Annotated in this window: 56 protein-coding genes and 1 pseudogene (2 of these 57 running past the window's edge); 18 read left to right on the forward strand and 39 right to left on the reverse strand. The window is 36.4% G+C overall.

Annotation, left to right across the window (positions count from 1 at the left end; all coding sequences use genetic code 11):
• From F936_RS12675 to F936_RS12730, 12 genes are all read right to left on the reverse strand, one after another.
• On the reverse strand, positions 1-856 hold the 5' portion of the coding sequence (locus F936_RS12675; protein WP_005047827.1) for a chloride channel protein. Its footprint begins 365 nt before the window's first position; 856 of the gene's 1,221 nt are visible here — the first part of the coding sequence; it begins with the start codon at positions 854-856; its stop codon lies off the left edge, out of view.
• A 302-nt stretch (positions 857-1,158) separates the two neighbouring features.
• Positions 1,159-2,877 carry an acetyl/propionyl/methylcrotonyl-CoA carboxylase subunit alpha gene (locus F936_RS12680; protein WP_005047829.1) on the reverse strand — a complete coding sequence of 573 codons (1,719 nt, stop codon included), beginning with the start codon at positions 2,875-2,877 and terminating at the stop codon, positions 1,159-1,161.
• Positions 2,877-4,460, reverse strand: coding sequence for a 5-oxoprolinase subunit B/C family protein (locus tag F936_RS12685; protein WP_005047832.1), 1,584 nt, complete (start codon positions 4,458-4,460; stop codon positions 2,877-2,879). Before F936_RS12685 ends, F936_RS12680 begins: the two co-directional genes overlap by 1 nt.
• 32 nt (positions 4,461-4,492) lie before the next feature.
• The gene (locus F936_RS12690; protein ID WP_080547575.1) at positions 4,493-5,308 is read right to left on the reverse strand and encodes a putative hydro-lyase; all 816 of its coding nucleotides are present in this window, start codon (positions 5,306-5,308) and stop codon (positions 4,493-4,495) included.
• 2 nt (positions 5,309-5,310) lie between these two features.
• Entirely contained in the window at positions 5,311-6,075 is a 765-nt protein-coding gene (locus tag F936_RS12695; protein ID WP_000496072.1) for a LamB/YcsF family protein, read from the reverse strand.
• A 34-nt stretch (positions 6,076-6,109) separates the two neighbouring features.
• On the reverse strand, positions 6,110-7,363 hold the full coding sequence (locus F936_RS12700) for an NRAMP family divalent metal transporter (protein WP_003650999.1): 1,254 nt from the start codon (positions 7,361-7,363) through the stop codon (positions 6,110-6,112).
• Between the two features lie 339 nt (positions 7,364-7,702).
• A complete protein-coding gene (gene mumR / locus F936_RS12705; protein WP_005047835.1) occupies positions 7,703-8,614 on the reverse strand; it encodes a LysR family transcriptional regulator MumR in 912 nt (303 codons plus the stop codon).
• Positions 8,615-8,705: 91 nt separating this feature from the next.
• Positions 8,706-8,885: a zf-HC2 domain-containing protein gene (locus F936_RS12710; protein WP_005047837.1), complete on the reverse strand. Its 180-nt coding sequence runs from the start codon at positions 8,883-8,885 to the stop codon at positions 8,706-8,708.
• Complete coding sequence (locus tag F936_RS12715; RefSeq protein ID WP_005047840.1) at positions 8,879-9,496, reverse strand: RNA polymerase factor sigma-70; 618 nt, start codon at positions 9,494-9,496, stop codon at positions 8,879-8,881. The genes F936_RS12710 and F936_RS12715 overlap by 7 nt, the downstream gene beginning before the upstream one ends.
• A 2-nt stretch (positions 9,497-9,498) precedes the next feature.
• Positions 9,499-10,254, reverse strand: a complete 756-nt coding sequence (locus tag F936_RS12720; protein WP_005047842.1) for an HvfC family RiPP maturation protein — start codon at positions 10,252-10,254, stop codon at positions 9,499-9,501.
• Entirely contained in the window at positions 10,205-11,068 is an 864-nt protein-coding gene (locus tag F936_RS12725; RefSeq protein ID WP_005047844.1) for an HvfB family MNIO-type RiPP peptide maturase, read from the reverse strand. The genes F936_RS12720 and F936_RS12725 overlap by 50 nt, the downstream gene beginning before the upstream one ends.
• 69 nt (positions 11,069-11,137) lie before the next feature.
• On the reverse strand, positions 11,138-11,446 hold the full coding sequence (locus F936_RS12730) for an HvfA family oxazolone/thioamide-modified RiPP metallophore (RefSeq protein WP_005047846.1): 309 nt from the start codon (positions 11,444-11,446) through the stop codon (positions 11,138-11,140).
• 164 nt (positions 11,447-11,610) lie between these two features.
• On the opposite strand from F936_RS12730, the gene F936_RS12735 reads away from it, so the two are divergent.
• A complete protein-coding gene (locus F936_RS12735; protein WP_005047849.1) occupies positions 11,611-12,216 on the forward strand; it encodes an HvfX family Cu-binding RiPP maturation protein in 606 nt (201 codons plus the stop codon).
• A 124-nt stretch (positions 12,217-12,340) separates the two neighbouring features.
• Here F936_RS12735 and F936_RS12740 read toward each other — a convergent pair whose 3' ends face one another.
• From F936_RS12740 to F936_RS12790, 12 genes and pseudogenes are all read right to left on the reverse strand, one after another.
• A complete protein-coding gene (locus F936_RS12740) occupies positions 12,341-13,285 on the reverse strand; it encodes a DUF4424 family protein (RefSeq protein ID WP_005047852.1) in 945 nt (314 codons plus the stop codon).
• Between the two features lie 124 nt (positions 13,286-13,409).
• On the reverse strand, positions 13,410-13,754 hold the full coding sequence (locus F936_RS12745; RefSeq protein ID WP_005047854.1) for a hypothetical protein: 345 nt from the start codon (positions 13,752-13,754) through the stop codon (positions 13,410-13,412).
• A 312-nt stretch (positions 13,755-14,066) separates the two neighbouring features.
• Positions 14,067-14,525 (reverse strand): annotated as a pseudogene (locus F936_RS12750) (hypothetical protein).
• A 250-nt stretch (positions 14,526-14,775) separates the two neighbouring features.
• Entirely contained in the window at positions 14,776-14,970 is a 195-nt protein-coding gene (locus tag F936_RS18920; protein ID WP_080595322.1) for a hypothetical protein, read from the reverse strand.
• Positions 14,971-15,141: 171 nt separating this feature from the next.
• The gene (locus tag F936_RS12755; RefSeq protein ID WP_005047858.1) at positions 15,142-15,459 is read right to left on the reverse strand and encodes a hypothetical protein; all 318 of its coding nucleotides are present in this window, start codon (positions 15,457-15,459) and stop codon (positions 15,142-15,144) included.
• A 141-nt stretch (positions 15,460-15,600) separates the two neighbouring features.
• Positions 15,601-16,305, reverse strand: a complete 705-nt coding sequence (locus tag F936_RS12760; RefSeq protein ID WP_016801934.1) for a hypothetical protein — start codon at positions 16,303-16,305, stop codon at positions 15,601-15,603.
• A 370-nt stretch (positions 16,306-16,675) separates the two neighbouring features.
• Positions 16,676-17,365 carry an HAD family hydrolase gene (locus tag F936_RS12765; RefSeq protein WP_003650979.1) on the reverse strand — a complete coding sequence of 230 codons (690 nt, stop codon included), beginning with the start codon at positions 17,363-17,365 and terminating at the stop codon, positions 16,676-16,678.
• Positions 17,362-18,978 (reverse strand): AMP-binding protein, encoded by a 1,617-nt coding sequence (locus tag F936_RS12770; RefSeq protein ID WP_005047861.1) that lies wholly within the window; start codon positions 18,976-18,978, stop codon positions 17,362-17,364. Before F936_RS12770 ends, F936_RS12765 begins: the two co-directional genes overlap by 4 nt.
• Before the next feature lie 4 nt (positions 18,979-18,982).
• A complete protein-coding gene (locus F936_RS12775) occupies positions 18,983-19,924 on the reverse strand; it encodes a phosphotransferase (RefSeq protein ID WP_005047862.1) in 942 nt (313 codons plus the stop codon).
• A gap of 1 nt (position 19,925) precedes the next feature.
• Positions 19,926-20,849, reverse strand: a complete 924-nt coding sequence (locus tag F936_RS12780; RefSeq protein WP_016802302.1) for a diiron oxygenase — start codon at positions 20,847-20,849, stop codon at positions 19,926-19,928.
• A complete protein-coding gene (locus tag F936_RS12785; RefSeq protein ID WP_005047866.1) occupies positions 20,839-22,146 on the reverse strand; it encodes an aminotransferase class III-fold pyridoxal phosphate-dependent enzyme in 1,308 nt (435 codons plus the stop codon). Before F936_RS12785 ends, F936_RS12780 begins: the two co-directional genes overlap by 11 nt.
• Positions 22,147-22,152: 6 nt before the next feature.
• Positions 22,153-23,172 (reverse strand): hypothetical protein, encoded by a 1,020-nt coding sequence (locus tag F936_RS12790; protein WP_005047867.1) that lies wholly within the window; start codon positions 23,170-23,172, stop codon positions 22,153-22,155.
• 403 nt (positions 23,173-23,575) lie between these two features.
• Between F936_RS12790 and F936_RS12795 the strand changes: the two genes are divergently transcribed.
• The 3 genes from F936_RS12795 (at position 23,576) to F936_RS12805 (ending at position 26,149) form a co-directional block, all read left to right on the forward strand.
• Positions 23,576-24,286 carry an AraC family transcriptional regulator gene (locus F936_RS12795; protein ID WP_003650972.1) on the forward strand — a complete coding sequence of 237 codons (711 nt, stop codon included), beginning with the start codon at positions 23,576-23,578 and terminating at the stop codon, positions 24,284-24,286.
• A 92-nt stretch (positions 24,287-24,378) separates the two neighbouring features.
• Positions 24,379-25,296, forward strand: coding sequence for a 2OG-Fe dioxygenase family protein (locus F936_RS12800; RefSeq protein WP_005047871.1), 918 nt, complete (start codon positions 24,379-24,381; stop codon positions 25,294-25,296).
• On the forward strand, positions 25,283-26,149 hold the full coding sequence (locus F936_RS12805) for a DMT family transporter (RefSeq protein ID WP_005047873.1): 867 nt from the start codon (positions 25,283-25,285) through the stop codon (positions 26,147-26,149). The genes F936_RS12800 and F936_RS12805 overlap by 14 nt, the downstream gene beginning before the upstream one ends.
• 64 nt (positions 26,150-26,213) lie before the next feature.
• Here F936_RS12805 and F936_RS12810 read toward each other — a convergent pair whose 3' ends face one another.
• From F936_RS12810 to F936_RS12825, 3 genes are all read right to left on the reverse strand, one after another.
• Entirely contained in the window at positions 26,214-26,792 is a 579-nt protein-coding gene (locus F936_RS12810) for a TetR/AcrR family transcriptional regulator (protein ID WP_005047875.1), read from the reverse strand.
• A gap of 745 nt (positions 26,793-27,537) precedes the next feature.
• Complete coding sequence (locus tag F936_RS12820) at positions 27,538-27,771, reverse strand: hypothetical protein (protein ID WP_003650968.1); 234 nt, start codon at positions 27,769-27,771, stop codon at positions 27,538-27,540.
• Between the two features lie 235 nt (positions 27,772-28,006).
• Positions 28,007-29,098 (reverse strand): DUF6670 family protein, encoded by a 1,092-nt coding sequence (locus F936_RS12825; protein ID WP_005047880.1) that lies wholly within the window; start codon positions 29,096-29,098, stop codon positions 28,007-28,009.
• Positions 29,099-29,489: 391 nt separating this feature from the next.
• Between F936_RS12825 and F936_RS12830 the strand changes: the two genes are divergently transcribed.
• Positions 29,490-30,248 carry an HD domain-containing protein gene (locus F936_RS12830; protein WP_003650966.1) on the forward strand — a complete coding sequence of 253 codons (759 nt, stop codon included), beginning with the start codon at positions 29,490-29,492 and terminating at the stop codon, positions 30,246-30,248.
• Here the strand turns inward: F936_RS12830 and F936_RS12835 are convergent.
• Complete coding sequence (locus tag F936_RS12835; protein ID WP_003650965.1) at positions 30,238-31,269, reverse strand: AraC family transcriptional regulator; 1,032 nt, start codon at positions 31,267-31,269, stop codon at positions 30,238-30,240. The genes F936_RS12830 and F936_RS12835 overlap by 11 nt on opposite strands.
• A gap of 199 nt (positions 31,270-31,468) precedes the next feature.
• Complete coding sequence (locus F936_RS12840) at positions 31,469-32,479, reverse strand: DUF6670 family protein (protein WP_005047882.1); 1,011 nt, start codon at positions 32,477-32,479, stop codon at positions 31,469-31,471.
• Positions 32,480-32,827: 348 nt separating this feature from the next.
• Here F936_RS12840 and F936_RS12845 point away from each other — a divergent pair, with 348 nt between their 5' ends.
• Entirely contained in the window at positions 32,828-33,448 is a 621-nt protein-coding gene (locus F936_RS12845) for an NUDIX hydrolase (RefSeq protein ID WP_005047885.1), read from the forward strand.
• Positions 33,449-33,516: 68 nt separating this feature from the next.
• On the opposite strand, the gene F936_RS12850 is transcribed toward F936_RS12845, so the two are convergent.
• On the reverse strand, positions 33,517-34,680 hold the full coding sequence (locus tag F936_RS12850; RefSeq protein WP_003650960.1) for an MFS transporter: 1,164 nt from the start codon (positions 34,678-34,680) through the stop codon (positions 33,517-33,519).
• Entirely contained in the window at positions 34,677-35,867 is a 1,191-nt protein-coding gene (locus tag F936_RS12855) for a serine hydrolase domain-containing protein (protein ID WP_003650958.1), read from the reverse strand. The genes F936_RS12850 and F936_RS12855 overlap by 4 nt, the downstream gene beginning before the upstream one ends.
• A gap of 116 nt (positions 35,868-35,983) precedes the next feature.
• Between F936_RS12855 and F936_RS12860 the strand changes: the two genes are divergently transcribed.
• Positions 35,984-36,871: a LysR family transcriptional regulator gene (locus F936_RS12860; protein WP_003650957.1), complete on the forward strand. Its 888-nt coding sequence runs from the start codon at positions 35,984-35,986 to the stop codon at positions 36,869-36,871.
• A gap of 215 nt (positions 36,872-37,086) precedes the next feature.
• On the opposite strand, the gene F936_RS12865 is transcribed toward F936_RS12860, so the two are convergent.
• Positions 37,087-37,686 carry a TetR/AcrR family transcriptional regulator gene (locus F936_RS12865; RefSeq protein ID WP_003650956.1) on the reverse strand — a complete coding sequence of 200 codons (600 nt, stop codon included), beginning with the start codon at positions 37,684-37,686 and terminating at the stop codon, positions 37,087-37,089.
• Between the two features lie 180 nt (positions 37,687-37,866).
• Here F936_RS12865 and F936_RS12870 point away from each other — a divergent pair, with 180 nt between their 5' ends.
• The 3 genes from F936_RS12870 to F936_RS12880 are packed head-to-tail and all read left to right on the forward strand — an operon-like array spanning position 37,867 to position 40,738.
• Positions 37,867-38,919 (forward strand): sugar phosphate isomerase/epimerase family protein, encoded by a 1,053-nt coding sequence (locus tag F936_RS12870; protein ID WP_005047889.1) that lies wholly within the window; start codon positions 37,867-37,869, stop codon positions 38,917-38,919.
• 21 nt (positions 38,920-38,940) lie between these two features.
• On the forward strand, positions 38,941-39,840 hold the full coding sequence (locus F936_RS12875) for an alpha/beta fold hydrolase (RefSeq protein WP_005047891.1): 900 nt from the start codon (positions 38,941-38,943) through the stop codon (positions 39,838-39,840).
• The gene (locus F936_RS12880; protein WP_005047893.1) at positions 39,824-40,738 is read left to right on the forward strand and encodes an alpha/beta hydrolase; all 915 of its coding nucleotides are present in this window, start codon (positions 39,824-39,826) and stop codon (positions 40,736-40,738) included. Before F936_RS12875 ends, F936_RS12880 begins: the two co-directional genes overlap by 17 nt.
• 121 nt (positions 40,739-40,859) lie before the next feature.
• Here the strand turns inward: F936_RS12880 and F936_RS12885 are convergent, their stop codons facing one another.
• Positions 40,860-42,806, reverse strand: coding sequence for an acid phosphatase (locus tag F936_RS12885; RefSeq protein ID WP_026055573.1), 1,947 nt, complete (start codon positions 42,804-42,806; stop codon positions 40,860-40,862).
• A gap of 152 nt (positions 42,807-42,958) precedes the next feature.
• Positions 42,959-44,329, reverse strand: a complete 1,371-nt coding sequence (locus F936_RS12890; RefSeq protein ID WP_035359004.1) for a putative bifunctional diguanylate cyclase/phosphodiesterase — start codon at positions 44,327-44,329, stop codon at positions 42,959-42,961.
• 474 nt (positions 44,330-44,803) lie between these two features.
• On the opposite strand from F936_RS12890, the gene F936_RS12895 reads away from it, so the two are divergent.
• The 5 genes from F936_RS12895 to F936_RS12915 all read left to right on the forward strand — a co-directional run bounded on the left by F936_RS12895 (position 44,804) and on the right by F936_RS12915 (position 51,729).
• The gene (locus tag F936_RS12895; protein ID WP_004642252.1) at positions 44,804-45,310 is read left to right on the forward strand and encodes a sigma-70 family RNA polymerase sigma factor; all 507 of its coding nucleotides are present in this window, start codon (positions 44,804-44,806) and stop codon (positions 45,308-45,310) included.
• Between the two features lie 30 nt (positions 45,311-45,340).
• Positions 45,341-46,297, forward strand: coding sequence for a FecR domain-containing protein (locus F936_RS12900; RefSeq protein WP_005047900.1), 957 nt, complete (start codon positions 45,341-45,343; stop codon positions 46,295-46,297).
• Positions 46,298-46,365: 68 nt separating this feature from the next.
• The gene (locus F936_RS19575; RefSeq protein WP_005047902.1) at positions 46,366-48,909 is read left to right on the forward strand and encodes a TonB-dependent siderophore receptor; all 2,544 of its coding nucleotides are present in this window, start codon (positions 46,366-46,368) and stop codon (positions 48,907-48,909) included.
• Positions 48,910-49,062: 153 nt separating this feature from the next.
• Positions 49,063-49,761, forward strand: coding sequence for a DUF1826 domain-containing protein (locus tag F936_RS12910; RefSeq protein ID WP_005047904.1), 699 nt, complete (start codon positions 49,063-49,065; stop codon positions 49,759-49,761).
• A 342-nt stretch (positions 49,762-50,103) separates the two neighbouring features.
• Positions 50,104-51,729 carry a beta propeller repeat protein gene (locus F936_RS12915; protein ID WP_005047907.1) on the forward strand — a complete coding sequence of 542 codons (1,626 nt, stop codon included), beginning with the start codon at positions 50,104-50,106 and terminating at the stop codon, positions 51,727-51,729.
• A 163-nt stretch (positions 51,730-51,892) separates the two neighbouring features.
• On the opposite strand, the gene F936_RS12920 is transcribed toward F936_RS12915, so the two are convergent.
• Together F936_RS12920 and F936_RS12925 are read right to left on the reverse strand one after the other, a co-directional pair.
• On the reverse strand, positions 51,893-52,345 hold the full coding sequence (locus tag F936_RS12920; RefSeq protein WP_005047908.1) for a DMT family transporter: 453 nt from the start codon (positions 52,343-52,345) through the stop codon (positions 51,893-51,895).
• Positions 52,346-52,369: 24 nt separating this feature from the next.
• Complete coding sequence (locus tag F936_RS12925; protein WP_005047911.1) at positions 52,370-53,758, reverse strand: amidohydrolase family protein; 1,389 nt, start codon at positions 53,756-53,758, stop codon at positions 52,370-52,372.
• A 134-nt stretch (positions 53,759-53,892) separates the two neighbouring features.
• On the opposite strand from F936_RS12925, the gene F936_RS12930 reads away from it, so the two are divergent.
• Positions 53,893-54,807: a LysR family transcriptional regulator gene (locus F936_RS12930; protein WP_005047913.1), complete on the forward strand. Its 915-nt coding sequence runs from the start codon at positions 53,893-53,895 to the stop codon at positions 54,805-54,807.
• Positions 54,808-54,900: 93 nt separating this feature from the next.
• Here F936_RS12930 and F936_RS12935 read toward each other — a convergent pair whose 3' ends face one another.
• On the reverse strand, positions 54,901-55,371 hold the full coding sequence (locus F936_RS12935) for a Csu type fimbrial protein (RefSeq protein ID WP_005047914.1): 471 nt from the start codon (positions 55,369-55,371) through the stop codon (positions 54,901-54,903).
• Between the two features lie 509 nt (positions 55,372-55,880).
• On the opposite strand from F936_RS12935, the gene F936_RS12940 reads away from it, so the two are divergent.
• Complete coding sequence (locus F936_RS12940) at positions 55,881-56,318, forward strand: DUF2147 domain-containing protein (RefSeq protein WP_005047917.1); 438 nt, start codon at positions 55,881-55,883, stop codon at positions 56,316-56,318.
• A 103-nt stretch (positions 56,319-56,421) separates the two neighbouring features.
• Here the strand turns inward: F936_RS12940 and F936_RS18935 are convergent, their stop codons facing one another.
• Complete coding sequence (locus F936_RS18935; protein WP_080595360.1) at positions 56,422-56,538, reverse strand: helix-turn-helix domain-containing protein; 117 nt, start codon at positions 56,536-56,538, stop codon at positions 56,422-56,424.
• Positions 56,535-57,005 carry an Lrp/AsnC family transcriptional regulator gene (locus F936_RS12945; RefSeq protein WP_003650920.1) on the reverse strand — a complete coding sequence of 157 codons (471 nt, stop codon included), beginning with the start codon at positions 57,003-57,005 and terminating at the stop codon, positions 56,535-56,537. Before F936_RS12945 ends, F936_RS18935 begins: the two co-directional genes overlap by 4 nt.
• Positions 57,006-57,114: 109 nt before the next feature.
• Between F936_RS12945 and rarD the strand changes: the two genes are divergently transcribed.
• Positions 57,115-57,671, forward strand: partial view of an EamA family transporter RarD gene (gene rarD, locus F936_RS12950; RefSeq protein WP_005047919.1) — the 5' portion only. Its footprint extends 343 nt past the window's final position; 557 of the gene's 900 nt are visible here — the first part of the coding sequence; its start codon is at positions 57,115-57,117; the stop codon falls past the right edge of the window.

Here is a 57,671-nt window from a genome sequence, read left to right on the forward strand (position 1 = left end):
TACCCAAACCATTGTATTGCTGATGCGCAGTGAACAAAGTAAGTAGCATAATCACAATACCGCCCACCATCGTTCTTAATGGCAAATAACGGATGTATTTGTAAAAGACATCACTGGCAAAATGAATTGCGGCAATAAAGAAACGTGCAATCAAACCAAAGATTAGCCCTGCCACAATTAAGTTCATGAGCGTGCCGAAATGAATAGGTGGAAACTCACTAATCACATAAAAAATGTGTGGGTGAACAATATCGAATAGTTCAGGAATGGTGGATGCAACAAGGGCAGACACAAAACACGGAAAAATGGCTGAGTATCTTAAATTACCTAAAGCGGTAATTTCTAAACCATAAATTGCACCCGCCAGAGGTAAACCAAACACCCCAGCGAAGCCCGCACCAATACTCGCGATTAAACAGATTTTTCGGTTATCTTCCGAGATTTTTAATATATGGCTTAAGTGGTCAATTAAGGCACCTGAAAGCTGAACCGCTGGTGCTTCACGCCCAGCCGAACCACCAAACAACTGAGTTAAAATTGAGGTAATAAAAATGATGGGGCTCATTCGTTTTGGAATAAACGATTTAGGTTGGTGAATTTCATCAATCAGTAAATGAGTTCCCCGTTCAATGGGTGAACCATATTTTTTGATGAGATAACCAATACCAAAACCCACAAAAGGCAAGAAATAGATGAGCCAGTGATGCAGACTTCTGACTTTATTTGAAATATCAAAAGCCACAAAAATTAAAGTCGAAGCCAGCCCCGCAACGACTCCAATCACAATTGATATGGCGAGCCAATAGACACTGTATTTTAGAATTTGATCATATTCAGATGAAGGTAGAATTTTCATTCGCGTTCTTCAATTAGCCTTTAAAATGGATGATAAATTCTCAATTTTTTTATGCAGCCAGTTCATTAAGTGAGAAATGCTTAAACTGGGCTAAAAATTAAAGCTCGCATAGGCGAGCTTTCAATACAGTGATTAATCTTGATATCACCAAAGTTCGGGAAATATCTCATAACCCATTCTGGCTTTCAAGTTGAAAATAGTTAACGAGTACTGTGAAAATAGCTAACTGAGTTAATAAATAAGCATTCGATTTGACCCGATCAAACTAAAAACAAAATCAGGCCAAATCACATGTTCAAATCTTAATTAATGCTACCAATAATGGTTTCTGCATGGCAGGTCGCACCCTTCTCTGCCTCAATCTGAATCACCCCACTACGATGCGCCAGTACCTGAACTTCCATTTTCATGGCCTCCATAATTGCGACCACTTGCCCTTCTGTCACTTGCTCACCATTTTCGACTTTCCAAGCGCTAATCACACCATTAATTGGGGCAAGTAAATGCTCAGCACTCACTTCTGGCTCGTTAGTTTGTGCTTGAGTTGCCGTTGCTGGACCTTGTGCAAACATGCCCGCTGGTAAACCTAAGCGGTGTAACTTGCCATCAATTTCAATGTAGCTGAGTAACATTGGTTGTTGATGGTTTGGAATACCACGTTTGGTTGGCTTTAACTCTTGTTTAAAGTCGTTTTCGATCCAACGGGTGTGTACATTAAACTCATCTGTAAAGTCAGGTTCATTGAGTACCGCACGGTGAAAGTCTAAAACCGATGCTACGCCTTCAATTTTAAATTGTTTTAAAGCACGTTTAGCGCGGGCAATTGCAACTTCACGGGTTGGACCAGTCACAATCAATTTTGCCATCAGCGAGTCAAAATGACTCGATACCAATGAACCAGTGCGAACGCCTGTATCGACTCGTACACCATTACCAAACGGCGCTTCAAACAAACTCAACACACCAAACGCCGGAATAAAACCACGTGCGGGGTCTTCGGCATTAATTCGAAACTCAATTGCGTGACCTTGGGCTTTTGGTGTTTCTTTAATGGAAAGTTCATGGCCCTGCGCGACACGAATTTGCTCTACCACCAAATCAACTTTTGATGTTTCTTCGGTAACTGGGTGCTCAACTTGCAAACGTGTGTTTACTTCTAAAAATGAAAGTTTTCCATCACGACTCAGTAAATATTCAACTGTACCCGCACCCACGTAATTTGCAGCCTGACAAATGTCTTTTGCCGAGGTTAAAATTTGTTGATAAATCTCGTCGCTAATAAATGGTGCGGGTGCTTCTTCGACTAACTTTTGATTACGGCGTTGCAACGAGCAATCACGTGTGCCAAGCACGACAATGTTGCCATGTTGGTCGGCAATCACTTGAGCTTCTACATGGCGCGGTTTATCTAAATATTGCTCAACAAAACATTCACCGCGGCCAAAGGCAGCTTTTGCCTCTCGCACTGCCGACTCATAAAGCTCTTTAACTTCTTCGAGTTTCCATGCAACTTTTAAACCTCGACCACCGCCACCAAATGCGGCTTTAATGGCAATAGGTAAACCAAATTGTTCGGCAAACTCTAAAGCTTCATCTGCATTGTTGAGTGGGTCTTGCGTACCCTGAACTAACGGCGCACCGACAGAAGCAGCAATTTTACGTGCTTCGATTTTATCGCCCAGTTTTTCAATCGCACTTGGAGATGGCCCTACCCATTTTAAGCCTGCATCAATCACGGCTTGGGCAAATTCGGCACGTTCAGACAAAAAGCCATAACCCGGATGAACCATGGTCGCTTTCGATTTTTTTGCAACTTCGATAATGGCAGGAATATTTAAATAGGTTTCGCTTGCGGTAGCACCAGCCAAGCCCCATGCTTCATCTGCAAGTTCGACATGCATGCTGCCAATGTCGTCATCTGCATATAACGCGACCGATGAAATTCCCATGTCACGACAAGCATGAATAATACGAACGGCAATTTCACCACGGTTAGCAATCAATAATTTTTCTGTATTCATCATTCATTCTCAAAATCTGTAAATTCGGCAATTTTTTTAAATTTGATATGGCAACCTGCTGGTATCTGCGCCACCAAATCCCAATGGTGTTTAGCAACAGCGCCAATGACTGGATATCCACCCGTTAAAGGGTGATCATTCATAAACAAAACCGGCTGACCACTCGGTGGAATCTGCAAAGCACCAATGCATGTGCCTTCACTTTCCAGTTCATGGGTAATTTTGCGAGTTAAAGGCTGCTCACCTGAAAGTCTTAACCCAACGCGGTTGCTTTCATTGGTCACAAGCCACTCTTGCTCACAGAGCAGTTCAATACTGTCTTGTTCGAACCAGTCTGTGCGTGGTCCCATCACAATGTCTAGTTCAACCAACTCGCCAGCTTTTGGTAAATCGCTTTTGCCCACTTCATTTACACTAATGTTGGCGGCCTTCACCTGCCCTAGATAAATCGTATCTCCGAGCTTTAAAGGCTCAGGCCCCAACACTGCCAAGCTGTCAAATGAGGCACTATTGAGTACAGGTTCAACGTCTATGCCACCTCGAACTGCCAGATAGTTTCTTAAGCCTGCTGTTGGTGGCTGAATTTGAAATTCATCACCTTCATCCAGATCAATCGGTTGATAGCTTTCAAAGTCGGCTGTTTGACCATCAGAAAATTTCACACGAATGTTTGAGATAGCTCCAGCCACCGCAATAACGCCAGCATGCTGCATTTTGGCTTTTAAGCCACCATTTAAAACTTCAATGACGGGTGTATCGGTTGGATTACCCAAAATACGGTTAGCACTATGCATGGCAGATAAGTCCATTGCACCAGCCACGCCAACACCAATATTGGTCTGGTTTAAACGCCCTTCATCTTGAATGAGCATCTGTAGACTTGGCGCAGTAATCGTAAACAGTGGCGTAGATTGTTTAGGCTCAACCTTACGCGTGATTTGCTGCGGTACATTTACGGTTGTTGGGCGATGCGTAACATCTTCAAAATGAACAGTCATTCCCGGTAACAGCAATGCAGGATTTTTACGCTCTAAATCCCACATTTTTTCTGATGTAGTACCAATAAGCTGCCAGCCACCCGGACTGTCTTTTGGGTAAATACCAGAGTATTTTCCAGCCAAGCCTAAAGAGCCTGACGGTATTTTTTTACGCGGAACGGTTAAGCGCGGAATATCGGTAAAAGGCTTATCTGGACTGCTCATATAAGCAAAACCCGGCGCAAAACCAATAAAAGCCACATTCCACACGCTTTGGTGATGTCTTCTAATCACATCAGCCACAGACAAACCTTGTAACTCAGCAACCTGAGCAAGGTCTTCACCATCGTAACGAATCGGTACAATTACTTCTTGTCCGCTACGCTCAAATCCAGAATCAACTTTGAGACTCTGAATAGAAGCAACCAACGTTTTAAAATTGGTTTCGATCTCGTTAAAAAAAACCAAAATTGTTTTTGCAGCGGGGACTAAGTCTTTAATTCCATTCAATTGCGTATTTTGCAATTTATTGTACAACGCCAAAGTTTCCTCTAAGCTCGCGAGCTCAATCAGAAAACAATCGGCGTTTACCGATAAAAAACGCATTTGCTTATCCTTTTAATTCTTCTTTAGTCCAATTAGCCAATCCAAGCACGGTCAGGAATGTCGGTAATAAACATATGACCTGGTGCATGACTAATCGCAAAAGGAATTTTCGAGTTCATGACTGCCGCTTGCGGTGTTACCCCACAAGCCCAAAATACTGGAATTTCACCTGCTTCAATGCGAGAGGCATCACCAAAGTCAGGCTTATTTACATCCTGAATTCCTAAGCTTTCAGGATGCCCAATATGTACAGGTGCACCATGTACACTTGGCATACGCGCGGTAATTTTTACCGCTTCACTAATTTGATGAGATGGAATCGGTCGCATTGAAACCACCATATTTCCAGAAATACGCCCTGCTGCCTGGCACTGAATATTGCTCAGATACATCGGCACATTGGTGTCATCATGAATATGGCGAACTTCAATACCCGCTTCTTGCAAAGCCGTTTCAAATGAAAAACTACAACCAATTAAGAAAGTCACCAAATCTGGATGCGCATTATAAATCTCGCTTGCATCGGTCACTTCATCAACCATTTCGCCATCTTTCCAAACGCGATAACGCGGGAAATCGGTGCGGATGTCTGAGTCTGCGGCAAGCTTGGTTGCATAAATGCCTTCTTCGAGCACATCAAGCACTGGACAGCTTTGTGGGTTGCGATGTGCGTAAAGAAGGAAATCGTAAGCCCACTCTTTTGGCACCGAAATCATGTTGACCTGTGTCATGCCCGCAGCCATCCCTGCTGTCGGTTTATCAAAACCAGCACGGATTTTTAAACGCGCATCTAAAGCGGCTTCAAGCTGAGCTGGGTCGACTTTAATATCCTTATACATTGTGCTCATCCTTATGCTTTGTTTACAAATGGGCGGATTTCAATATTGTTTTTTACAAGCTCGGCTTTAATAGCTGCTGACATTTCTAATGCACCGTCAGTGTCGCCATGTAAGCAAATCGTGTCGGCTTGAATTGGGGTAAATACGCCGTCAATTGACTCAACTCCACCGTTTTTAAGCATTGAAACCACACGACTGGCAACAAATGCCGAGTCGTGTAAAACCGCTCCTTCTAGGCGGCGAGAAACCAGTGAACCATCGCTGTTATACGCACGGTCAGCAAATGCTTCAGACACGACTTTTAAACCAGCCGCTCGTGCTTGTTCCACTAAGTTTGATCCAGCCAAAGCCACTAGCACCAGTTCAGGGTTATACATTTTAATTGCATCAATCACTGCGGCTGCCTGAGCTTGGTCATGTGCAATGGTATTGTAGAGCGCGCCATGTGGTTTAACGTATTGCACTTTTGAGCCTGCCACTTTAGCCAAACCATCGAGTGCAGAAATTTGGTAAAGCACATCGGCAATCAATTCGTCACGGGACAAATCCATATTACGGCGGCCAAAGCCTACAAGGTCTGGGTAAGACACGTGGGCCCCAATAGTCACACCAAGCTCAACGGCTTTACGAACCGTTTTTAAAATGCCGAGTGGGTCGCCCGCATGAAAGCCACAAGCAATATTGGCACTGGTCACGACAGGTAAAATCTGGTCATCATTACCCATTTTCCATGAGCCAAAGCTTTCACCCAAATCACTATTTAAATCTACAAACATGGCATTATTCCTTTATTACTTAACAAAGTCTGGCTTAAAGCTTGGTCAAATAGTTAAACACTGTCGTAAACGACATATAGCCCATCCACCACGTCAACAGACATGTTAATCCACCCAAAATAAGTAACCATTTTGGATAGTTATAATTACCCATTAAATCTTTACGGCATGCAGCAACATACACAAAAATTGTAAGACCAATTGGCAACACTAAACCGTTAAAACCACCCACAAAAATGAGTAGACCTGCTGGAGTTGCGCCCAATAACACATAGAGCAATAAAGCCAATGCGATAAAAGTAATGGTCGTATAGTTGTTTTGTTTTGGTGTTAAGTTCTTTTTAAACACGTTAAAGAATGACACTGAAGTATATGCTGCACCAATAGTGCTACTAATGCCGGCTGCCCAGAAAATTAAACCAAATAATTTAAAACCAAATGTACCTGCTGCATATTGGAATGCTTGAGCTGCTGGGTTGGCATCATGGCTGGCTAAATCAATATTTGCACCACTCACCACCACACCTAAAAAAGCCAAGAACAACACATAACGCATGATGCCGACAACAATAATGCCCTTGGTTGCAGCTTTAGCGACTTCATCGATATTTTCAGGGCCAACCGCACCTTTATCGAGTAAACGGTGTGCGCCTGCATAGCAGATATAGCCACCAACCGTACCGCCCACAATGGTGGTAATAATGGCAAAGTCGATCTGGTCTGGAGCAAAGGTTTGATGTACAGCTTGACCCACAGGAGGCATCACAATCACGGCAACAATAATGATCAGGAGAATTTTAAGCAATCCCAACACGATCATGCTTTTATCCATGGCAAGCGTTGCTTTTCTTGAAGCAAAAATCAAAATGGCTAAGGCACCACTTAAAATACCGCCCCACTTTGTGTCTAGACCAAAAAGTGCATTTAGACCTAAAGCCGCACCTGCAATGTTACCGATACTAAAGAAAAAACCACCTAGAATGACCAGAAAAGCCAGTAAGTAACCACTGCCGGGAATTGCTTTATTGGCAATATCCGATGCACGCATTTGAGTGAGTGTGACCACTCGCCAAATATTTTGTTGAACCACATAATCAATCAGAATGGAAACTAAAATGGCAAAGCCAAATGCCGCGCCTAACTTCACTGTAAATACAGCAGTTTGGGTTAAAAAGCCTGGCCCCATTGCAGAGGTCGCCATCATAAAGATTGAGGCAACAATGGCCCATTGGCGATCTGATAAAAAAGAAGATTTCAGTAAAGACATATTAATGCGTTCCTCATCCATTTGAGCTTAACAACGCTATTTTCAGGTTGAACCAAGAACATCATTTTTCCCAAACAATATTCTTTAATCCTTTTAAATGACAAAGATTCCCTGTTCCCCAATCAACACAATCGGTGATCAAATCTTGTATCTAAAATAAAAACATAGCTAATCCCTACGGACAATAAGACTTTTTACATAAAATAAAAAATTAAATGTTTGATTTTAAACAATTTAATATGTATTAAAAAATCAGGATAAGCTTTACTTATCAAACTTCATAAGCTGCTTTTATGACTTTGCATGCAAGCAGCCTATTTAAAATAAGAAAAAATATTTTATGAAAAATAATAACAGCGCTTATTTTTGGATTTTCTCATTGAGGCTTTTCATGGCACTTTCCGACACTTTAACCGCAACCTCTGTCAATTTCTCTTTCAAGGCAACGTCATTCCCGTGAATATAGATCGAGGTAAAATGAAAGGTCTTTAACTGAATGGGCGTATTTAATATTTCTAATCGACCATCCGTTATTTCTTTCAACGCCGTTAAGGTCGGTACTACAGCAATGCCTAAGCCCTGTTCGGCTAAACGCAATAAAGTTGCTAATGAATAACTGGTAATTGAAAGTGGTTCATCAACACCTAGTTCTTTCATTCTGGCTTTCAATTCTTTATAGGGATAGGTAATTTTGGGGTAAGTTAAAATGGTATGAGACATGAGAGCTTTAAAAGACATTTGAGCCACACAGCCTTTAAATGACGGTGAAGCCAAGAAACTCAGCTCAAAGTCACACAATGCCTGTTCAATACATTCAAAAGCCAACGTTGGCCCAAGCAAAAAGGCCATGTCCAAGTCCCCTGTCCGAACGCCTTCTTGTAAATTAGGTGTTAGATCGACCACAATTTCGACTGAAACTTTTGGAAACTCTTGTTGAACTTTTTCGATGTATTCGACCAACCACATATAAACAATCGTTTCAGAAACACCTAAACGAATTGTTCCCGTCAAGTGCTGGTTTTCAGTAAGCTCTGCGACAAGGTCGGTTTCCAACCGCATAAACTTTTCAGCATATTTAAATAATGTGATGCCTTTATGAGTCAGTTTAAATTTTCGCAAACTTCGGTCTAAAACTTTAAAACCTAATTCATTTTCAAGAGATGTGATTTTTTGAGATACCGCAGGCTGGGTGGTTTGCAATTTAGTTGCAGCCTTATTGAAGCTATTTAACGTCACAACCCAATAAAATGCTTCAAGATTCTTTAAATTCACGTTTCATCCTGTCTTAAAAAACTCCTCTACTTTTATAGTATGGGAGTTCTTAGCGTGATTAGGCTAGCAATAAATAAATTTTTAACTAAAGTTAGCCATCCAAATTTTTAAATGCTTTAGAAAGCTGACTAATTGTTTTGATCTGTTTTGAATAACGGCGGCATGACCGGCAGGTCAATAAATGCAGCTGTAAACCACTTTGCTCACGTAATAACAATGGTCTATCTTGCTTTTCAGACAACAGTTGAGTGGCTTGTCGACATGTCAGCATGAACAATCCTCCTTCAATAACCATTTATTTTCTAAACATTCCCTTAGTCGGGTACGACTTCGATACATCAACACATTAAAGTTTGAGATAGACAATTCCAACTTGCTACAAATTTCGTTGGAGCTCAGCTCTATCACTTCTCTCAACATAAAAACTTGAGCATATTTGGCAGGTAAATGATTTAAACAAGCTTCAAAAATTATCCAGAAATCTGCCTGCTCCATCATTTCTTCAGGGTTTTGCCATGCTTGAGGTGCTTCATATTTATGCCAGTGTCCTGACGCATCGAACAACTCGTCGATACTGAGTTCGCTTTCCTCATCTTTAAATAATTCAGACATTGCGACCAAACGTGACTTTTGCCGAATCACATCAATAATTTTATTTTTTAAAATGGCAAACACCCATGTTTTAAACGCAGCACGTCCTTTAAATGAATCTAAATGTTGGAACGCACTTGTTAATGCCTCTTGCACCACATCTTCAGCCTGAGGAAGCGAGGAAAGCTGTAAAAAAGCAAATTTTATCATTTGCTGTCTTAAGTCTTGTAAAAAGGCTGGATTATGCAGCTGATCCCCTATTTCTTCATGATCTGATGCTACGGCAGTCATTCTTATACCTCTTTAAACTTATGGGGAGCCTGAATTAATCGCAGTCGAATTAACAGTGCTTTTAATTCTTGAACTTGCAGATAAATGTGATGTTCAGACAAGTCAGTAAGTACAGATTGAATGAGTATATGAATATCTTGGTCAGTTAGCTTTATATTTTGAGTCAACTGTTCAATCACCATAGCAAACAAAGGCGAAAGCTGTTCAATACATACTTTATCTTGTTCATCTCGCCAGACCATAATCGCCCCGAGCATAGGCTCGACCTGTTCTGGAGTCATTAAAGTTGTCCACGTATAAACGGGATATTGATAAACCAATACCCATACCTTCGTGGTTAACTGCCAATCATAGTTCTCATCCAAGACTACTTTTTCAATTTCAACAGTATCTAAATACAACTCAAGCCATTCAAACTGCAACAACTCAGCCAACCAAGGATATTCTTGCAATATTGGGTGCTGCTGATCTGTCAAAGACTCTCTAAACTCCAGAGAAATATCATTATACAAAGGTGAGCGACACTGGGCTTTTTGAAAAAATTCTGAGAGTAATTGTTGCCACTTTAATTCTGGCAACATTGCACGAGCTACGGGATAAACTAACTCAATAAATGAGCTGACATTATTAAAAAGCAAGTCCCGATAAATTTGCATTCGCTCGGCAGGAAGAGCTTGAGGTAATTCCAAATCAGGATCTCTAATCCAGTCACAAAACTGTTGTTGCATGGTTTGGAAGGATATTTGATTTTCCTTCATAGCCACTCTCCTGTTGTTGAATTATTTTAATTTTGGCTAGTTCCTCTTCTAGCTCTCGCCATGATGGAATATTAAAGTCGCGTTCCAATAAGGTCGGTTTTATTCCGCATACTTGGTAGGTATATCTCAATAGCTCCCAAACGCGGTCACAAACCTCTGCACCATGCGTATCAATTAATAAATTTTTCTGAACTTGTTCATGCCCAGCAATATGTAAATAACGGATTCTCTCTTTTGGCATCTCCCGAATAAATCCAAATGCATCACTGCCATGATTAATACTGTTGACATAGACATTATTTACATCCAGAAGCAAATCACAGTCTGCATATTGAAGAACTTCACGGATAAATTCCGCTTCACTCATTTCAGCATTGGGCATTAAATAAGTAGAAACATTCTCTATGACTAATCTTCTTCCTAAAATATCTTGAACACGTAAAATACGTTCAGCGACATATTTAACAGCCGCTTCGGTCATGGGGATTGGCAACAAATCATATAAGTAGCCCCCATCATTTGTATAACTTAAATGTTCAGAATAAATAGAGACATCATATTGTTCTAAAAAGCTTTTTATTTTGCTGATAAATTCAAGATTCAGTGGATGAGGACCGCCAATAGACAATGACAAGCCGTGACAAATTAATGGGGCTTTTTCAACACACTGTGCGAGTAATTTCGCATGTCGACCACCAAAACCTAGCCAGTTTTCAGGAGCAACTTCGATAAAGTCCGGACATGTTTTTGCATCTAAAAACGAATCTATAAAATCACGCCTTAAACCAAGCCCTACGCCTGACAAATCCATCATGGTGATTTCTCCTTTTGGAAACGATGCCGACACTTACCAGAAGGCCGGCATCATCCATGATCAGATTGTTTACTTAGCGCCGCACTTACCGTCAGCGACTTTTTTATCTGCACCGCACTTGCCGTCCGTTGCTTTTTTGGTTGCTCCACATTTTCCATCAGCTGCTTTTTTATCTGCACCACATTTTGCTTCGGCAGACTTTTCGTGGTTTTTCATTTTGCTAGCACCGCATTTTGCTTCACCGCATTTTCCATCTGCTGCTTTGGTTGCATGTGCTTCGGTTCTTGTATGGGTTGCTGCTACCGCCACTTGTGTAGCGCCAGCAACTGATAGTGCTAATAATGCCGCCACTGAAGTCATTGAGTTGAGTTTGTTCATTTTAGTATTCCTTTAAAGATAAATTCTCGGTTTGTACATTTGTACGTATAGTTAGACGGACCAAATCCTTTTTTATTACACCGTAAATAAAAAAAAATTTTATGTAAGAAATACAGTCTTTATCCGACTAATTAATATTCAATCGCATCGGATGTGAAATTATCATGAAGAATTTTATTTATGGTTTATCTCAATATTATCAAAAACTGGGTAAAACTCTACAACATGCAGATGGCATCGCAGCTCTGGCTCTTCGATTGTATCTAGTGCCTATATTTTGGATGGCAGGCACAAATAAATTAATGCACTTCAATGATATTGTAGAATGGTTTGGCAACTCAGATGGAGGTTTAGGACTTCCCTTTCCATATCTAATGACCCTGCTTGCAACAACAACTGAACTCGCGGGCGCAATACTATTAACATTTGGCCTCTTTACTCGCTTAATTAGTATTCCCCTCATTATTACGATGTTGGTTGCTATATTTACGATACATCTACCAAATGGATGGCAAGCGATTGCTGATCCAAATGCACCCTTTGCAAACATGCAGGTGTTGGCTTCAGCTGAAAAGTTAGAGAAGGCTCGCCAAATATTACAAACCTACGGCAATTATGACTGGCTCACTTCCAATGGTTCGTTTGTAATTTTAAATAATGGAATTGAGTTTGCCACTACGTATTTAGTCATGCTTCTCGCACTGCTTGTTCTTGGAGGCGGCCGTTATTTTAGTTTAGATTATTGGATTAAAAAGAAACTGTCTAATTAATCATTACGTTAAGAACCCTCATGGCGGCAACATTGAGTATCTTTTTCTTATTGTGTGCCATGTTTAGCTCATGACACACAATCAATAGTGAGGCAATTGGGGAGAATTCGAAGCTTGTATGAAATTATCTAACTCTCACAAAAATAATATCTAGGTCTTTTTTGAGTACAAACTTGGTTTTGGTCATCTGAAATTGAGTTGGGCTAATCTTTTTGACTTGGCCATCCCAGCAAAAAGAAACCAGCTCATCCTTATCACGCTCAATGGTTAACTTAAAGTTTTCAATCGGCTTTGCCCAATTTGCACCCGTCGTCAAAATATAACCCAAAGCACTAAACGGCGAATTTTCTGCGCTGGCTTTTTTTAAGCCCTGCTTAAATTGCTTATCCATACAAAATTGCTGGTTATATTCATCTGGATATAAGGCAACAGAACCACCCACCAAAGGTTTATATTCATGATGAATTTTAGTCAAACTATTGGCTTTAAAGGTTTGCTTCCAACTATAGATCACTTGAGATGACCACGGGATTACATCATCTTTTTTAAAATTAGCTAAAATTTTCTGTATTTGTGGTTTATTACATTGTTTTAGCTTATCTACATAATATTCATAATTATAGTTATTACGCAGCCATGGGTTGAGCATATCTTTTTCACTAAAACCGCATTGCTTAAACTCATCTGTTGCATCAATCAGAGGTGATTTTTCATCTTTTTGAATAAACGTTCTGACATGCATTTCCGGTTTTATATTTTTCCCATCCACCACGATCTTAAAACTTTTTAGAAGTTCTTCTGTATGGGCAAAATCAGACTCAAAGAAATTATCAATGCGCGGTAATGGAAATAAAATAGTTTCAGTGACCTCTTTATTGCTTAGGTTTTTATAGAGGTAATCGACCTTAATCAGTTTTTTACTAATAAATAGATCTTCGCTTTGCATCGCAATCTGCGAATTTTTGAGATATTGAATCCCCCCCGTACCGACATAGCCCGTAGAATCATTGGCTACGCTATAGGTCGATAGTTGAATTAATACAGCAAAAGTCATTACAAGCTTTTTCATTTTAAAGCGCTCTATGTCATTTTCTAATTATGGAATGTCAATCTGTGGTAAATCATATTATATATTTCACCCACAAAAAACCGTCTAAAGACGGTTTGTTCATACATTTAAAATCTAATTCCTTTTAATGATAATTTAGTTTTTGCCTCATCATCTTTTTTTGCACACTAATTTTTCCAATAAAGTTTGTTAGCCATAAAATGCATTCATCCCGATGTTCAAAATGTGGAATCAAACTTAGATCAACTTTTATATCTCTATCTGCCAAAGGCAAACTCAGACAATATTCAAAGTCGATAGAGTTATACTTTAATTTTAGATCTTTTTCTTCGGCCTGCTTTTTGATTTCCGCCATAATTCGATTGAGGTTAACAATCAAGTTATTTGAAACTTGGTTATTTTCATAAATACGTTCATATACATTTTCAGCAACATCTATGTATTTAATTAGCTCGGCATTTTCGTTCATATTATTTATATTTCCCTTTTTTTAAAGATTATGAACAGCTAAATGTTTAATTGCGTTACTTGACACATTGCTTATGTGAAAAACGTATATTTTTCTTTATTAACAAATACACTTAAGATATTGTTATTTATTAAAATTCAGTAGATATTTGCACATTTGTATACATTTAATATTTTCTAAAATCTAAATTTAGACAATATTAAATGTTAGTTAGGATGAGATTAATACAAAAAAAACCGCCCCAGAAGGCGGTCGCTGAAGTTAAACCAGCAGTATATAGAAGTGTGGTGGACCGTCACTTCTACATTCTTTTTATGAAGGAGTTTTATTGGTTTTACTAAAATCTTCAGATTTAAAATAATTGATAATCATGTCTGCATGCTCTTCTTTTTGAGGAGCTACAGATACAGGAAATGCATCTTTCGACATCTTAAAACCTGGTGGAAGAAATTGCGAAATTGGTGGTAATTTAGGTTTTCCACCTTCCGTAATTCGTTCAATAAAACCAGCTAACCAAAGAAGATACTCTCCTTCATTTGCAAATTTTGGCATGACACTCAAGTCAATTTGAACTTTGCATTCACTTAAAGGTTTGGTTAAGTTCTCTTCAAAGTCTATATAGTTGAACTTGAGCTTAAACTCAGTTCCCTTGATCGCTTTTCGAATCTGACTAATTAAACAGTTAAGATTCTAAGTAATGTCATCAGTGAATAAGCTATCTTTTTTAATATTTTTATAAACCTTTTCGGCTACAGCTAAATACTTTGGCATTAACCTCTCTCCGTACTATTGTTATAAAGTGCTGATCTAAAAATCTTTTATGACTTTGATTATGCTCAAAGAAGTGTAAGTAAAGGTAATCTTATAGGTGTGGTTTGTAAGTAATTAGCACCTTATGTAAAGGCAGCCTAAAAAACACCTAAAAAAATTATGGTTTTGATAACTCATCCACAAAATGAATGGTTGAATAGAGATAATTAGAAACATTTACTTTCATATTATTTTTTACCAAATGGTAAAATCAATATGTCCTCATCTGTTTATCTCTACGCACTAAACCTAAAACAGATCTACGTACTCTTATTTCTTCTTCAGAAAAAGGCAAATGGTCTATGAGTTCGTGAATTGGGAGAGAATTATTTTCTATCAAGAAACAGTCTTGTTCTGTTGTCCAATTAGAAATGGTTGATTTAGTTTGTTTTAGATATCGCTTCATATTTCCTAGCAGATTTGTTTGTAATCTCAAGATGCCAGTCTTTAAGACGAGCTTATCCCTTAGATTTTGTGGTGATCTTAAGGTTCAATGTGATTATAGCAGTCTGTAGATAAGATGTTCAGCTTATAGCCTCTAATAAAAAAAGCCCACACACTGCGGGCTTCCTACTCATTATTTTGCGGCATTCACCCCAGCAATAAACTGACTACAATTAGAGCCTTCAGATGCGTTACCTAATTGCTTTTCAGAAAATTTAAATTTAGAGGCAACTGACTCGTAATCTTTTTTAAGGCTTTGACCTGTTAGCTCACCTAGCTCTTTCACTTGTTCAGGTTTCAAGATGCCATGTTCAACCGCTTGGTTTACCATTACACATGCTGTGGTCATCGCGTCATAACGTGCAGCAGTTTTAGAGTAGCCTAGAGCGCCTATTACTCCACCAACAATTAAGCCAATAATTACCGCTAAAGTTACGTGCATTTTATTCATTTTTTAAATACCTAAAAATCTAACTAAAAGAGGAACACTTCAAAAGGATGTACTCAAGTCTAATTAAGATAAATATATTTATCTGATATCAAAAGTTAGAATCTGTCACAATTATTGATAGATTCAGATATTTCTAAATCATCAAGGTAAAAATGGTTTTGTTAGAAATACAAATCCGACAGAGAAAAAAGCATTATCGTGATGAGAAATTTGATTGCCATAACTTGCATCTAATTGAACAAAGTCCTTGTAGACCAAGTATCTAAAACCTGTCTGGTAAAAGGAATCATTTCGGTCATTACCATATACTTCGGCAGTGAGCGTTAAAGGACGAGTAAGTTGTGTTTCGGTTCCAATTCCCCACGTGGTCTGGTTTTTATGCGTGGTATTTTCACGTAACCAACCTAGGTTGGCATGGATTAAAAATTTATCATCGAAAGTAGAAACACTTAATGGAACATTGACCGTCCAATCTTTCCTTGAAGAATCTTTGGTATTTATTTGAGTGCCAAAAGAAAAACCAACTCCCCAATCATTGGTTTCTAAAGGCTTTAATAAGGTTTTACCTTGTAAGGTTGCATAGCTGACGTGCTCAGTATCATCGTTTACTCTTCCCAGCCCTACAGCAAATTCAAAATTGCCACCAAAATTACAGGCAGGCATTGCCCAATATTCTTTGTTGTCAGGGTTATGCTGCATCCATGTTTCGAGTTGACAGGTCTTTGGAGAAACAAGAGCTGCATCGTCAACAACCATAGGTCTTCCACTATGGCTAGCGTTAGATAAAGCCAATAAACAGAAACCTGAAATAAGTGAGCGTTTCTTTAAAGTAAATACCACAGGCATCACTCCCATAAGTTATGGAGCATATGCGAGTACTGCAACCCGTCATGATTAAATCATGGGCTAATAATAGAAATGAAAAGATAAAAATAAAAAACCTCTTCTTGCATCCACAAAAAGAGGTCTGTAAGGACTTCAGTGGATACTTAGACTATTACCGATCGACTATCGTCACTCGAACAAGTACTCACAATGAAGCTCCTAAAAATTTGTTGGGCGGATTCTAAAATTACCTTTGTTAAATATCAAGTTAAAATTTCGTGACAATCAAAGCCTTATACCAATCGTTGTATCAAAGCAGAAAAGTCATTGTGAGTTTTTTATTTCTAATGAGCGATTAACTCAATGCTATTAATAAATGGAGTTAGCCTAATTAATTTATAGCCAATAAATCTTTTTTGCTTTTAATATGTAAAGTCCTAAATCCTAGCTCTCCAGATGGAAGAATATCTTTTTTAATACTATCTCCTATCATGTAACACTCTTCAGGGTTTTCCCTCGTAATATTTAAGATTTTTCTATACAAACATTTTGAAGGTTTACCTACGCCAAAATCACCAGAAACAAAAACCATTTTAAAAAAAGGCAGCAGACCTGAATAAAAAATCTTCTGATATTGAATATATGAATCACCATTTGTGATTATGTAAAAATTACTATTTAGGTTTTTAAAATAAACATCTAAAAACTCAGAATTTACAATTAATTTTTTTATTGCAATCGGTCTAAAATAGATCGACATGGGAAATGGCTTTTCACAAAAACATAATCCTTTAATATATTTATAACAATCTCTTTGAAAGATATCCACCCATTTATAAAATTCTTCTAATTCATCTCCATAAAAATATTTATCAATCCAAAACAATTCATTAACACCAATTCCTACAGAAAACATATAATCGAAAAAAGGGCTACTTTTAAAAATATAATCACAATAATCTATGAAATCACTATATAAAATATTACTATTAATAAAATCAAATACTTCAGCGATACTATTTGCATCAACATTAGAGTCAATTAAAGTACCATCCAAGTCAAAATAGTAATTATAGGTCATAAACAATTAGCCATCTTAGTCATTAGCTCATGCTTTTTAACCTTACCCGTTGCTGTTTTGGGAAGTTCTGCTAGGATGAACTTGTGAGGAGTCTTTAGTTTACCTAAATTCTGTGAACAATATAGAAGGAGATCATCACTGATTTGTTCTAGATTCATCGTACTTTCAATAAATGCTATAATTTTTGTTTCTTGTGCTAAATTACTATTAATACCTATTACAGCAACATCATCAATATATTTATATTTCAATAGTATATATTCAATTTCCAAACTAGAAACATTTAACCAATCATTATCATTTTCAATAAATATTAAGTCTTTCTTCCTATCCTTCAATTGTAGTGAACCATCTGAATGGATTACAGCTAAGTCACCTGTTCTAAACCAATTATTCTCTATAGATTCATCTGTCATGGCTTTATTTTTATAATATCTACTAAAAAGGGTATTCCCTCTGATTAATATTTCCCCAATATCTTTTCCATCATGTTTAATCAATTCACCTTCATTATTAATTAATTTAAATTTTGAACCAAAATGTGGAGAAACTATTCCTTGTTTACTATGAAAATCAACATAATCATCCAGTGATTTAAAATCAGTAAACTTAGATGATGTAGATGTAATAGAACCTAACGATTCATTTAAACCATATTGATTGACCAAATTAATTTTTAAATCATAAAATCTATTTAATAATTCAGGAGAAGGAGAAGCTCCTCCTATCATTAGATTTAAATAATTTAAACTATCGGAATTATCATGAAATGCTAATGATTTTAATAATCTTGGTGAGCCTGCTAAATGAGTAACATTAAAAATTCTGATCTTTTTCAAAACATCTGCTACGTCATTAAGCAAATTATTATCATATATAATTTGCGTAGCTGAACTAGCAAACAATGCCCAAATATGTGCCCAACCATTACCATGAAACATAGGCAATGACCAAAAATATACAGTTTTAATATCTAAATTAAAAATTATAATTTGACCTAAAGCCTGTAAATAAGCAGTTCTATGAGTATAAACAACTGCTTTTGGTAAGCCTGTGGTTCCTGAGGTAAAATTAATAGCAAGATCATCATACTCATTAATTACTGGAAATACTTCATCAGTGTATATGTCGTTTGTTTTCAAACAGCTTTCATAAATAAAAAAATTATTTTCTTTTAATTTATCGAATTTATTTTTAAATGAACGTGGAAAAATGAAAAATAATTCATTTTCCACATTAATAATACTTGAAAATTTATCTTCAGATAAATTAAGAAATAAAAATTTAGTCTCTGAAAATTCTAGTTGTTGAATTATTTCACTAATTGAAAGATTAGGATTGATAGTAACAACAACCCCACCCGCCTTAGCAATTGCAAAATGTAACTCAATAACCTCCATGCAATTCATTGATAATATAGCTACTTTTTCTCCTTTCATTAGGCCATTTTTAATGAAAAAATATGATAAATTTTTTATTCTGGTATAAGTTTCACTAAAAGTGTAGCTATACCCCTTATCATAAAAACTTATATTATCCCCATGAAAATTATAACTTTTATCTAAGAACTCCAAAGGAGTTAATTGATTTATTGAATGTAAATATTGTGACATGAAATTATTCTCCATTAATAAAAATCAATGAGTCCTCTACAATTTCTTGTCTAGCTTTTTCGTCAATATAGTATGACCAATGCTTTTTACTTGGGCCAAAAAATCTGTAAATAATTTGGATTCCTAAATGCTGCATAAAAGAATCTACAACAGTATCTTTTTCTAACTTATTAAATTCTTTAAAATACTCTTCTAAGAATATACTCATATATCTCTTAGCGTCTTTTTTATGATATATAGAGCTCATATATATTTCTGAAAAAATATAGGCCAAATCATATTGTGGCGATCCAAGATGAGACTGTTCAAAATCGATAAAAACAATTTTGTTACTATCAATAAGAATATTTCTTGAGTTAAGATCACTATGCAGAATGCAATATGATTCTGATATATATTTATTTTTAATTTTAATAATATTTTCGAATGTTTTTTTGTCTACAAATTTTTCTAAACCATCATATTGTAAAAGCAACTTAAAATCTCTAAATTTAGTATTATATAGTTTTTTAGCTTCATTAAACTTCAGAAATGATTCTTGATGCAATTTACCTAGAAAATATGCAATTTCACGTATATGGTTTTCAGTAAAGGTTCCTTTTTCAAGGAAATTTATAAAAGTTTGACCATTTAGAAACTCCATAATAAAACTAGTAGAACTCTCATTTTCACGAATAATTAATGGAATTTTTATATTACTATGATTGTGAAACAATTGTGAAACAATTTTTTGAACATCAAGTGCAAGTGTATATCTTTCCTCTTTAGGTATATTGGGAATGTTATAAATTTCACTTTTAGCTTGATCCATATATTGTTTGAAAATATATTTTTTTTCATTGCTTTGAAAGAAAACTAAATTATTAAACAACCCTCCATCTTGCAATCTAATTTCAGTTATATTGCCATTACCAAAAGTTTCTTTAACACTTTGAATATCCAACATATTACAACTCCAAATTTAGTTCATTAAATACAGAATATATTCTTTCATAGCTTCTAGATAAGTTTATTTTACTGATATACTTATTTTCATTTTTTATATCATTAATTATAGTTTGTGATGATTTCACACCTACTACATCCAGAATTTGGCTCCAAACTATCCAATCATCTTCTACAAATACATCCATAGCAATATTTATAAATTTCCTTAAAATTGCTTTATGTTCATTTTTTAAGTTTGCTAAATTATTTAAAATAATAATTTCAAAAACACCTGCATGAGCATTTTCATCTTTTTCATGCAAACTAACTAAATGTCTATTAAAGGGTTGTACTGTTTCATCTTTTGAAACTAAATTTAAAAATTCATAAATACTCAATTCACCTACAAAACACCATGCTACAAGTGCTAAATCCTTCTCAATTTCACTCAAATTTTTACTGCAAATTTCTTTATAACGTCTATAAATTAATGCTTTTTTATTTAATTCATCTACTATATTTTCCTGTAAATTCCTCCATTTAATTGTGTTTTCTATTGCTATTTCATGCATATACGAATGAAATGTTTCATCAATAAGGGTCTGACGTATTATTGATCTATCCGTCCCTTTAATATTAAAGATATGATCAAGTTCAATCAGTTTTTGTATGGCGGGTGCAACAATAAGTTCTTCTGTTTCTACAACTCTTTTATTCCAATAAATCCACGCTAAACTATCTATATAGTTTTTTTTCTCTATATCTAACTCTAAATATAATGGATGTTGATGAAATGGTATCAGTGTTTCTGGAAATTCACGAAAAGACTGATCAAATAGATTGGCTCTATACTCTTCAAATCGTTTATCGCGCACTGCCGCTCTTTTCGACCAGCTCTCAGCCATTACTCGGCTTCTACTATTTGTATTTATTTTAATATTCATAATATTTTTCTTCAAAAATTGATAATATTGAATCTAATTTATTCGAAACAAATTCTAACTCTTCATCATCAATAATTAATGGTGGACAGAAGTAAATTTTATTTTGCAGAACTAAAGTAGAGATACCCTCATTTAGTAATTCTGCTTTTAGAAATTTTATTTCTTCTGAATCATTCAAAAATGGTTCTCTAGAAGCTTTAGTTTTTACTAGTTCTATGACCCAAAATAAGCCTAGACCTCTTACATCTCCAACTAATTTATTTTCTTTCCACCTTTTTGCTTGATTGTTTGAAATTTCTATACCAAGAAATTTGGCTCGGCTAATCAGGTTATCTTTTTCCATTATTTCTATTGCAGCCACAGCGCTAGCACAAGCAAGCGGATGCCCATAATATGTTCCGCCACCAGGAAAATATTCAGTTTCAAAAGTCTTAGCTATTTTTTCAGAAATCGCTACTCCTCCTAAAGGGATGTAACCTGAATTTACACCTTTGGCAAATGTAATTAGATCTGGTACAACTGACCAATTGTTTACAGAGAACCATTCTCCACACCTACCGAATCCCATCATTACTTCATCACAAACTAATAGAATATTGTGTTGATCACATAACTGTCTTAGTTGTTCTAAATAGCCCTGTGGAGGAACTATTCCTCCATTTGAGCCAACTATAGGCTCTATAAAAATTGCAGCAATATTTTCAGGTCCTTCCCCTTCAATAATATTTGATAGGTGGGTAATAGCCCTATATGTCTCTTCTGCTTCAGATGTAGAAAAAAACTTACTTTGATAACTATTTGGTCCTTGAAAATGAATTACCCCCGGTATACCTGGCTCATTTTTCAATCTTCTTTTATCACCTGTAAGACTCATGGCTCCAGCCGTGGAACCATGATAACTATTGTACATTGATAATATTTTGTGCTTTTTAGTATGGATTCTTGAAATTTTTATAGCATTTTCTATTGCTTCTGTACCGCTATTAGTAAATAGAATTTTATTCAGATCACCAGGTGTATGCTTTGCAATCAGATTAGCAGCTTTTATTCTAGCTTCGGATACAAACACTTGAGAGACAGAACACAATGTTTCAGTTTGTTTTTTTATTGCATCAACCATAGCTGGATGCTGATGCCCCAAATTTAAATTTACTCTCTGACTACTTAAATCAAAATATCTTTTCCCTTTTTCATCAAAAAACCATACCCCTTGTCCACCTACAATTATTGGAGACTCTTCTCCAGTTTGCACAGACCATGATCTAAATAAATTTCGCTGTTGATGATTTTTATCCATTGGTAATTATCCTTTAATTAAATAATTCGTACCAACGACCAAATGATGTCTGTGATTACTAATATCATCTACATTTACGGTCTTCATCATCCATCGCGTCCAAGCTGCTTCTGGATCATTTAACTCAATAATCTCTTTACCATGTACAGAATAATTATTAGCAACAGCTATAAAGTCACCTGGTAACATTTGAACTCTTTTTTTCATGCTGTGCATAACTGCGATAACTTTATCTATAAGTCCTTGATGAACTGGGCTAACTGCAACCGTTCTATTCTCAAAAAAACGGATATCATAATCACCACTAAAAATAGGATGTTTGTCTGCTTCACCAACATCATATTTTCCATCTAAGACAGTCAAATCATCAAAAGGAGTATAAAAATTTGGGCTTCTAAGTAATGTAATTTCTTCTTCTGAAAATTGATTATATACATCCAAATTTCTCACAAAGGTAGTACACACTGAATTTTCGATTGGCGATCTTATCGAAAGCATATGAACATAATCTGGTCTTACGAAATGATTTGCCAAGTCTTTATGAAAATTGATTGATTGATATGCTTTTTGAGATTGCGTGTTTTGAAGTTTTTTTGATGGATAAATATCCTGAAAAACATCTCCGTTGTTAACATTTACATAGCCAATTGCTGTACTAGATGACAAATGTGAAATTAGAGCTAAACAAGCTTCTGAAATAAAGGTTTTCTTTAATTCATATTTCGACAATACTGGTTTTTCATTATCAAAAACTGGAACATTCTCATCGTATGGCATATTTTTAATAAAAAGGAATGGTTTTTCTATAAATGAGCCATTGCTAAATTTTTTAAATACACTAACAAACTCTTCAAAGTTATTTAGCTCAAGTATTTTATTTTTTATTCCATCTACCTGAATAGAAAATGCTTCATATTGTTTATAAGGATCAGCTGTTATTTCAGAAAATAAATTTTCTAAAATAAATTTTTGTTCATTAGTTAGAATATAATCTTCTTCCATTTCACATATTGTATTATTTTTCATATTAAGCCTACTTTAGTGTTGTTAGCTCAAAAAAGAATATATAAATTTTCTTAACATTTTGTTGTGAAAAGCTTGTTTGTTTTGCCAAAAAGTTAGTCATTAAAAAAATTTTTTACTTTTCACACAATTAAAAATAGTTCATCTTATCTTAACAATTATGTTTTATAAGCCTTATCAATTTTTTTTGGGAGCATACTGAATCAGGTATAGACAGAAACATAAAAAATGGTTATGCAAACTTCACTTAATTAAATATTTTTTATTTATATATAAAGATAGTAGATTTATTGAATAAATTATGTTTAATAGACAAGGTCAGTTAACTAAAATTTTAATTTTATTATTCAAACTCTATAGTTAACGAGTAATTATTATTTAACCATCTTTTAACTTTTTATATCTTATGGAACATTCAATAAAACTTTCTGTTAGAACTTACACACAAATGATTCATGGACATGATCATCCTTATCACCAAATTCTTATACCAATTTTTGGGAAAATTGATCTTCAAATCGATGGTTGCTGGATAAATATTTCATATGGCAAGGCAGCTGTAATACGTAAAAATTTATTTCACCATTTTAAAGCTGATGAAAAATTTCGTTTTATTGTACTTGATCTAAATTGCCTACCAGAAAATATTTGTGACAAAAAAGTTTTTACTTTAGATGAAAGTCTATTGAAGTACATTTCATTTGTTGATGAAAAACTTATGAATGATCACAACATAAATCTAGAAAAATCTATGTCTAACCTATTATATGAGCTTTTAGAAAACTTGAAGTTTAAAGGTGAACTAGATACCAGAATTTACAAGGTAATCAATATCATTTCTGAAAATATTAACCATCAATATAGTTTAGATGAGCTTTGTTCAATTGCTCACTTAAGTAAAAGCCAGCTCAAAGTTCTTTTTAAAAAAAATATAGGATTATCCATAAGAGAGTACTGTAGTAATGAAAGAATGAAAAAAGCTGTGAGCCTTTTAGTTAATACTGACATGCCTCTAACTATCATTGCAGCTCATTGTGGATATCAAAATTTGTCAGCTTTCTCAAAGAGGTTTTCTGAATACCACGGAATCCCTCCTACAAAATATAGAAGCAAATAACTAGCTATTTGACAAAATAAACAAGCTTTCCAGTAAAAACATACATGAAAAACTATTTAGTATTTCTAAAGTTCTTATGGGAATACAATATTATGAAAGTTATTGAGCATAAAACTGATTTATTAGATTCTATAAAAAAATTAAAATCTATCTACCAAGAAAATAAGGTGATATTTATAGATGGAAAAAGAGTAAGTGAACTTTTAAAGATGTTGGGCGCGAGTGAAAATGATATTGAGAAGTTGCGATTTGTTAGTGATAATTTAAAAAAAGATCCTACTTTAAATTTTAGAGAATCCAGAAGTGGTCGTTTTGTATTTGATTTTAAAAGAAATACTATCTATAGAACTGAATTTCAACCTTTTATTTTATCTAAACAAGAAGATTTCGTGCGACATGACTCTGGGAAAATACGACATTTTTATGGTATAAGCGAAAGCCTTTCTGATAATTCAGCCTTTCAGGCCCTATTAAAATTAAAACACCTCCTTATACAAAATATTTCATTTTCTCCTAGACCTCACCTTGATTATAAGTCTAAAGATTGGGTGACTACAGTTTTCCATCTTAGAACGATTACTGATAGTCAAACTGTAGGTGAACCAGCTTTAGAAGGTGTTCACTCAGATGGTGTAGATCATACTATGACTGTTTTATTTGGTCATAATAATATGGGGATAAATAGTGCAATCTCATATATTCATTCAATGGAGCAAAAGACAAGTATAAGCACAAAAGAAGCAGATCCATCACATATTTTAGGGCAGTTTCAACATTGGGATTTTTTAGATACTTTACTTATAGTTGACCATGAACGTAAGCACAGTTTAACTGCTGTTAAACGTTTAGATGAAAGACATAATGCAACAAGAGATATGCTTATATTGTTTACCCGAAAACCTACTTTAATGACACATATTTCATATCAATTTGACTCTAAAGAAGCTCATCCAGATTATCCAGTAGAATTTCTAGCCTATCATCAAGGAAAACTCCTTGAATCAATCTAATTTAACTAACAAGTTATTTCCTGTAATCTTTTTAATTATTTGGAGCTTGGGTGCAATTTTCACTAAACTTGGATTGCACTATTCTTCGATTTGGAGTTTTCTATTTTTAAGATCTTCAATTGCCTTAATTCTACTATTTTTAATTATAATTTTTTATAGGCAAAAGAAGGACCTTTTTCCAAAAAAAGAACAAATATTTAAAATCATATTTACTGGTCTTTTACTTCAGTTTTTATATTTAGTATTTTATTTTTACTCAATTAAAACAGGCATTTCACTAGGCCTAGTAATTTTAGTTCTTGGCACTCAACCGCTATTAACTGTTTTCTTCAATATTAAATCACTAACTTTATCAAAATTTTTATTAGTAATAATTAGCTTTGCAGGATTATTTATCACAGTTACAAGTTATAAATCTTCCAATAATTTCAACTTATTGGGATTTATTTTTTCTTTTATCGCACTTTTATCAATTACAACAGGTACATACTTACAATCAAAAATTCACTCTAACATTTTATCGGCTTTAGCAATACAAACATTTATTACATGGTTGTGCTTTTTTATAATAATTTTATACAGTGGATTGCACGTAACATGGAATATTTCTTTTATAGCATCATTACTTTGGATGGGTGGTGTTGTCTCTGTTATTGCATTTCTTTTACTAAATTACATGCTTTCAAAAAATACAGCAGAAAATGTCAGTATGTTATTTTTACTTCTCCCTATATCAACATTTATATTGGACGCTATTATATTTAAAACTCCCTTCCCTCTAACTTCAATGATTGGAGTATTGATAGTAATGGTCTCAGTTTTTATATTTCAAAAAAAGTTTCGTACTAACTAGAATAGACTATTTTAAAATCTCCTATAGTCTACTCTAGTTCTTTATTTAAATATTCTATAATGTTTCAGTCAATTCTATTCCTACTAACTTTATACCCATCCCAAAAAAAATACTCAAGCAACCGCTCTCTTTCATCTGGTTTGTTGGGGTCTAAAAGCTGAACCATCGCACCATCAATCACGAACAAAAACATGTGTGCATCTTGTTTTGAAGCATTTGCATTGGTGGTTAAAAGCAAATTATAGATTTCATTAATGAACCAGTTTCGATAGTCAATTACGGTCTGATAAGCCTTTGGATGTGTTTTCGAAATTTCAAAAATAGCTTTAAACGGCAAATGGTAAAGCCCTTCTAAGTCGGCATGTAAAAAGTAAATCTTGCGCAGTTTTTCAACTAGAGTTAATTCTTTTTGAATATAGATAATTGAAATTACCTCTTGTTTCAGGCCATCTTTTTGAAAAGTTAGGCTCATTTCAATCAGCCTTTCTTTTGAATGAAAGTAGTTATAAAAAGTCGCTTTTGGGATTTTTGCCGACTCAATAATTCGGTCTACCCCAACATTGTGAAAGCCGTATTTATTAAAGAGAAATCTTGAAGTGTGAAGCACGCTTAAAGCACGAAATGGTAGGTCTGAATGTGGCATAGTTTTACCGTTATAAAAAATTATTGTTGTATATAAATGAGATATAAAAACCTCTGCCCTTTTTGGGAGAAAAAAAGGCATAGCAAAGCCCATAAAGACTGTGCGTGGCACATCTCAAGTTTTATTGTTGATTAAGTTTTTGGTCGTGACGATTTAAAGCTTGAAAAGCCTATAGCCCATCAAACTGCTCTAAAAGTTTAAGTTGTGTCGTTATAGCTTTTGGCAGAGGCTGCCAAGAAATAATGAATGTGCAAAGCCAACTCCTTTTTATTTGGAGTTCTGCCAAAACATTATAAATTATGGTGGCAGAACGAAAGAGGGTTAGCAGACTGGTTTCGACTCCAGCACACCCGAGGGTGTCCCTCTCCCGTCCTACCGCTACGGGAGGGAACGAGATGTGCACACAAAACTATTCCTCAGAAGAAATAATCCTGATGTGGTCGAAAAAACGGTCTGCTAAAACCGACTGGCAATGTAGGCCAGCAGGCAAAGAATAGTATTCAACCCTCTTTCAGTCAAGCACACGAAATGACAATCGTATTAAAATAGATCATTAAAAAGTAAGGATAAATAATTGAGTTTCACTTACGCTTTCATATAATTATTGATTGTATAGTCGTGCAAATTAAAAAATCCCTCACATGAGAGATTTCCTATAATCAATTCTGTTTGATAGGCTCAAGTAGATCGCGAATATCTTTACTTTTTATATCAGTAACTTTAATCATTACCTTTTTTTTACTTATCATTCAGATCCATCTAGTCTAGCCTGACGAGTTTCTGTTAATTCTGCATGTAGTTTATTATATTCGTCACGTGTGATATGACCTGTCACTAATAAAGTGCGTAATGTGCCATAAAGAAAGCCAATATCATAACCCAAAGCATAATCACTAACTTTATCTTCTTTAGATGAATTTCTAATGCCTTCAATACCTTGATTTAACCAATCTAATGCATCTTGTGTAGAGTATTCCATAATTCATAGATCTATATTAACAGCCCAAATATTAATAATGATCTATCTAATAAAGCAAATATAAATATTAAAAAATCTCTATTTATACTATTAGATGATCGCCCCACATGAATACGCTTTGGACCAATTTTCCTCACCCAAACTCCAGCAAAAAATATTTAAGCAAGCGTTCTCTTTCATCCTTAATAAAGTCGGTTTCTGAGTAAGATAAAAGTGTAACTTTTCAAGTGAGCCTCTATCTGCGGTCTATATATTCTAGGTAGCCTCTACCTACGAATGGCTGATCATAAAATTTACCTTGCCATGCATATGAAGAAACAAAACCAGCAGCTAATCCAAAACAATATGGCGTGTCTACATGTGCTGAAATATCTAAAACTTTTTGATTATTGTGATGAGCAATCCAGCGAAAAGTATTTGGTAAATTCATTGAAAAATTATCAGGAGTAATCTGTGGTTCTTCTTGAAGACTGGTGACTTCAAAAAGTATATCTCCGTTGTATTGAATTGACGTTCCATCTATATGACGATAGTAAACAGAAGTCAAAATTGGTTGGTCTTCATAGCAAATAAAAGCCAACAATAACTGCTGTTCATGATCAATATTAATGACTTGATAACTAAAAACTTTTACTGGAAGTTGTATATTCTCAACTAGCCATTTGTTTTTTAGCATTGAGGTAGCTATAGCTTTCCATGATTCAAGAGTACATAGCCCCTGAATCCTCTCACTATTCCCCTTTTGCTTGATATGGCCTTCATAATGCATTAGCACACTAAAGTGCTTATAAAAGTCACTATAGGCAAACCATGAAATAGCTTTTGTAGGTTTTAAATAAAGTTTTAGCTCTAAGTCTTCCCTTTTCGTAATTAATATAAATCCATCACCGTCCTCGTGCATGACAGTTTGATTGTCAAAATTAATAGCAAAAGGAGTTTGATTAAACTTGATATCATTTTTAATTGAAAAAGTTCTATAAGCTTCCGACGTTGTCGATAAAGCAGTTCCATGTACCAAAGAAGCTGTATCACCTTTGCCATCTTTAGACATTTGATAATTAGTATCTGTAATCGTAAATCCTACATAACCTAAAACTGAAGCCCATGATAAGTATCTAAATGGTTCAGGTAAGTCGGGTATCATGATTCCATAATGTGTACTACCAAAGCGTTTGTACAAAGTATGAGAAGTGAGTTCAAAATCTTTTGGCAATGTCGATTGCCGCTCTGGTGTAACAGCTCCTAACAATGCCCCTGAAAGCTTAGCAACTTTTTGATTGGCTTTGTCCTTAAGACTCTTTGGTAATCTATGGCTTGAGATTAGCATTATTTAAGATCCTTTATTTTTATCTGCTTAAAAGATTGAGTTCCATATTAGAACTAGATGATTTCAAGTTGAATGTTAATAAGGGACATTTTATCTTACACACACCTCCCACCTTTAAAATAAAAAATAAAAATCAATACTTTAAAATTAATTTCAACTAACTTATCACCTTTATAGCTTATATTTTCAATCCGATTTTCCCCATAACTTTTGATCAATTTAGGTCTATAAATTATTAAAAAGTAAGGATAAATAATTAAAATTTATTGTTAAATTGGGGTTTATAAAAAGCTTATCAATCAAAGTTCTATCGGTATTTTAAAAGATCCAACTTGCAAAAAATCATCTATGATAATATTTTAGAGCAATTACTCTAAAATGAGATCTACTAATGAAAACTATAAGAATTGGTTCATATAACTGGATGCAAGCTACAAATGGTCAGCTCAGCTTCAAAGAGAAAATTAAGTTAATTCAAAAAATTATGCTGCCGAGTATTAAGGCCTCTATAAAAATAAATTACTTTCGGTTTAAAACTTCCCATGATTTTGATATCGATCAGATCGTAATACCAGATACTCAAATGGTTAAAATCGCACTTGATGAACTAGAGGCTAAAGCAAGTATATCTATCTACAATCATTCATGGCGGACCTACTTCTGGGGAGCTGCCTTAGGCAATATACAAAAACAGCAATTTGACCATGAATCACTTTTAATAGCCTCACTTTTTCATGATATTGGCTTAACTGAGCAACATATTCACAGTAAAGGTTGTAATTGTTTTACCTATGAGAGTGCTAAACAATTTGAGCTAAAGGCTAAAGAACATAGCTTTGATGAAAAGAAAAGTGAAGTTATTAGAGATGCTATCTGCTTACATATGAATGGCTATATAGATCATTCTGACCCAGCAGAAATTACTCTATTACAGCAAGGCGCATCCTGTGATGTGATTAGTGATGGTCTATATAGACTTCCCCTATCTTTTAGAAATGAAATTTTAGAAAAATACCCTAGAAAACAATTTAATAAAGAATTTATTGAGCTTATTGCTTTAGAGAGAAAAAGTGTTCCAAATTCACGGACAGGTTTATTATCTGAACTTGGTTTACCGCTCATGATTAAGGCAAATACATTTAAAGAGTAATAATCTTTTTACTTTTGCGTTTCCGATATTGTGAAGGAGTTTCACCAGTCCAATATTTGAACGCTCTAGAAAAAGCTGAAGGCTCAGAAAAGCCGAGCAAGTAAACCACCTCATCACTTTTTAACTGTGTGTTTTCTAACAAATCACGTGCAAGCTTTTGACGGTATTCATTTAATACTTTTTCATAGCTCGTACCAATTTCTTTTAAGTCAGTTCTTAAGGCTTTTGAAGTGATATTGAGTGTTTTAGCAATATCATCTATTTTAAAATTTCCTGATTTTAGTTGATCTTGAAGAGTATTTTCGATTTTAAAAACCAGTTCATGCTTTTCTATCTGAGTTAAAGATTCTTCAATAATAGTCTCATGAATTTTATTTAATGTTTTATTAGCTGCCACAGAAGAGTCATTTAAAGTATCGGCATTAAATTTGATACACCCTTCAGGCATATTGAAATATACAGGACATCCCCAGATCTCTTGATATCGCTCTGCATCAGCACCTTCACGATAAGTCAGCCACACTTCTAAGGGCTTAAATTTTTCATTAGAAACATGTTTTAAATATGCTAATAAAATTGAGATCGCACATTCTAAATAGTGCCGAATAGAATGCTCTAAACCAATCAAGTAAGCATCCTCTCCTTTTACCTCAAGCTTTAAAACATCAAATGCACTGGTAAATAGATGATAATATTTTATTGCTGTATTTAAACCTTGGCCGAAAGTAGAACTACTTAAAAATACATATTCAAATAAATCGCCACGTAGTACAGGCATTCGCCCGCCTACGACTAACCCAATATCTTTATTACCACTGACCTTTTCAGCAACAGCCCAAAATTTCTCTTGAATACGATTGTCATATCTTACGTTTTTATCTGGTATATTCAGTGCATGCTCTAAAAAATTAACACTTGAAAAAATAGCATCTGTATCTAATCCCATGTCTTTCATTGTTAAATAAGTTAGCCAAGGAAAGATGCCCGCATCACTACGAATTTTTGATTCTTTTATAGACATGCTCACAATTACAAACTCAATCGAAAACAAAGCAATGGCTGAGTAAAATACCACCTAACTAAGTTAACAATAAAGTTTTTATTCAGTATGAACCGTAAGTTTATAGCTCTTATACATGTAAATGTTATTTTGAAAAACGCCCTGACCCGATGTAAAAAGCAGAGCGTATTGAAGACAAGTGCTTGATTAAATTTTAAGATTATTTCGGGTCTATGTATTCAATATAGGCTCTACCTTGTATTGGTTTCCCTTTAAATAGCCCATTATATTGGTAACTTCCCGCATAGCCTCCCGCCATACCATACTTAAAGTCACGGTTAGTAATACCATCAATTTTAATGAGAAGATTTCCATGATCATCATCCACTTGCCAACTAAATTTATGTGGTAAGCGCATGCTAGTTCCATCTGGAGTCGTAACTCTTTCAGGTTCATATTCGTGAACAGTAGATTTAAAACCACGAGAATAAATACCCCCATGGTCATCTAGCGAGCGCACATAGACTCTACTTTGCAACGTTAAACCTAATGGACCGAACGTATCCACAAATAAAACTTGGGTCTTTTCATCAATATTCAAAATTTGATACGTAAAAAAGTTAAGTGGAAGATTAATATTAATGGCACGGGCATATTCGTAAGTACATAAACCCTTAATTTCTGTTTTTACTCCCGCTTGCTCTACATATCCTTGGTAGTCACATAGCAAAGCCCAATGATCATATGCTCCCCCTACAAGATTAGCGAAGTGCGCAATTTTATCTGTTGCTCGAAGCTTTAAATCAAAATTAAAGTTGTGACCGTCACGGTGAGCATGAAATTCGGGGTATGTTCCTTCAATAGTTACATCATTGCCAAACTTTAAGTAGCTACCATTGGTCACTAATGTGCAATCTTTTTCTACACTATAGCCATTAAAGTGATCAGGGGTTCCAGTAGCTGTACCAATTAAAACGTTAGCCGTATCTATATCACTTGTCTTGATTAAATGTTGATTTCGAAATAGCTTAATTTGAGGTTGTCCCACGACCACAATAATATTTAGGAAATTAAAAGGTTCAGGTAAATTTGGAATCATAATTCCATAGTGAACACAGGTATATTTTCCTTGCGGTGTACTAACTGAAGTATCTGGATTAAAAGATTTACTATTTACTAAACCTGAACGATCAATATTATTTGTAATTCTAGCTGGCAATGAAAAGCGCATATATTCCTTCCTCAACAACAATGATCAGCCATTTTTGATTTCAAAAGGGCTGTACCTGTAAAGCAACTCCTAGAGGAATAGTAATTTCATTTTTTCTTTTTTTTTTGACATTGCTGTACTCAACCACAATCACACTATGTCAATTTTTTAATACACTAAAATTCTAACTTTCTTCAAATCCATAACTGTTTGAACGAAACTTTGGTATGAAAAAGATGAATAAAATTATGTTCATAAAAAACCTCTTCAGACTTCACTTGAAATTTCAGTTAACAACTGTTTTATAGTCCTTAGCCTGAGTATGCCTTACCATAGCTAAAAGATATAAGCTTGAAGGCATCTGTTGCAATGAATGACTCAGTTAAGTGGTTAGAAACTTTAAATAAAATTACTGGTATTGCTCAAACAGGTTTACATTATTCAAAAGATGTTTATGACAAAGAACGTTATGAACAACTCTTAGGACATATTGAATATTTGTTAGAATTAAAAGAAATCAAAACAGAAAAATTTATTGATAACGTACTCCAAGATGTAGGTTATGCCACTCCAAAACTAGATGTCAGAGCAGTTGTTTTTAAAGAAAATAAATTATTATTAGCAAAAGAAATTGGAGATGGACGATGGTCTGTTCCGGGTGGATGGGCGGACGTGGGTTACTCAGCATCGGAAAATGCTGAAAAAGAAGTTCTGGAAGAGACTGGTTTTCGAGTTAAAGCCATTAAATTATTGGCTTTAACAGATAGAACCAAGCACTCCCACCCTCCTATGTTTTTACATGTGTATAAAGCTTTCTTCTGGTGCGAAATTATTGATGGTGAACTAACACCAAGTATTGAAACACCCGAAGTTGGATTCTTTGGTAGAGATGATTTGCCACCTATTTCTACAGCACGGGTAACAGAAGAACAAATACAGCAATTCTTTGATTATTTAGAGTCAATACCAGACGTTACTCAATTTGATTAATTAAAAACTCAATATAAGGTAGAGCTCTTATATTTGGAGTTCTGCTTTCATAATGGAATATGTCGTTTTTAGCGAAACCCATATTGTTTAGCTCGCCAAACTACAATGAATGTAATAAATAACAATATTAAAAGTACTAAAGGAAAAGTGCTCACTCCGAAATTACTGAGTAAGAAGCCACCAATAATTCCCCCGCCAGCAATAGCGATATTCCAAACAGTCACTAACATCGACTGAGCAATATCAGCCATATTGGTTGTAGTCTTCGCTAACGCAGTTTGAAACAATGTCGCAGCACCACCAAACGCGATCCCCCAAATTCCGATTGCCACATAAACGATAACCGCATAATTACCCATGACCGCAAGTAAAAGAGCGGAAAAGCCAAATAATATGATGCTAGTGAGTGTCAATAGGCGTGAATGTTGGTCAATCAACACACCTGTAATGAAGATACCTAATAATGATGAACAGCCGAATATGAGTAGAATGATGTCCGTATGTTCAACTAAATGAGCAATTGATAAAAACGGAGCTATGTACGTATATAGAATATTGTGTGCCAGAACAAAGCTTAAAACAGTAAATAATATAGGCCTGACCCCAGGCAAAATGAACACCTGATTTAAAGATATACGTTTAGCCCTAGGCTGCCCCTCAAAGTCAGGTAATGTTAGGCCCCCCCACACGACTAAAATAATTGCAAAAATACTCATAATACCAAAAGCCATTCGCCAACCGAACAATTGACCAAGGTAAGTACCTGCTGGCACACCTAGCGATAAAGCCAATGGTGTTCCTAACATTGCTATTGCTATCGCACGCCCTCTTAAGTGTTCTGGTGCCATTCGTGTTGCATAACCAGCTAACAACGCCCAAAGTAAGCCAGCTGAAATACCAGCCAGAAATCGAGCTGCCATTGTTAAAAGATAACTTGTAGATAGCGTTGTAATTAGGTTCGTGAGAGCAAAACCCAATAGAGCAATTAATAACAATGGCTTACGTCGTACACTCTGCGTAGCATTAGTTAATGGAATGGCTGTTAATAAAGACCCAATTGCATATATCGTAATTGTTTGTCCTGCTAAGGGTTCAGATATATTTAAACCCAAAGCTAATTGAGGCAATAACCCAGCAGGTAAGGCTTCTGTCAAGATCGTAATAAACGCTCCCATAGCAAGAATAAGTAAAGGAACGATAGGCAATCGATCATTTGAATGTGAATTACTCATTCAATTATCCCTACAGCTTTATAGACTGCATCTCGTAGATCTGTAACGAAACTTCCAGACATGCCTTCATAAAGTGTGTTTGTAAATGCGATGACACTCAGATTATGTTTTTTATCGACAAACCATGAATGACCGTAAGCGCCTCCCCAACGCCATGTTCCCTCTGATTCTGGTGATAGCGCTTGCTGAGCGTTCCTTAATACTGAAAATCCGAGACCAAAACCAAAGCCCGGTGCATTAGGTAACTCATAACCACCCGTTTGATCTTTTGTCATTTCAGCGATTAATTCAGTGGGTAAAAATAATGAATCATCCTGACGAAGAGCTTCTAATAAGCTAAAAAAATCCTCAACGGTTCCGGCCATTCCTGCGCCACCTGAGAAAAATGCTTGCGAATTAAAAATACGGCGTGGACTAAAATTAATTCCAACACATCCTTCAAATGGTGAAACAACCTCTTCTTCTAATAAAATATGAGGTTCAGGACTATCACTCACATAAGCAGTTGCTACATGTTGGTTATCTGGTACAACAAAACAAGTATTGTTCATTTTCAATCGATCAGTGACTAACTCTCTGACCGCTTGATCTAAAGGCTTGCCATATACTTTTTCGATTAATGCACCTAATACATCTGTTGCTAAAGAGTATCCCCACTCTTTCCCTGGCTCATAGAGTAAAGGTACGGTAGAAATTCGACGTACGTTCTCTTCCAAACTAATATCGGATGAATCCATACCATCCGATACGCCTGCTTGCGAATATGTACCACTGCTATCTGGTTCAAGAAAACGATAATTTAAACCTGCCGTATGACTGAGTAGTTGGCGTAAAGTAATCGGTACAAACTTTCCATTTTCTAATTTAGGCTGAAAAAATGGTAATTGATGATGAATGAATTCATCTAAGTTCAGTTTATTTTGAGCAACTAAAACTAAAGCAGCGGTTGAAACAATAACCTTACTCACTGAAGCTAAACGGAAGACTGTATCCGTTGTCATTGATATTGATCGCTCTCGATCAGATAACCCCAATGCTTCACGATGTATAACTTTCCCATGTTGAGCCACAATAACCGCAGCACCTACTAACTGGTTATTATCTATCGCTTTTTGAACAACATTTTGAACGAGGCTTAAAGAGATCGATGGTACGGTGTTATTTGATACGGACTCTTTAGAAATCATAGTAAAAACTTCTTTTCATATTCGAGATTTATATACTAGGAAGTCTCCTATTAAAGAAAAAGTCGGTTATAGTTCCTTGTTATACGGAAGTTATATTCCGTAATGAGGAGAAAAAAATGGATAGCCTGAATGGTTTTACAGTGTTCGTTAAAATCGCTGAGACTGGAAGTATTGTGGCGGCAGGACGTTCATTAGGAATTTCAGCTTCTGCTGTTGGTAAGAGCTTGATTCGCCTTGAAGAAAAGATTGGTGTACGACTTTTTCATCGTAATACACGTAGTATTAATCTGACTGCTGAAGGAATATTATTTTTAGAACGTAGTCGACGGATACTGGCTGAAATTGAAGCAGCAGAAATGGAGTTATCGCAAGCAATCAAGTCTCCACAAGGACGATTACGTGTGAGTTTGCCTTTAGTAAGTTCACTCGTATTACCTATACTGGGTGACTTTATGCAGGAATATCCAGAAATAGAATTAGATCTTGATTTTACAGACCGATTGGTAGATGTGATTGAAGAAGGATTCGATGCTGTTGTTCGTACTGGTATTCCAACAGATTCACGTTTAAAAGCCTCAAAACTGGGTACTTTTAGACAATTACTCGTCGCCTCTCCTGCTTATTTACTTCAACGTGGAAGACCCACTGTACCTGCTGATTTATTAAAACACTCTTGTTTACATTATCGATTTTCTCATAGCGGCAAGCTTGAGAAATGGCCCCTAAAAACAACCGAAAACGAACCAGAGTTACAACTTCCTATATCTATGATTTGTAATAACATTGAGACACGAGTTTGTTTTGCGCTAAAAGGGCGAGGAATTGCTTGTTTGCCAGACTTTTCTATCAAAGAATTATTGAATACTAATCAATTAGTTCAAGTATTACCGGAGTTTGTAGATAGAACAGGCGTATTTAATATTCTCTGGCCAGCAAGTAAACATCCATCCCCGAAAGTTCGAGCATTTGTTAATTTCTTATCTCAACATATGTTTGAGAAATAAAGAATATGATGTGCTAGATAAAGACCTATTTGTCAAAATTGACGGACAAGACGGGTAACAGGTAAAGAGTAATCTTCAATATTGTTTTATTTCAAATAGATTTTTCTGTATCACCTCTTTAGGTGTGACCTTCGTTTTTAATTTAAAAAAATAATAAGTTTTATGCTTTAAGCATTTAATGATGACTTATTTTCATTAAATTAAACCTCAATTCACTAAACACTCACAACATATTGATCTAGATTCTTTAATGCAAAATTAATGACCAGAGAAAGCTCTTCTTGCGAATATCCATCTCTTGCTTGAACAGATAATCCATGCAGAACAAGTGCGTAATATTGCCCTAAAGTTTTAGGATCAGCCTCTGCCACCAATTGTCCCTCTGATTTTGCCTGAACAAATCGATCAACCAGACTCTGACCCCGTGCAATGCGCTGTGCTTTCATCCAGTCTAAAACAGCTTGGTTCTCTTCGCCAAGCACACTCGCTGCTGACACGACCATGCACCCATACGAGTGATTGGCTTGCGTGTAAAGTGCTAGCGCATCTTGAAATAATTGGCTGATGGCATCTTTAATATTTTTTTGCTTTAAAGCATTTAACGCAAAATTACCTTCATTTTTTTCGTAGTGATTTACGGCCTCTCTAAACAAAGCCTCTTTAGAGCCAAATGCTTTATAAATTCGAGCTGAGGCAATCCCCAAAACCTCAACTAAATCTGACATTGATGTGCCTTCATAGCCGTGAAGCCAGAAGAAATCTCTCGCTTTTACGAGGGCTTCTTCTCGATCAAACTCTCTTGGTCTGCCAGCCATAATGACCCTTCATCAAATTCAGTACGTGTTTTCATTATTATTCGAAAAAAATATTTTCACAAATAAATCAAAGAGATTTATTCAAAATAGTCCAGTTTTGTTTTGATTTTCAAATAAAAAGTTGTTTTTATCCAAAATTCAGCCTATTGTTTGTCGATCGACAACTAATTAGGTTTTATTATGAAAACCATCAAAGGCCCTAGTATTCATCTTGCTCAATTCAGTGATGATGTTTTTCCTTTTAACCGCCTAGAAGATATTGCTGCTTGGGTATCAGGCCAAGGCTTTGAAGCGGTACAACTTCCTGCTTGGGATAAGCGTTTATTTGATGTCAATTTGGCAGCAGAAAGCCAAGATTATTGCGATGAAATATTAGGTACTTTAAACAATCATGGCTTAAAAATTAGTGAGTTAACGACTCATATTTTTGGTCAGTTAATGGCTGTGCACCCTGCTTATGACTCAATGTGCGATAACTTTGCCCCCTCTCATTTGCATGGCAATTCAGCGGCTAGAACCGAGTGGGCAAAACAGCAAATGCTCGCTTCAATTCAGGCATCTGCCCGCTTAGGGCTTAAAGACATGGGGACATTTTCAGGCTCTTTGGCGTGGCCTTATGTATTTCCATTTCCTCAAAGACCGTCAGGACTCATCGAAACGGCGTTTGATGAATTAGCGCGTCGCTGGCTTCCTATTTTGAATGCTTGTGATGAACAAGACGTAAACCTTTGCTATGAAATTCACTCCGGTGAAGATTTGCATGACGGCATTACATTTGAAATGTTTTTAGAGCGAACTCATAACCACCCACGTTGCAATATTCTTTTTGACCCAAGCCATTTTGTTTTGCAGCAACTGAACTATGTGGAATATATCGATATCTATAAAGATTTCATTCGCATGTTTCATGTTAAAGATGCCGAATTTAATCCAACAGGCCGCCAAGGAATGTATAGCGGCTATCAAAGCTGGGGAAATCGAGCAGCTCGATTCCGTTCTACGGGTGATGGTCAAGTTGACTTTAAAACGATTTTTTCCAAGTTAGCACATTACGACTACGAAGGCTGGGCAACGTTGGAGTGGGAATGCTGCCTAAAAAATAAGGATGATGGCGCACGCGAAGGTGCCGAGTTTATTAAGCAAAATATTATTCATGTCACCGATAAAGTGTTTGATGACTTTGCTGCTGCCCCTGTGAATCAGACTCAAATTAATCACTTATTAGGTATTTAAGGAATCGTAAGAGAACTCAACATGAAAACTCAATTATTCAATGAAAACTCATATAACGAATTCCATCATCATTACACTCACATCGAAAGTAAAAAATTACACTACGTCACCTTAGGGCAAGGTCCAGCTGTATTACTTATTCCAGGTTGGCCGCAAACATGGTACGCGTGGCACAAAGTCATGGTTGAACTGGCGAAACAGGGTTATCGAGCAATCGCAGTTGATTTACCCGGAACAGGAAATTCAGCTCCACTGGATGGAAGTTACGATACGGGGCGTATTGCTAAAATTTTATCGATGCTCATGACTGAACTTGAATACCCAACTTATTCGGTTGTTGGTCATGATATTGGGATGTGGGTTGCCTATGCGCTTGCATCTGACTTTCCTGAGTCAGTGACTCGTCTTGCGGTAACAGAAGCAGTGATTCCCGGTTTAGCGCCCGCACCTCCTATTTTTGTTGAGCCGAGTGAAAATATCTTTCTTTGGCACTTCATGTTTAACCAGACCTTAGATTTACCCGAAGCCTTAATCGCGGGCCGTGAAGATACTTATTTAAATTATATGTTTGATAAATGGTCGTGGCACAAAGATAAAGTGGCGATTGAAACTTATATTGAAGCCTATAAAATTCCGGGTCGATTAACGGCGGGTTTTAATTATTACCGCTCTATTCCAGAGACCATTCGTCAAAATAAAATCAGAGAAACTAAAAGCTTAGAAATGCCAGTTTTAGCAATAGGTGCTGAACATGCCACAGACAATGCACCTTATGAAACCATGAAAAAGGTTTCACCGCATTTAACCAGTGCAATTGTAAAAGACTGCGGTCATTTCATTATGGAAGAACAGTCAGAAACATTCAGCTCTCTCATTTTAGATTTTTTGCAGCAGGAAAAAAGCCATGCCTCTACTTGCTGAAATTGAAAACTGGCTTAAGTCCAAACCAAGTACACAAGAAATAAACTCGTTGCAAGAGCTAAGGGAACAAGTAAATAAAGACATTATTGATCAGCAAGGCATTCAACATGATGTAAGCTATCAGCACAGTTTTTATGTTGCTGTTTCAGATGATATGGAAATTGAGGTTCGTGTTTATGTTCCCTATTCACTAGAAAACGCTGAGCAACGGCCCGCTTTAGTTTTTGCTCATGGTGGAGGCTGGTGTCTGGGAAGTTTAGATGCATGGGACCGCTCGTGTCGGTTATTAGCAGAATCCACTCAACTGGTTGTGTTTTCTGTGGATTATCGTTTGGCTCCAGAGTTTAAGTTTCCAACTCCTCTAAATGATTTTTTTACGGCATTCCGCTATATCAGTGAGAATGCGTCACTGTTTGGAATTGACCGAAACCGTATTGCTGTAGGTGGAGATAGTGCGGGCGCAAACATAGCTGCCGCCTCATGTCTCATGGCAAAACAACATCCAGAAATTAAGGTAAGCCATCAACTTCTTTTCTACCCAGCCTTAGATGCCACGATGAGTAGCAATTCTTATAGCCAATACGCTGAAGGTTATGGTTTGGACTCATCCACAATGGTTTATTGCTGGGATCAATATGCGCCGCATGAAAGTGAAAAACAGAATGAACTTGTAAGTCCGTTACTCGCTCAGTCTTTAGAGGGGCTACCGAATGCGACCATTTTTATTTGTGAATATGATCCCGTTCGGGATGATGGTGAAAGATATGCTAAAAAATTGAGAGATGCTGATATTCAGGTGAACTTTCATTTATTAGATGGAATGATTCATGGTGCTATTCACATGCTGAACATTAGTCCCGAAAAGGTAAAATCTATATATAGTAAAATTCGTATGTAGATATATTTTTCCATTATTCAAACATATTGCTTAGTCGGGCCACTCTTCAGAATTGTTTAATTACACATCTGGAGTGGCCCAATCACATTTTAACTATGGATGTCGGTTATCCGAGTTACGCTTATGACACCGTGAACTTAACGCTATTATTTTGATAGATTGGCGTAATATCCTTGCCATTCAGTGTCACTTTTTTGTAGGTGCCTTGGACTTTTTTAGCTGATAACACCGTATACGTTCCTGCCGCTAAATTGTCTTTTGTAACGAGCTGCAATGTTCCATTTAAAGTAAGCGTATTTGCCACCTGAACTGCTGGAAGTACATTCGATTTAAAAGTGATGTTGAATGTGGTCCCTGCAAGCTGAGTTAAATTACCCGCAATATTAACTGTTTTAGCTGAGTTGGTTTTTAATAGGCTATTTTCATGCATATAAATATCGCCTTGACCAGCACCATGCTCAGACAATATTTCTAAACCACCTTGCTTTAAATCAATACCGCCCGTAAATGCGTTATTTCCTGTCAGTGCTAAAGTTCCCGTGCCTAATTTAGTGAGTTTACCTGCACCCGTAATATCATTACTCCATTGGTCATATTGGCTAAAGCCACCTAAACTTGCATCCATGGTCAGATTTACATCACCATCAAAGCTGCCATAACCTGCACCCGCTCTAAACAGGTTTAAGCGACCGTAGCCTTCTACGTCATCCATGACAGGATAACCCGAAGCAAGAGCAGTCGATTTCAAAACTACACGGCGCTGATCGGCAGTTAAATAAGGAAGTCTGGTTTCCAATAAAACTTCGGCCCCTTTAGGCACTGTTGCTATTTTTGTTTTATCGCCAATTTGGTTAAAACCATAGGTCATCCAGTGATTCACCTGCAGTTTTAATTTTTCAAGATCGGCAAAACGATCATTCGCGTCATACGGTGTTTTAGACAAACTATTAAACGACTCAAACGTTGAGCTATTGGTTTCTTTCATAAGCTGTGTTTGAGCTTGTAAATAAACTTCTTTTCGTTGCTCAACAGTCATGGCATTTAAGTTTGCAACATCTGCGGCAATCGACTGAAGTCGTCCGCCAATCACATCCATGGCTGAATGCATGCCCGCAATAATACGTGAATCACCCAAATCTAAACCACGCGCGATCAGTTCCTGATAACGCTGAGGCACTAAATAAGCCATTGCAATTGCATTTCGGCCAGCTTCAGCCGTGTGTCCGCTTGGGAATCCACCGTCAGTTGCAGGCGTACTACTTTTTGCAGACTCTAAACTAGGCACTACAATAACTTCAGGACTCCAACGCCACGGGCGAGCATATTTATAAAAACGTTTTGCTGACTCTGTCGATGAGTTATTCCCCATCGCTTGAACAAATTCAACGACTTTTCCAAAGTTGGTGTTTCCATCAGCCATCGTCAGCCCACTATTATTGCCTTTGTCATCATATTTTACTTGTGCAGCATCGGCTGGTACTGAATTGATTGTTGTAGTCTGCCCAGTGAGTTTTCGCCACGGATCGGTTAATGCTCCCATCCCTGTCGTTACGCTATAACTTTTCCCACGTCTATCATCTAAATAGGCACGAATAGCTTCTTCTTCTGTACGCTTATGCGTGGTCTGAATGGAATAATTAATATTGTAGTTCAATACATCCGCATTCTTTTTTGTACCGTCCGTACTGTCGCCCGGTAAACCTGTCCAGTTTGATTCGACTACGGCAGGAAAGCCATCTTTTGCCTCCGCAGACTGTCCTGCATCTACAAACAAACTTGAGGGCGTCCATACATTTAAAAATCCGCTCAGCACACGCACCCCAGCATTTGTTTCAACCGTTGCGTAACGTGCATCGCCACGTTGATTGGTCATCCATGAATCTACAATAGTGGTGATATTTGATGGGACTGGAGCAGTATCCTCAAAGCCTACGCCCTTTGGCACTGCGGGTATTCCTTGATTTGCTGCCGAATTATCATCAGAAGAATTGCTGTCATTACACCCTGAAAAAAAGACCGAACAAGAGATAAGAGAAAGTAAAAGTGTATTTATTTTAAAGCTTGACATGATGTGACCCGTTTAATAAATATTCGTATCTTCCACCATTAATGTTTAGTTGTTATTACATATCACCAGTTAATTTAAATTTATTCTAAACAATATAACTCCACTTTTTACGCTCTATGTTTCTCTAGTAAAGGCTGAAATGGCCCTTTTGCTTATATATTGAAATGTGGTACTTGTTTAAGAAAATCATTTAATGGCATTGGACATCCCCATAAATAGCCTTGAAACTCTGTGCAGCCATTGTTTTTAAAAACGCTAAACTGTTCAGCGGTTTCAATTCCTTCTACTAACACACGAAGGTTCAAATCTAGTCCAATTTTAATAATACCAGTGACTAATTTATTACTACGTTTATCATCCAAAGCTGCTTGTACAAAGCTACGATCAATCTTGATTTGTCTAATGGGCATTTTTTGTAAATAGCTTAAAGATGAATATCCTGTACCAAAATCATCAAGAGAAAGCTGAATTCCTTGTTTAGATAAGATATGCATTTTTTCGATGACGCTCACACAATTATTTAAAGCAATATTTTCAGTGATTTCTAATATGAGTCGAGATGGATTTATCTCATACTGCTGAATCAGCCCGATCACAGTCTGATCAAAGTTTGGTTGCATGAAGTGATCAGCACTCATATTGATTGAAAGTGTAAGATCTTTGGTCTCGTCTTTTTTACTCCAATCTTTTAAAACTTTGCAGGCTTGAGCCAATACCCACTCCCCAATCTCTGGCATTAACCCAAAAGTTTCAGCCGCGGGAATAAAATCTTTTGTGGGAACATAACCTAAAACAGGATGTTGCCATCGTAATAAAGCTTCTGCGCCAATTAGTATTTCAGAAGCATTGATTTGCGGTTGATAAAAAAGCTCAAATTGTTCTTTAGCCAGCGCTAAACGTAGATCTTGCACCATGGTATTTTCTGTTTGTATCTCTAATTGCATGGCATAAATCGAAATACAAATCATGAGGGTAGCAACACATGTCGCTATCCATCCGCCATGATCACGAATATTTTCCGATAAAGGTATTGCACTATCGAGTGTAAAAGAACTTCCACTAAAAAATATAAAGGATGCGATCGATAGGATAATTAAAGCGATTTGTAAAAAGCTCGGATCTCTGCGGTAATTTAAATATCCTAATATGGCTCCAGCGGGTAAAAACAAATGAGCTACCCGAGGACGATCCAATGTAGCTACATCAAAAATTAGGCAAAAAACCACAGGAAAAGCCAAAAGAACAACTTGTGATAGAAGAATACCAGCCGAAATTCGGCGTATATAAATTAAATAAAGACTAAATATGGATACTAATGTGAAAAACACATCCATATAAACAATCAGCCACATTTGTGCAAATGCGAAATATATGGTCCAAAAAAAGCAAAAGATAATGCAAATAAAAATATTTACTTTAGCAGCAATTGTAAGTTGTTGGTCCTGTATGGCACGGTAATTTTTCTTGTGTTTTTTTAAGTAAGACGGAGCAATCATAAAATCAACCGTAAAATATTTCTTCATAGGCCCCATCTTGATCGTTCATCATCCATTTCAGGATTCAATCAATAAAACTTAATGTCTTACACCTTTGTTATTTATATTATTAGTTTTTCGATCAAGTATTTTTTCCTATTTTTGGCAAAGCCCGCTTATTTAATAAATGTGGTTAAAAAACATCACTTTTCAATGACCTCTATAATTTAAAATATAACCATACAACAATACACGTCTCTACTAGGCTGGCACAAGGCTTGGATGCCAAAAGTGGCTCCCCTTCAACTCTTTTTTTCACGTCGTCAAAATGGCTGACTTATCTTTTTTAGTCCTATAAAAAAACCTGTTTCAAGCAATACCATTCATCCATTAGTTCATCCAACTTCTTACAATATATAGTTTCCATTATTGATATTAATAATAATTATCATTACTATTTAAGAATATCTTAAATGTTTGTTTAATTGTGCTACTCATTACCAATTTGTGGGCTCCTCTGCTATGAACCTGAATGTAGATAAACAAGTATGGTTTAGCCAAATTTACCGTTCTCAGCAAACCACGCTCTTGTCATGGTTTAAACATAAACTTCAGCATCATCATCAATCTGAAGACTTGAGTCAGGAAGTGTTTTATCGTGCTTTAAAAAGTGAATATAGTTTTAAACAAATTAAAGAGCCACAAGCATGGCTAATGGGGATCGCCAAGCATGTCATTATTGACCATTGGCGCCGTCAACATATTGAAAATCTCTATCTCGATGCCCTACAGCATCTTCCAGAAGAATATTACCCCTCTGCCGAACATGAAGTTTATATTCAAGAAACCCTATATCAGGTTCATTTAATTTTAGAAAAGCTCCCCACCCGAACGGCTCAAGTGTTTTTGATGTCGCAACTAGACGGTATGACTTATCGAGAAATTAGTGAAAAAATCAATATTTCTGAGGCAACTGTAAAAAGAGATATGAAACAAGCTTTTTTGGCATGTATAGACCTTTATAATTAAACCCGTTAAACGCGCTTAAATTGCTACCCTATGTCAGATATTACGAAAATTCCTCACCATGTTTTAGATGCAGCCGCAGATTGGTTGGTACTTTTGCATTCAGGGGAAATGACAGCGTTACAGCAGCAACAGTTTGAGCAATGGAAAGCTGAAAAAAAAGAACATCAATTAGCACTCCAGCAAATGGAAAAGTTTAGCCATGGTTTAACAAACCTTGCAGGTAACTTCCCTTCCGAAGCGTTAGTCCAGTCCAATCAAAAATTTAATCTCGCTGCTAAACGCAATATGCTGTTAAGTCTTTCGGGCTTAGCCATTGTTGGTTTGTCGGTATATTTCATCCCTTGGGAAAAATGGCAGTCCGACTATCACACCAAAGTCGGTGAAATTAAAAAAGTATCGTTAAAAGATGGTTCACAACTCATTATGGCAAGTAATTGCTATATCGATATAAATTTCACACAAGAAACACGTCAAATAAAATTAATTGATGGCGAAATCTATATTGAAACAGCAAAAGATGCTCAGCATCGGCCGTTTATTGTCGAAACAAAAAATGGTCCAGTAGAAGCCTTAGGTACTCAATTTTCAGTGAGACAAGAAAGTAGCGAACAAACAAAGGTTAAAGTTTATAAGCATGCAGTAGCAATTGAACCAGAGAACTCATCTAAACGGCAGATATTAAAACAAGGTCAGCGTGCTTTTTTTGATGAAAAATATATTTCAAAATCACTCCCGCTCGATAACGATCAACCTTACTGGACGCAACAACTTTTAGTCGTAGATCAATGGCCACTACAAAAAGTATTGGATGAATTATTCCGCTATAAAAAGGGAACCTATAGCATCGATCCGGAATTGAAAGATATTAAGATTTCTGGCGTGTTTTCTCTAAAAAATCCTGAGCAAAGCTTAGAAACTTTGGCCTATAGCCATCAACTTGAACTGACCTATTACAGTCCTTATCTGTTAAATATTAAAAAAAGATAAAAAAACATGACCCTTTTTTTGATCTGGTTCGACTTATAGAGAAATACACTCTCTGTCGAGAAGACCACATGAAGGATTATCAAGCAAAAAGTAAACTGGCTTTGGCTATACGTGCAGTGCTGTGGAGTACGCCATTGGTGGTCACGGCGCTTACCACAACTTCTGCTTACGCTGCACAAACTTATAGTATTTCAATTAATCAAAGCACACTTGATCAGGCCATTAAGCAACTAGCGATTCAAACGGGTACAACCATTAGCTACGATAATGCCAGCCTTTCAAAAACAAAAAGCAAAGCGCTTAAAGGGAATTACGCTGTTGATGATGCCTTAAACCTTTTATTGCAAAGTCACCCATTTGAAGCCGTTAAAGTCAACAATAGCGGCTATAGCATTCGAGTGAAGTCTTCTCCCGCTCCGATTGAACCCAAAGTTTTTCAGTTGGAAACGATTAAAACCAAAGCAAATAGCAGTAAAGAATTTGATACGGCGGGTGGTGAAGCAGGTACAGCCCATTTAGCAACGATTCATGTTAATGCTGATCATGGCGAAAACCTAACAACCGAAGGTTCTGGTTTATATACGCCAAAAGCCACTACTGCTTCTACTGGCCTAGCTTTAAGTTTGAAAGAAACGCCTCAACTTGTCAGTGTAATCACGAATCAACAAATGAAAGATCAGAACCTGACACAACTAACCGATGTTGTCAGTCAGGCGGCGGGCCTTTCTATTAAACAAGGCGGAAATATTGGTAGTGATAATTCCCCTATTTACGCTCGCGGTAAAGAAGTAGATAGTTATTTACTCGATGGCGTGAAGCTCATGAGTTCATATGCAAGTATTTTCCAAAGTCAGGACATGGCTTTATTTGACCGTGTAGAGGTTGTGCGAGGTGCAAATGGCTTAATGACTGGTGCTGGGAGTGCAAGCGCAAGTATCAATCTGGTCCGCAAAAAACCATTACAGGACTTTAAAGCTTCGGTGAGTGCTGACATTGGTTCCTGGGATTCTTACCGTACCGATATTGATGTTTCAACACCACTTAATGAATCAGGAAGTATTCGTGGTCGTACCCTGTTTGCCTACCAAAAATCAGACTCCTATATCGACCGTTACAACGAAGAGCGTAAAGTGGCTTATGCCGTAGTAGAAGCTGATTTTAGTGACAAAACCAAAGGCAGTTTAGGTGCTAGCTATCAACAAATTGACATGACTGGCGTTGCTAGAGGTGGCTTACCTAGCTTTTATACCGACGGGACATTAATCGACTGGTCTCGCTCAGATTCAGCGGCAGCGAGTTGGACGGGTTCTGACCGTTCTACTACATCTTACTTTGCAGATATTGAACACCAGTTGAATGACCGCTGGAAATTAAAAGGTGTGGTGTCTAGAACCATTACAGATTCTGACGAAATTGTGGGCTATACCTACTCAAGTAAAGGAATTGATAAAGCCACTGGTAGCGGTGCGATGTTGTATGCAACTCGCTGGGATTATCGTCCTACTCAAGACTTATTTAATTTAACTTTAAATGGTTCATTTGATTTGTTTAATCAAACTCATGATGTAGTACTCGGCACAACCTACACAAAAAGTAAAAATAAACGTCCTACCTATTCTGGTTGGAATAACTCAGTTGACGGTAAAATGACATGGGATGGCACTCTAAAAAATATTTTTGCGTGGGATGGCAGTACACCTAACCGCCCCGAAACAAAAATAGATGGTTGGTACAGCGGAGATGACCGTAGCCAATCTATTTTTGGTGCTGTTCGTCTTAAAGCAACCGATAATCTTGCAGTCATTTTAGGCACTCGAATTGAAGACTGGGAGCGCGTAACGGGCAACCATTCAGATGCTAACAATAAGACCACCTACACAACACAAGAAGAAAGTGGCAAAGTGATTCCATATGTCGGCATTACCTATGATTTCACTGACAACTGGACTGCGTATGCAAGCTACACCAATATTTTTTCACCACAAGATAAGAAAGCCGTTACAGGTGAATACATAGATCCATTAATAGGTAATAGTACCGAGCTGGGGATTAAGGGTGAGTTTTTTGATAATCAGTTAAATGTCGGAGCTGCTATTTATCAAACTAAAGAGGACAATACAGCGATTGCATTAACCAATGTATTTGCCCCAGATGGTTCCCAAGCCTATCGAACAGAATCTGGCACAAAAAGCCGAGGTTTTGAAATTGAAGCGACAGGTAAGTTGACTGATTTATGGCAAGTTTCAACAAGCTTTAGCCGTAACTTATCAAAAGATAGCCAAGACAACCGATTAAATACTGGTGTGCCAAATAACACAGCCAAACTGTTTACCACCTATACCCTACCTTATCTTGATGAAGCCCTTACTATTGGTGGCGGTGTGCGTTGGCAAAGCGAAATTTATGAGAAAAATGCAGTCTCTGCAACGGGTCGATTTACTCAAGAAAGTTACGCTTTAGTCGACTTAATGGCACGTTATAAGGTGAACAATAATCTTATGCTCAACTTCAACCTTAATAATTTATTTAATGAGAAATACCATTTAGCGACGACAAATAGCTATTACGGCGCTCCAACCAATTTTCGAGTGGGCGTGAAATATGAGTGGTAAATAAATTAGTCGACTTCTAATAACCTTACTTCAGAGGCAAATAATGTTCTTTTGGAGTAAGGTTAAATCTACTTAATAAGCTGGACTAGAATATTTTCGACTAAGCTCAGGCTATAATATTAGACACGCTCTATTATTTTATTTAATTCTCATATGAAGAATACGTTTTCTGACAGCAATCAAATTAGACAAGTGTCTAGTTTCCCTGAACTTATAAGTACAAAGTTTCAAGGAGAGGCAAATGCGATGTGTTGGCACAGAAATTTGGTTGGCGACTTTAAAGAAATTGTGAATAAACTTCATTTAAAAGAAAATATTACAGAAGTTACTGTTGAAGACTTATTAGCACTACAGCTCTCAGAACAAGGCAATCTGGCAAGGAAAACTATTTTAGAAGATATCGAGCAGTTAACTGATTTTGGTGCATCACCTGTACTTAATTTGCTTAAACATTATGAACGTGATGAAGAGCTAGATTTCATTTCAACAGATGTATATTCATTTCATGTCGATCGCTCCCCCATTGAAACCGACACCTTTTTATGTACCTATCACGGCGCCGCGAGCGATATTGTGCCCAATGATCAGGTTGAACAAAAAGTTTTAATCCCAGAAATTAGAGAAAAGCTCAAAGAATTACATGATGGCTCAGATGCTGAGTTTGAAGCCTTCTTGGCAGAGTATTTTTTTGATTTACATTATCAGCCCAAACTTAACGCTCAACCTCTAAACTTAGGCACAGGACATTTGTGGCGGTTAGCAGTAGACCATCCTACACAACAAGTTTTACCGTGTGTTCATCGAGCGCCTGTTGAAAAAGATGGCGAGTATCGGTTGCTGTTGATTTGTTAAATGTTTATTCCATATACTTTAATTGAATTTGACCTCTATAAAATTTAAGTATTAGTTTTATTCTTTTCTTAAATATTTTGATTTAAATCACTTTAAGTCAATACTATTATTTAAAACAGGCTTTAGCCCTTTGAGACGGAATTTTTAATTCACACAAGAAGTCAAAATAATTTTTATTTCTTTTCACGCTTAAAGACTCAATTTATTTTCAAAATTTATTAATCATAAATTCTCTATGAATATTACATCAACACTATCAATTATAGTAATATCAACTTCGATTAAATATGCACAGTAAGTACTTTATTTTAAAATATTTTCTAAACTCGGAATACGCAACAAATGAGTAAATTTAATTTAAGATTAGGGGTTACCTTAATAGCGCTCGTGCTTCTACAAGCATGTGCAACGACACCACAACCGAAAATAACGAATAAACAAGCAAAAGGAGTTCTGGAGCCTATAAAACCAGATGAGAAACTAAATCCTATTGTACTCAGTATTAGTTTTAATAGCGGAATAATTTATCCTTCTTTAAAAATAGAAAGCCTTACAGAAAAAACGGCAATACAGAAAAATAATAAAATTTATGAAATTAAAATAATAAATTCAGATGTCTCTCGCTCTACATTTATTTATAGTGGGCAACTACCAGCTGGTGAATATCGCATTGTTGAACTGAGCAACTATCAACCATCCCTAAATCCTTATCTTTCAGGTAAATTCCAATTTATTAATTTAAATGATAAAGATAAACCTCACCCGATGGGTACTTTTAAAGTACTAGAAAATACCACAACTGATTTAGGACGTATTAATTTAACCCATGCTAATGATGCCTACTTAATAGCAAGATCTGAAAAACATTCTTCTAATAAGGATTTAATTAATAAATTAAAGAATAATTATCTAGAAGCAATTTATAAAGATAAAATTTTGAATGGATGGACGCAACCAGTTACAACTTTAGAAAAAAATATAGGCGATGAAAGCAAGGTACTACCCTTTGGTATGCAGTGTTTTAAAGAGCTAAAAGATAATACTATTATAGCATCAAGCAAAATTGGCTCAGTTTTTTTCTTACCTTCACAAGATACTAATAAAAAAACTAAAATTTTTCAAAGTAATGATAACTTAGCTTTTGATTGTATAACTGTAAAAGAAAATTATAACTTTGATTTTCTAGCTTATGGTGAAATGAATACTCTTTATAAACATTTAAAAGGAAGTGATGTTCTTACCCCAGTTGACAGTGGTAATTTACCAATCGGCGTAATTTCCTCTATCGTTGGTGATGATCAAAACGGATGGTTTCTATCTCATATAGTAGGTCGTAAAGCTACAGTTTATAAGAGTAATCGCTTAGAAAATGGTGATTGGCAACCAATTGTACAAAAAGAAATTCTTGATAATTTTTGGGGATTACGTGGGTTTTGGTTGTGGGAGGATGAACAAGGATTTAGCTATGCAGATATGTATGGAAAAATTAACCATTATGATTATATAACGAAAAAATGGACTGAAAATAAAGTACCCAACGATGATAATATATCTCAACTAGTAGTTAATCCAGATAAATCAATTAGCGTAATCACATCAAAGCGTGGTTTTGCGGGTATATTCTCAAATCTATTTAACTCTAATGATCATGGTATAACATGGCAAAAAGTTAACAGTCCCTTTAAAGTAAATGTTTTCCCTGCCCAAGTTTCAAAACAGAAAGATTTATATATATCAGGTGCACAATTTAATTGGGACAAATTAGCAATTTCAGAAGATGCCGGTAAAACTTGGCAAATGCATGAAATAATGGCTCCTAGTTCTATTGTTACTTTAAATTCAGGAGCACTTCTTAACATCCTTTATTCTGGCCAATATGCATTGGTTAAAATATCAAATAATAAAGGTCAAACTTGGAAGACTCTTTATACTACCCATAACAGAAATTTAAGAGACTTATCAAAATAGTACTATGTTTAATTTATAAACATAATTATTATATATGTTACTTAAAGATTAATACTGTTTAGAGCAACCTCCAAACAGTATTTTTTTTAATTTCCCTAACTACTTAACTAATTTGAAATCCCAGATGATTCTTTTATATCAACAATACTGGTTTTAAGATTTATCACCTGTCACCCAAAAGAGCAATCCCTAGACCTATCAGCATGACCAGTGTTCCAGCCAGCTTAATCATAGAAACTGGTCGTTCAGTCGCCCCTAACAATCCGAAATGGTCAATCAACAATGACGAGATAATCTGCCCAGCAATTGCCAGCCCCAGCAAAGCAGATAACCCGATTCTAGGAGCAAGGACGACATAACTCAGCAGTGCGCACGAACCTAGTACTCCGCCCATTAGACTCCACCATGGCTGGGCAGGAATAGCGATCAGCGAAGGAGCGATTCCACCTCGCACCAGAGAGTAAATCCCAAGGCATACCGCACCAGCAGTAAACGAGAATAACGCCGCAGCAACAGAATCCCCGCCTATGCCTTTAGCCAGTTGACCATTCAACGTAGTCTGTAGAGTAATCCCTAACCCCGCGGCAAAAGCCATGAGGTAATAGATAACATTCATCGTGTTTGCCCCCTTTTATCCAATTTACTCAAGAGGCAGAAATGTCTCGGCAAAAATATCAGGAACATAACCAGCCGCAGCAAAAAGATGCTGGCGAGATTCATCAATCGCTGCACGAAGTCGCTCACTGTCCACACCCAACACTTTACCGTCACGTTTAACGATTCGTCCGCCAATCATCACTGTATCAATATTGCTGCGCTCAGTTGCATGAACTACCGTGCCAAAAGCATTGCCAGACGGATAAAGGTTAATGTCGTCTGTTCGAATCAATATCAAGTCAGCCTGTTTACCAACTGTCAGGCTACCGATTTTTTCTTGCAGACCTGCGCAAGCGGCACCATCAGCCGTTGCAGCTTTTAGAAGGTTTTGAGTTTGAAGGGTCACTGGCGAATGTGCTGAGCCACAACATTTGTTCTGATGCATTCCCATCACACGCTGTAAGTAAAACGCTACGCGCATTTCCATAAACATATCGCCACTGTAAGACGTTTCATTATCAACACTCAAACCAGGTCTAATGCCGTGACGTAGAGCCGACTGCATGGCAAACATACCGTCTTCGATGCCATAGTGGGCATCTGATCGTGGGCATACGTTTACTCGTACTCCAGCCTCACGCAAAATTTCCCATCCAGCGTCTGGCAGCGAGGTACAGTGGTTAAAAATATTATCTGGTCCTAGCAGACCTTGCTGATGCAGACCCTCTAGTGCCGCAGCCATTTCACCACCAAAAAATTCAGTAATGATTGGCAGCCCCAATCTGCGTGCCTCAGCCCATAGTTCAGGTTCTAGCTGAGCCATGGCAGCCAGTGATACCAAACTATTTTCGCTGTTTTTAAAATATTTTTCTTGTAGGCGTTCAAGATTGCTAGGCCAGTTCGCTCTGTCCCAATTTCCTGAGACTGGTGCACCAGAAGCGTGTACAGCTCGAATACCAGCATCTAGTAAAGCTTCAACAGCCGCATCAGAGTGAGCGGCACTACGACTATTGTGCGAGTTATCAATCACTGTTGTGATACCCGCATCTATACAGCCTAGAGCTGTAAGCAAATTACCGATGTACATATCTGCTGGGCGATAGTACTTGGCAAAAGAATAGTGCGTCGCGTTGCAATAGTCTTCTAGCGTTTCAGCATTCGGATTAATCCGTCGCAGTTGCCCTTCCCATGAATGTCGATGAGTATCGACCATACCCGGCATCGCGATCATATTGGATGCATCAATAATAGCTGCACCTTCGGCTTCTAAATTTTCACCCACGGCAGTAATCATGCCACTCTCAATCAGAATATCTCCGTGAACCATGTTCCCAATCATACTATCCATGCTTAGGATCGTCGCCCCGCGAATCAGCGTTCTATTTGGTGAAGACTCAGTCAGCCGCACTATGTTTCTGTTGTAATCAGTCATCATTATTCCAACTTCTCAAATGTATGCTGAAAATCTATCTGAAGTGATAATGCTGAAAAAGCTGGTTAAACTGTTTTTATTATTCAGCAAAAGCGAATAATCTAAGAGTGTGAGTACAGTATTGGGACAAAGGTATGAGATTGGATCGTATTCAGGCAATGCAGATTTTTGTTCGGGTAGCAGAAGCTGAAAGCTTTATCCATGCAGCAGAGGCACTTTCCCTACCAGCCTCAACAGTCACTAGTACAATTAAAAATCTTGAAAAGTATTTACAAGTGCGTCTGTTAAACAGAACAACAAGACGGGTTAGCCTGACGCCAGAGGGAGCAGAATATCTGACCCAGTGCCGAGAAATACTCGACCTGATTGAACATACCGAATCTAACCTGACTAATGCTATCAAACAACCACAGGGTCGATTACGAGTTGATATGCCTGCTGGCATCGCTCATTCGGTGATTATGCCGAACCTGCAAGAGTTTCAACGGCGTTATCCAGATATTTACCTCATGATAGGCGTCAGCGATCGACAAGTAGACCTTATTAAGGAAGGTGTAGACTGTGTAATCCGTATGGGAAATTTAGAAAACTCCACGCTGGTTGCCCGCCCACTTGGTGAATTTCGCTGGGTAACATGCGCTTCGGCAGCATATTTAAAAGAAAATGGAATTCCGCAAACTCCCGATGATTTAGCACACCACCGAGCTATTCATTATTTTTCAGGGAACAACAGACATACGGGTGAAATGCGCTTTGTACGAAATGGAGAGAAAAAAACTGTACAAATGAATGGTACTGTCGCCGTTAATGAAACTGAGCTTTATATAAAAATGTGCCTTGAAGGTTACGGACTTTCTCAACTTGCTGAAAGACTTGTAACAGAACACTTAAAAGAAAAAAGACTCATCCCCGTGTTACAAGACTGGTGCCCATCGTCTGTTCCAGTGACTTTACTGTATCCGCATCAGCGTTTTCTTTCACCAGCGGTACGCGTATTTTCAGACTGGATGGCCGAGCTAATAAGTGATCGACAATCTGATTCAAGTTAAAGGCTTATTCAATACTTTGTATTAGAAAATAAATCTCTTGTCAGATTTATATAAGTCTGGACAGCATTGCACGACGTTTCGGTGTTTCTATTATTAATATATGACATTCACACGAACCCAATCTTCATACTTGGTTGCCTGAACATTGGTACTCGATGTAATTGCCCCATGAATAGGAATAGTTTCTTTCATTCCTGTCGCAATTCCTGAACGTATTTTACTTCCCGACCCTCCCCAAATTTGAGTATGGCCTGCATCTTGATAGAGTACATATGCAACAGATGCTGTGCTTGCAGCAGATTTAAGTTCAAAGTTATTGTCTGAAGTTACCGCCAATTGATACGGTGTATTTTGACTACATTGGACAGATACATCCGTTCTTGCACCAGCAACTGGCTGAGAGCGAGCAACTGAACCAAAATCTAAATTTCCTTGAGTGGAAACTTCACACGTTTCTACAATGGTTAAACTGACCTTCAATGCTGTAGATGTATTTCCAGCATCTGCACTATTTATTATCAGCATTCCCATAAGAGAAAATAAGGCGTATTTAATGACTTTCATTTCTTCTCCTTATATTTTCGTTCTAATATCTATTCGTCTTTATATTGTTATTTCTCTGTTCTTACTAAAGAAACAGTTTCAGGATCGTTTAGTTATAAGACCTAATATTAGGCAATGTCAATCAATACTAAACACATGATTTCCATCTTATTTTTATAAATTGTGATGAATTACACGCAATCCAACTAATTTAAAAAGTAGTTGATGTTTTTTATTTCTTTTAAGCACATATTTTGTCAACATTGATCACAATGTATACCAGTCTACTCGCCCTCTTTCTAAAGATTATTAATAATCTGATCATCGGCTTTTGAGGCCATATTTAATAATTATGTCCATTATCGCAATTGCATAAAAAAAACGATCAAAATAATATTACGCGAAATAGATTATAACTTTACATATTATTTATCTTATTGATTCAATATAAAGAAGATTGTGAAGTTAAATTTAAAATGAATCATTCTGGCGATTAAAGCCACCCGTTTTTAATTAGAGAAACTATTGATATGAAAAAATATTTATTATTACTTTTACTCAGCTTTTATTCGATTCATTCATTTTCTTCAGACAAATTACATGGCAGTGTTTGGAAAACAATTGATGATGCAACCAATGAACCCAGAGCACTGGTAAGATTTAGCGAAGATAAAAATGGTAATTTGTCTGCTAACATCGAAAAAATACTCGTCCCAAACGAAGCCAATAAATGTACGATGTGTGAAGGTACCTACAAAAACAAATCTTTAATTGGTTTAACCATTGTCAAAAATTTAAAAAGCGTCGGTCAAAATAAATATGATAAGGGGTCTATTCTCGACCCTCAGTCTGATAAGACATATCGTTTTAGTGCAACAATGTCACCAGATGGGAGCAAACTTATCGCTCGTGGATACATTGGTATCTCTGCAATTGGTCGGAACCAAACGTGGTATCGAATTAAATAAGCTTCGAGGTCTTTAAAAGACTTTATTTATAAATTGCATGGTTTTTTGACTTAATCCTTTATCTCAAGAGCCATGTAATTTTTTCCGAATCTTTTAAATATTCTTAAGACTTTTTAAAATATTCTCGAGGTGTTACACCAAAAGCCTTTTTGAATGCATGGCTAAAATGTGAAAAATCAGTAAAACCATAATCTAAAGCTACTTCAAAAATACTATTTATAACTTTTTATCTATTTCTGGAACTTCTAACGTAACTTTTACTCGATCTAGTACAACAGTTGTCTTGAACCACTCTACATTAGAATTATTGTGAAATAGTTCATCACAAATCTTTTGAAAACGACTCATACTCGGTACTAATAGCACCAACATAAAGTCTGCCTCACCAGTGACATAATAACATTGCTGAATTTCTGGCCCAGAAAAGCTTTTTTTAAGATCATCTAGATCAGTCGCATGAGTTTTATTTACTCGAATCTCGACCAGAATTGTAATCACTTGATTTAATTTATCAGGGTCTAAAACAGCAATATTTCCAATAATATAGCCATTTTCACGTAGCTTTTGGATTCGACGCTGCACTGAAGCGGTAGATAAATGAATAGCATCTGCTAATTCACGTAATGGGATATGGCAATCTTTTTGAAGAAGTTCAAGTAAAGCTAAATCAAATTTATCTAATGTCATCACAAACCATACGGTGAGAAATTTTCTCATTTATATTAGGAAATAAGAGCCTAATTATCAATCAACCTGAAATAAAATATCAATTAAAAGACTCTGCTATTAAATATCTATGCATACTCAATCGAATACGGCTCTTGGTATAACCCTCAATGTAATTGGCTCTATCCTATTTGCTCTAATGTTTGCCTATACATCTTTACTACACTCATTACAGGGAAACGAAATGTACGGTTGGCGTATATTGCTGACTTTCCCCTGTTTAACTCTTTTTATTATTTTGAAAGGAAATTGGCAACAAGTGCGTGATATATACACTCGTATATTTCTAGACCGCTTTTTCTTTTTAACTCGTATATTTTCTGCGTTTCTTATTGGATTACAACTTTGGTTATTCATGTGGGCCCCTACCAATGGTTACGGCCTCGATGTATCTCTTGGATATTTTTTAATGCCCATCATTATGGTAATTGTAGGGCGAATCGCATTTAAAGAAAGAATGTCGAGATTGCAAAAAATATCCTGTATTTTTGCCATCCTTGGAATTATTAACATGTTGGTAATATCAAAAACACTGACATGGCCAACTTTACTTATTTGTTTAGGTTATCCTATTTATTTTTGGTTAAGACAAAAAACTAATACTAATCATATTGGAGGGCTTTGGTT

Source organism: Acinetobacter calcoaceticus DSM 30006 = CIP 81.8 (assembly GCF_000368965.1).
In the GTDB taxonomy this organism is placed as follows: Bacteria; Pseudomonadota; Gammaproteobacteria; order Pseudomonadales; family Moraxellaceae; genus Acinetobacter; species Acinetobacter calcoaceticus.

Coding starts and splice junctions, on each gene's coding strand:
- F936_RS12810 (WP_005047875.1), bottom strand. CDS start 26,792: ATGCCACATTCAGACCTACCATTTCGTGCTTTAAGCGTGCTTCACACT.
- F936_RS12945 (WP_003650920.1), bottom strand. CDS start 57,005: ATGACATTAGATAAATTTGATTTAGCTTTACTTGAACTTCTTCAAAAA.
- F936_RS12680 (WP_005047829.1), bottom strand. CDS start 2,877: ATGAATACAGAAAAATTATTGATTGCTAACCGTGGTGAAATTGCCGTT.
- F936_RS12915 (WP_005047907.1), top strand. CDS start 50,104: ATGAGTAAATTTAATTTAAGATTAGGGGTTACCTTAATAGCGCTCGTG.
- F936_RS12830 (WP_003650966.1), top strand. CDS start 29,490: ATGAAAACTATAAGAATTGGTTCATATAACTGGATGCAAGCTACAAAT.
- F936_RS12920 (WP_005047908.1), bottom strand. CDS start 52,345: ATGAATGTTATCTATTACCTCATGGCTTTTGCCGCGGGGTTAGGGATT.
- F936_RS12710 (WP_005047837.1), bottom strand. CDS start 8,885: ATGCTGACATGTCGACAAGCCACTCAACTGTTGTCTGAAAAGCAAGAT.
- F936_RS12935 (WP_005047914.1), bottom strand. CDS start 55,371: ATGAAAGTCATTAAATACGCCTTATTTTCTCTTATGGGAATGCTGATA.
- F936_RS12895 (WP_004642252.1), top strand. CDS start 44,804: ATGAACCTGAATGTAGATAAACAAGTATGGTTTAGCCAAATTTACCGT.
- F936_RS12885 (WP_026055573.1), bottom strand. CDS start 42,806: ATGTCAAGCTTTAAAATAAATACACTTTTACTTTCTCTTATCTCTTGT.
- F936_RS12940 (WP_005047917.1), top strand. CDS start 55,881: ATGAAAAAATATTTATTATTACTTTTACTCAGCTTTTATTCGATTCAT.
- F936_RS12925 (WP_005047911.1), bottom strand. CDS start 53,758: ATGACTGATTACAACAGAAACATAGTGCGGCTGACTGAGTCTTCACCA.
- F936_RS12765 (WP_003650979.1), bottom strand. CDS start 17,365: ATGACCTATAATTACTATTTTGACTTGGATGGTACTTTAATTGACTCT.
- F936_RS12725 (WP_005047844.1), bottom strand. CDS start 11,068: ATGATGGATTTGTCAGGCGTAGGGCTTGGTTTAAGGCGTGATTTTATA.
- F936_RS12685 (WP_005047832.1), bottom strand. CDS start 4,460: ATGCGTTTTTTATCGGTAAACGCCGATTGTTTTCTGATTGAGCTCGCG.
- F936_RS12910 (WP_005047904.1), top strand. CDS start 49,063: ATGAAGAATACGTTTTCTGACAGCAATCAAATTAGACAAGTGTCTAGT.
- F936_RS12845 (WP_005047885.1), top strand. CDS start 32,828: ATGAATGACTCAGTTAAGTGGTTAGAAACTTTAAATAAAATTACTGGT.
- F936_RS12835 (WP_003650965.1), bottom strand. CDS start 31,269: ATGTCTATAAAAGAATCAAAAATTCGTAGTGATGCGGGCATCTTTCCT.
- F936_RS12700 (WP_003650999.1), bottom strand. CDS start 7,363: ATGGATGAGGAACGCATTAATATGTCTTTACTGAAATCTTCTTTTTTA.
- F936_RS12870 (WP_005047889.1), top strand. CDS start 37,867: ATGAAAACCATCAAAGGCCCTAGTATTCATCTTGCTCAATTCAGTGAT.
- F936_RS12695 (WP_000496072.1), bottom strand. CDS start 6,075: ATGTTTGTAGATTTAAATAGTGATTTGGGTGAAAGCTTTGGCTCATGG.
- F936_RS12715 (WP_005047840.1), bottom strand. CDS start 9,496: ATGACTGCCGTAGCATCAGATCATGAAGAAATAGGGGATCAGCTGCAT.
- F936_RS12840 (WP_005047882.1), bottom strand. CDS start 32,479: ATGCGCTTTTCATTGCCAGCTAGAATTACAAATAATATTGATCGTTCA.
- F936_RS18920 (WP_080595322.1), bottom strand. CDS start 14,970: ATGAAGCGATATCTAAAACAAACTAAATCAACCATTTCTAATTGGACA.
- F936_RS12760 (WP_016801934.1), bottom strand. CDS start 16,305: ATGCCTGTGGTATTTACTTTAAAGAAACGCTCACTTATTTCAGGTTTC.
- F936_RS12780 (WP_016802302.1), bottom strand. CDS start 20,849: ATGAATATTAAAATAAATACAAATAGTAGAAGCCGAGTAATGGCTGAG.
- F936_RS12800 (WP_005047871.1), top strand. CDS start 24,379: ATGAAAGTTATTGAGCATAAAACTGATTTATTAGATTCTATAAAAAAA.
- F936_RS12890 (WP_035359004.1), bottom strand. CDS start 44,329: ATGAAGAAATATTTTACGGTTGATTTTATGATTGCTCCGTCTTACTTA.
- F936_RS12790 (WP_005047867.1), bottom strand. CDS start 23,172: ATGAAAAATAATACAATATGTGAAATGGAAGAAGATTATATTCTAACT.
- F936_RS12770 (WP_005047861.1), bottom strand. CDS start 18,978: ATGTCACAATATTTACATTCAATAAATCAATTAACTCCTTTGGAGTTC.
- F936_RS12860 (WP_003650957.1), top strand. CDS start 35,984: ATGGATAGCCTGAATGGTTTTACAGTGTTCGTTAAAATCGCTGAGACT.
- F936_RS19575 (WP_005047902.1), top strand. CDS start 46,366: ATGAAGGATTATCAAGCAAAAAGTAAACTGGCTTTGGCTATACGTGCA.
- F936_RS12795 (WP_003650972.1), top strand. CDS start 23,576: ATGGAACATTCAATAAAACTTTCTGTTAGAACTTACACACAAATGATT.
- F936_RS12820 (WP_003650968.1), bottom strand. CDS start 27,771: ATGGAATACTCTACACAAGATGCATTAGATTGGTTAAATCAAGGTATT.
- F936_RS12730 (WP_005047846.1), bottom strand. CDS start 11,446: ATGAACAAACTCAACTCAATGACTTCAGTGGCGGCATTATTAGCACTA.
- F936_RS12875 (WP_005047891.1), top strand. CDS start 38,941: ATGAAAACTCAATTATTCAATGAAAACTCATATAACGAATTCCATCAT.
- F936_RS12785 (WP_005047866.1), bottom strand. CDS start 22,146: ATGGATAAAAATCATCAACAGCGAAATTTATTTAGATCATGGTCTGTG.
- F936_RS12720 (WP_005047842.1), bottom strand. CDS start 10,254: ATGAAGGAAAATCAAATATCCTTCCAAACCATGCAACAACAGTTTTGT.
- F936_RS12930 (WP_005047913.1), top strand. CDS start 53,893: ATGAGATTGGATCGTATTCAGGCAATGCAGATTTTTGTTCGGGTAGCA.
- F936_RS12850 (WP_003650960.1), bottom strand. CDS start 34,680: ATGAGTAATTCACATTCAAATGATCGATTGCCTATCGTTCCTTTACTT.
- F936_RS12900 (WP_005047900.1), top strand. CDS start 45,341: ATGTCAGATATTACGAAAATTCCTCACCATGTTTTAGATGCAGCCGCA.
- F936_RS12755 (WP_005047858.1), bottom strand. CDS start 15,459: ATGAATAAAATGCACGTAACTTTAGCGGTAATTATTGGCTTAATTGTT.
- F936_RS12775 (WP_005047862.1), bottom strand. CDS start 19,924: ATGTTGGATATTCAAAGTGTTAAAGAAACTTTTGGTAATGGCAATATA.
- F936_RS12745 (WP_005047854.1), bottom strand. CDS start 13,754: ATGAACGAAAATGCCGAGCTAATTAAATACATAGATGTTGCTGAAAAT.
- F936_RS12735 (WP_005047849.1), top strand. CDS start 11,611: ATGAAGAATTTTATTTATGGTTTATCTCAATATTATCAAAAACTGGGT.
- F936_RS12880 (WP_005047893.1), top strand. CDS start 39,824: ATGCCTCTACTTGCTGAAATTGAAAACTGGCTTAAGTCCAAACCAAGT.
- F936_RS12855 (WP_003650958.1), bottom strand. CDS start 35,867: ATGATTTCTAAAGAGTCCGTATCAAATAACACCGTACCATCGATCTCT.
- F936_RS12825 (WP_005047880.1), bottom strand. CDS start 29,098: ATGCTAATCTCAAGCCATAGATTACCAAAGAGTCTTAAGGACAAAGCC.
- F936_RS12865 (WP_003650956.1), bottom strand. CDS start 37,686: ATGGCTGGCAGACCAAGAGAGTTTGATCGAGAAGAAGCCCTCGTAAAA.
- F936_RS12740 (WP_005047852.1), bottom strand. CDS start 13,285: ATGAAAAAGCTTGTAATGACTTTTGCTGTATTAATTCAACTATCGACC.
- F936_RS12690 (WP_080547575.1), bottom strand. CDS start 5,308: ATGAGCACAATGTATAAGGATATTAAAGTCGACCCAGCTCAGCTTGAA.